The following is a 53597-nucleotide window of genomic DNA, read 5'->3' on the forward strand; positions in this document are numbered from 1 at the left end:
TCCACGTACGCGTTGAACCGGCGCTGGAGGTCGTCCGCCGGGAAGTTCTGCAGCACGTCGTTGGTGGCGATCAGGGAGGCGACGCGCTGCCGCTCGGACGGGTCGATGGAACCGTCCGCAGCGGAGACCAGGGCGCACATGGCCATGCTCGCGTCCCGGAACGCCCCGCTCTTCAGGTCGTTCTTCTTCGCCTCCAGCTGCGTCTGCATCGTCGACGCGGATTCCTTGATCCGATCCCAAAGGGCCATGACGTCTCCATACCTTGCGTTGCCTGTGGTGCGGGAACCAGTCAAACTCTACAACTGTGTAGAAGAACAGTGGGTGGCCGCCGTCCGCACGGTGGCCGACGGGCCCGGCGCGGCCACTCAGTAGGATGCGGCGATGAACAGGCCTATGGATACGGACGGCGGCGGCGGCCCGGACGGCCCGCGGACGCCCAGGCGCGGGCAGGGTCAGCTGGAGTCCCAGGTCCTGACCGTGTTGCGCTCGGCGGGCGGGCCCGCGACGGCCGGCTGGGTCCAGGAGCACCTCGACGGCGACCTCGCCTACACCACGGTCATCACGATCCTCTCCCGCCTCTACGCGAAGAAGGCCGTGACCCGCACCCGGCAGGGCCGTTCCTACGTCTGGACCCCGGCCTCCGACGAGGCCGGCCTCGCCGCCCTGCGGATGCGCCGCGTCCTGGACGGCGAGAGCGACAGGGAGGCCGTCCTCGCCCGGTTCGTCTCCGCGCTGTCCCCGGGCGACGAGGCACGGCTCCGCGCACTGCTCGCCCGCGCGGCCGACACCCCCGACGTGTCCGAGGCGTCCGACTCCTCCGACTCCTCCGACTCCTCCGACGACGACCCCGTAGCTCCGGAAGGCTGAGAGACACCACGATGGGCGTCTTCGTCTACCTGCCACTCGTCCTGCCACTGACCGCGCTGCCCATGGCGCGTCTCGCCGAACAGCATCTGCACCCCAGGAGCGCCACCCGGCTCCTCGCCGCCGTCGGGTCGACGTTGGCGCTGTGCAGCACGCTCTGCCTGGCCCTGCTCATGGTGGTGGGCACGGCCCAGCTCCCCGGGAACCCGCTGCCCGACGGCTGGTCGGACCCCGAGGTGCGTGCCGCGGTGCCGTACGAGGAGAAGGCGGGCCTGATCGCGATCGTCGTCCTGGGAGCGGTGCTGACGGCCTGCGGCAGCACCCTGCTGCGGCACGTCAGGACCCGGATCCGCGCCGCCCGCGCCCTGCCGCCGCAGCGCGCCGGCGACGGGGACCTCGCGGTGGTGCCGTCCCCCGATCCGTACGCGTACGCCCTGCCCGGAACGCCCGGCCGTGACGGCCGGGTCGTCGTCTCCAGCGCGATGTTGGAGTGCCTGGACGCCCGCGAGCGCCGCGCCCTCGTCGCCCATGAACGCGCGCACCTGACGGGCCGGCACCACCGCTACCTGCTGGCGACGCAACTGGCGGCGCGGGCCAACCCGTTCCTGCTGCCCCTGCGTACGGCGGTGGCCTACAGCACCGAACGCTGGGCGGACGAGGAAGCGGCGTACGCGGTGGGCAGCCGCCGTGCCGTCGCCACGGCGGTCTGCAAGGCGGCGCTGCTCTCACCACGGCACGAGACGGGGCCTGCCGTGCTCCCCGCCTTCGCGGCTCCTTCGCCGGCGGGCCCCGTGCCGCGCCGGGTGGCGGCGCTGCTCGATCCCGAGCCCTCGGCAGGACTCTGGCCCCCGCGCTCCGCGCATCTGGTCCTGGCGGCGGTGACCGCGACGGTGGGGACGGCTGCCTCGGCGCTGTCGTCGCTCAGCGCGACGGTGGCGCTCGTCGGCATCCTCCACGCGGCCACCCCGCTCTGACCCGTCGGGGGGCGGGCCTCCGTCAGTCGGAGTCGCGCCCGGCGTGCTCCGGAGTGAGGTCGTCGTGCGACGGCATCGGCTCCTGAGTGTCGGCCGGCTTCCGCTTCTCCGTCGCGACGGCCGGCTCCGGCTTCGTCCCCTCGGCGGCGGCCGACTTCTCCCGCCTGCCGGCGAGCGCCGCCTGCAGCTTCGAGGCGACCGGCTCCGTCCACCGGGCGGTGAGCGGCCCGACGATCACCAGGATCAGCACGTACGCGGTCGCGATGGGCCCGATCCGGGGCTCCGTCGCCACGGCCAGACCGGCGATGACGATCGAGAACTCCCCGCGTGCGACCAGCGTGCCGCCCGCGCGCCATCGGCCGCGCGGTCCGATCCCGGCCCGCCGGGAGGCGTACCAGCCGGTGCCGATCTTCGTGAAGACCGTGACGATCGCCAGCAGCGCCGCCGGAAGCAGCACGGGCGGGATCTCCGCCGGATCGGTGGACAGCCCGAAGAACACGAAGAACACCGCGGCGAACAGGTCCCGCAGCGGCGTCAGCAGCTTGCGCGCGCCCTCGGCGACCTCGCCGGAGAGCGCGATGCCCACGAGGAACGCGCCGACGGCCGCCGACACCTGCAACTGCTGGGCCAGCCCGGCCACCAGGACGGTGAGCCCGAGGACGACGAGGAGCAGCATCTCGGGGTTGTCGGAGGACACCGCACGGCTGATGAGCCGGCCGTGACGCAGCGCCAGGTACAGCACGAACCCGACCGTGCCCAGTGCGATCAGCAGCGCGATGCTGCCGCCGGCCAGACCGACACCGGCGAGCATCGCGGTCAGCAGCGGCAGATAGACGGCCATGGCGAGGTCCTCGATGACGAGGACACCGAGGATGACGGGCGTCTCACGGTTACCGAGCCGTCCCATGTCGGTCATCACCTTGGCGATCACACCCGACGACGAGATCCAGGTGACACCGGCCAGCGCGACGGCGCCCACGGGCCCCCACCCCAGCATCAGGCCGGCTGCCGCGCCGGGTGTCGCGTTGAGCACGAAGTCGACGACTCCGGACGGATACTGCGTCTTGAGGCTGGTGACGAGTTCCGACGCGCTGTACTCGAGCCCGAGCAGCAGCAACAGCAGGATGACGCCTATCTCCGCCCCGATGGCGGTGAACTCCTCGCTGGCACCGAGCGGCAGCAGACCGCCCTCACCGAACGCGAGCCCGGCCAGCAGGTACAGCGGGATCGGCGAGAGCCCTATCCGCCCGGCGAATCGTCCGATGATGCCGAGCCCAAGAATGACGGAGCCGAGCTCCACCAGCAGTGCGGTCGTGTCGTGCACGGTCAGCCCTCCGCAATGATCTCGGAGAGCGTGTCGACGCCCTCACGCGTTCCGACAACGACAAGCGTGTCCCCGATGGCCAGACGGAAGTCCGGCCCCGGCGACGGATGCGCACTGTGCGTACGCAGCACGGCCACGATCGAGGCCCCCGTCCGCGTCCGCGCCCTGGTGTCCCCGAGCAGCCGCCCGCCGTACGGGGAGCGGGTCCCGAGCGGAATGTGCTCGGTGACCAGGTCGATCCCCTCGGTCCGCACGGCATCGATCGGCGCCGCGTCGATGAGGTGCGCGAGCCCGGTGGCCTCGGTGGTGGTCAGGGGTACGGAGAACACGCACGAATCAGGGTCGTCCTTCTCGTAGAACCCCAGGAACCGCCGTCCGTCGTGGTGCACGACGACGGAGATGTGCTGCCCCGACTCGGTGGTGTAGTCGTACTGGACGCCGACTCCTGGCAGCGATGTGCGGTGGGTTCCCATGGCTTCCTCCCGAGGAGCACGGCGGCGCCGGTGTGACGCTTTTGATCATCTCTTTATCCGCTCATTACCCTAACCGGAGCCGGAATCCAGCCGTCGGGGCGGCGGTGGCGGGGCCGGACTCGCTCACCGCGTCTTCTGGAAGCGCGGAGGAACGGGTGCTCGTTCCGGTCAGGAACGAACGCTTTCGACATCTCTCCGTCGATCTCCGCCGATCGTGCCAAGGGCAGTGCGGGCCGGGCACGATGACGGTAGCCATAGTCATGGACAGGGACGAAGCGGGACCCTGTGACGAGCGCGCCCGACTACAGTTACAGCAGGGGTGCCGACGCCGAGCGAGCCCTCAGGTTCGCCGTCCAGCACGTGCGCGGGGACCGGGTCCAGATCATCGAGGGGATCATCGAACCGGTGTCGCACACCTGGGACCACGAGCGTGCCGCGAAGCTCGTCCGCCGGCAGATCGACACCCGCGTCGAGAGCCTGCGACCGGGCTCCCGCCACCCCACTCGGAGTGACGCTTCCGCCGAACGGCGCTGACCAGGTTTCGACTGCGGTAACGTAATCGCGTCATCACGCTGTGTGCGTACGCGCGCATGGCGCGGTCCCCGGAGGTGTGTAGGAGCACCAACCGAGGACCTTCACCGCCAGTGGATAACGAGGTCCACCAGGATGCTTTGGCATGCTATCGCGCCGTCTCGCGGCTATACGAAGGCCGCGAATGATCTGGTACGCAATCAGCGTCTGAGCAGTGACGCGAAGATCCTCCTCCTCTACGTGCAGGGCCTCCCTGACGACCGGCGCGGTGCGGCCCTCAGCGAGCACGCGCGAGCCCTGGGGATCACCGGGCGGGCCTATCAGAAGGCCAAGGAACTGCTGGTCACGCACGGGTTCCTGTACGAGTGGCGGCAGCAGGGCGGACGGGGCTTCTGGACGACCGAGCAGCTCCTCGCGAATGTGGCCCTCAGCCCGGAGGCGGCGAGGGAGGCCCGGGACGGCAACGTGGTGCCGGTCGTCGTGTCTCCGAGTGTGAGGAAACCGACGGTCGGGCAACCGGGAGGTCGGATGGCCGGTGGCTGTGAACCGGTGGATGAAGAACGGGGGAAGAACTGTTCCCACCCACCCACCGAACCGGAGGCGCGGGACGAGCAGGCCGACTCTTCCGATCCCGAAGCGGTGGAGGCCGAGCGGGTGTTGCTCTCCCTGCGGCACGTGCACCGTTCGCTGCATCTGGGTGTGGCGGAGGCCCGGAAGCTGGTGAAGCTCGCCGTGGCGTGGCTGAGGCGTGGGGTCGCGGCCGACGACATGCGGCGGGTGCTGGTCAGCGATTTGCCGGTGGGCGGGGTGCGGTCGGCCGTGGGATTCCTGCGGCACAGGCTGGTGCACAAGCTTCCCGAGGAGCCCGCGCCCGTGCCGAAGCCCGAGCCTCCTGCTCCCGTAGCCGCGTTGGCGGTGTGTTCCGGGCCCGGGGACGAGCATCTGTTCCGGCCGGGGCCGGGGGAGGACGGCGAGACGCGGTGCGGGCCGTGTCGTCGGGAGGCCGCGTGGGCGGCGTGGGGCGAGGCCCGGTCGGCCCAGCTCGCCCTTGAGGGGGACGACGATCCCTACGCCCATACGCCCTGGCGGGAAAGGGTGGCCGCTGTTCAGGGGGCCGGGATGGGCGCGGACAGGGATGCGCCCGGCCGGTGAGTCTCCATCGGCCGGGCGCGGGGACGGGGCCGGGTCAGTCCTTGATCTCGATCTTCTCGCCGTTGGTGGCGGGAGCGGGGACCGCCGGTGCGGCCTCCGTGCCGCCCGCCCTGCCCTGCAGGTCGCGGAGCAGCGCGGCCAGGTCGACGCCCGTCGTGGAGCTGAGGAGTTCCAGGCCCTGGGCCACGTTGTCGGTGACCGTGCGGGAGAGCTGGCTCGCGCCGTCCGTCGAGATGACCGTCAGCTTGTCGATGGCGCCCAGCGGTTCGGACGCCTTCGCGACGACCTGGGGGAGCACCTCGACCAGCATCTGGAGGACGGCCGCGTCGCCGTACCGCGCGAAGGCGTCGGCCTTCTTCTGCATGGCCTCGGCCTCGGCGGCGCCCTTCGCGGCGATGGCGGCGGCCTCGGCCTCGCCTTCGATGCGTACGGCGTCGGCGAGGGCCGAGCGGTGGAGCTTCTCGCCCTGGCCGGTGAGGCGGGAGCGCTCCGCGTCGGCCTCGGCCTCCTTGACCTGGGCGATGCGGCGGGCCTCGGCCTCCTGCTCCGCCTGGTAGCGGGCGGCGTCGGCGGGCTTGCGGACCTTGGTGTCGAGTTCGCGGTCGGTCAGGGCCGCCTGGCGCGCGGCGACCTTCTCCTGCTCGGCGAGAACCTCCTGCTGGCGGGCCGCCTCGGCGAGGGGCCCGGCGGCGTCCGCCTGGGCCGCGGCGGCTTCGGTCTCGGCCTTGATCTCGGCCTGCTTGAGGTAGAACGTCCGCTCGGCGATGGCGATCTCCTCGGCCGCCTTCAGCCGGGCCTGCTCGGAGGCGCGCCGGGCGATGGCCTCGGCGATGTCGGCCTCCTGCTTGGCGCGGGCGGCCTCGGGGCGGCCGAGGTCCTCGAGGTAGCTGCCCTCGGTGGTGATGTCCTGGATCTGGAAGGCGTCCAGGATGAGGCCCTGGCCGGAGAGGCTGGCCTCGGCCTCCTCGGCGACCTGGGCGGCGAAGGCGGCGCGGTCCCGGATGATGTCCTCGACGGACATCCGGCCGACGATGGCGCGGAGGGCTCCGGAGAGTACTTCCTGGGTGAAGCCGACGATGCCCTTCTGCTGCTGGAGGAAGCGCTGGGCCGCCGCGCGGATCGCGTCCTCGCTGCCGCCGACCTTGACGATCGCGACGCCTTCCAGGTTGGACTTCACGCCGCGCAGGGTCACCGCCCCGCGTACGGCGACGGGGATGTGCCGGCTGGAGAGGTCCAGGGTGAACTTCTGCTGGACGAACGGCACGACGAAGACGCCGCCGCCGACGACGACCTTCTGGCCGCTGTTGTCGATGCTGGTGCGCCCGGTCACCGGGTCGGTGGACTTCTTGCCCCGGCGGCCCGTGATGATGAAGGCCTGGCTGGGGCCCGCGACCTTGTACCGGGTGATGACGGCGAGGGCCAGAAGTACGACGAGTACGACGATGCCGATGACGGCGATCACTACTGGACTCATGAGCGGTGTCCCCCCTTGCCCTCCCGACGGGACGGCGGTGTGTTCGGCTGTACGGGTTCGGTCAGGCGTACGGCTCGGCGGTGGTCAGCGCTCGACGGGGCGGACCGTGACCGACGTGGTCGAAAGGGTGGCCTCCACCCAGATCTCCGCGCCGCGTTCGACGGGAACGGCGCTCTTCGCGGAGAACTTCACGGTCTGACCCGCGAGTCGGAGCAGCACCTCGCCGTAACCGTCGGCGGGGATGGGTGTGACGACGGACCCCGAGGTGCCGACGAGGTCGTCACCGCGTGGTGTGGCCGTGGTCTGGTCCCGCATCAGGGCCTGGCTGAACTTCCAGGTCAGCCAGGCCGCGACCAACCCCGCCCCGGCTCCCGCCATGACGGCCACCGGGGTGCCTGCGTCCGTCGTGCCGAGGACGATCGCACCGCCGAAGCCGAGCATGGACAGGAAGCCGGCGATGACGGGCAGGGAGAGCAGACCGTCGAAGAAGCCGTTCAGCAGCCCGCCGAGCGCGTCGCCGAGGAGCCCTTCGAGAATTCCGTCGAAGATCAGGGAGAGGGTGAGAAGGACGATTCCCGCAATGCCGAGACCCAGGAACACGGTCACGCGATCACTCCCCCGGTGTTCGCAATCCCCCGATATGTTTCCGTCGAACTGGCTGAATGGTCCCATACGGTGCGCGCCAGGGATACTGCCGAAGTCCGGCAGTTTTCACGGCGTTTCGATGCCGGAGAGCTGCTCGGCGAGCGTGTCGAGCGACTGGAACGTGGCCCCGAGGAGGGCGACGTGCTTCCACCGCAGCACCCCGTCCGGCCCGATCAGGAAGACGGAGCGGCGTACGCCGATGCCCGGCGCGGCGACCCCGTAGGCGCGGGCGGTCTCCCGTCCGGTGTCGGCCAGGAGGGGCATGCGCAGGCCATGGCCCCGGGCGAACGACTCATGGCTGTCCACACCCTGTGGACTGATTCCCCAGACCTCGGCGTCGAGGCTCTCGAAGGTCTCGAAGCCCGAGGAGTACGAGCAGAGCTGCTTGGTGCAGACGGCCGTGTTGTCCCCGGGATAGAAGGCCAGCACGACGCTGCGGCCACGAGCGGCGGTGAGCGTGTAGTCGCTCCGCACGAAGCTGTCGTCGCCGAGTACGCCGCCGGGGAGGGTGAAGTCCGGTGCGAGTGAGCCGATTCGGGGTCCTGACGCCATGGCGGCGCCTCCTTGGGTCGCGTACGGATGGGTGAGTACGGATGGATGAGAGTACGGATGGACGCGTACGGATGGACGCGTACGCCGGACGGTGAAGAGCACAGTCAACGGCACATTCCACGCATCGACACGTTCGGCCCATCCGTAGGCCCCCCGGCACCGACCATGGGGTGTGCGCGGGCACCGGCCCCGCACCTCGATCGGGAGGTATGTGTGGCCGAAAGACCGCCGTCGGCAGCGGTGCTCATCCTGCACGGCGGCTACGAGACGGGGCTGGCGGCACCGGCACCCGGCGCCCTGAACCTGCCCGGCCTGCGGATGCTTCCGGTCTCGCGCGTCGTGTCCCGCGCGGTGCGCGGTGACTCCGGTGTGTGCGTGCGGCGCGTCCGCTACACGCACCGGGGCTGGAACGGCTCCCGCCAGGACCCGCTGCACGACGCCTTACGGGTGCTGGACGACCTGCGGCGGGAGGCGGGGGACATCCCCGTGACCCTGCTCGGTCACTCCATGGGGGCGCGCGCAGCCCTCCACGCCGCCGGGCACCCGCTGGTCCGCTCGGTGGTGGGCCTCGCCCCGTGGTGCCCGCCCGGCGACCCGGTGACACAGCTGGCGGGGCGGGACGTCGTCCTGCTGCACAGCACCCGGGACCGGGTGACGAGCCCCCTGGCGTCCCAGTCGCTCACGGCCAGGGCACGCCGCGCGGGCGCTCGCACCTGTCTGGTGACGATCCCGGGCAGCGACCACGCGATGATCCGCCGCGCCCCGGCCTGGCACCGTCTGGCGGGGCTGCTGGTCACGGGGCTGCTGGGGCTGACCCCGGTGCCGCAGCGGGTCGCGGCGGCGTTCGAGCTGCCGCCGGGCGCCGCGGCCTTTGAGGGGACGCTGTCGCTGGACGGACTCGAGGCCGGTGGGCCGGGTCCGCTGAGATGCGGGGCGGAGCGGGGCGGCTGAACGCCTCGGCCGTACGGGGCCGTTGTCAGTGGCGGGTGCGAGGATCCACGGCATGGAACCTCTGCTCCTCACCGACATCGAAGCCGCCGTCCGCAGCAGCTGGGGCGCGGACACGACCACGCCCGCACACCGGGCGCAGTGGAATCCGGGCAACCCCGCCCGGGACCAGTGCGGCGTCACCGCCATGGTGGTCAACGACCTGCTGGGCGGGGAGCTGATCCGGGGCGAGGTGCGGGTCGACGGCGTGCGCGTCGACTACCACTGGTGGAACCGGCTGGGCATGGGGGTGGAGATCGACCTGACGCGGGAGCAGTTCGCCCCGCACGAGATCGTGTCCGGGGGCGTGGTGATCGAGCGCCCGGCGGAGTTCGTCCGCCTCCGCGAGGAGTACGAGCTGCTGCGTGCCCGGGTTCTGGAGCGGTTGCGCGGGCGCGTCCGGGCGGAGGCGCGGACCGGGGCGGTCTGAGCCGCCGGAGGCGGGGCCGTTTCAGCCGGCGTGCCGCCGGGAGTGACCTCGCAGCCGGCGCAGGATGAGCAGGGCGGACGTGGCCAGGGGCAGCAGCCCCGCCATGGTGTTCGCGGCGGTCAGTTTGTCCTGGGTGCCTCCGGCACGGCGCATCCGTTTCACGGTGCGGACGACGGCAATGGCGCTGCTGCCCAGACTGAGGAGCAGGCCGGCCTTGGAGTTCGCGGATTTCCTGTGCATCTGCGTGCCTCCCGGTGACATCGCTGCGCGGCCCCTGCGTCCACGTAACCGGCTTCGGAGCGGGTCCGCAATCGGGGATCCGGGTGTCCGCGGGCCTCAGGCGAACAGGAAGCCGGCCGCCGTCGCCGCCCCGACGGCCGCCCCCGCGGCCGTCTGGGCCACCGAGTGGTAACCCAGCGCCACCCTCGACCAGCACACGGCGAGGGCGGGCACGCTCGCGCAGAGCCACCACGGGGAGTGGGTGACGCCGAGAAGAGCGACCACGGCCGACGCGACGGCCGAGTCGACCGAGATCTTCCAGAGGGTGTTGACCGCCAGGAGCACGGTCGTCATGACCCACAGGGAGATCATCGCGATCAGGATGCCGCGGGGCGCACCGCCCAGGACCATGATCAGCGCGCCGGTGCCGACCGATCCCAGGATCACCAGGAACACGGGTCCCCGCTGGGTCCGGTCCACGACGTGGCGGTCGCCCCAGGTCCCGCGTCCGCGCTCCCACTCGATGTAGCCGGCGGGTACGAGGCCGGCGCAGAGCGCCCCGAGGAAGCCCCAGGGGAGCCCGGTCCAGTCACCTGCGGAGGCCGCCCCGATGGCGAGCATGCCGACGAGCAGCACATTGCGGGGTTGCAGGAGGTCCGTGACCGTGCGGGCCGCCGTCGTGGTCCTGTCGGTGCCGCTCATGCCGTGGGTGCTCCGGGTCGCGTGGACTGCGCGGGCCGCGTGGGGCGTGAGGGCGCCCGGTGGCCGCGCGTGCATGTAGCCCTTCACGACGGGGGATGCGTGAAGGGCTACGCGTGCAGTATGACCGTTTGGCGGTCCGCCGACAACTGACCGGCCGGTCAGCGGTGTTGGAGTGTCCCGGTGGCTCCGGACGGGCCTCGGAGGGCTCCCGCCGGGCCATGTCCGGCAGGCGGCCGTGCGCCGGTGGCGCCATGGACGGCGGAAACCTGTTCCGGCGGCGATAGACATGACCTACCGGTACGCCTAGGGTTTCTTGTGCAGCCAGGCCATATCGGTGGTCCGGTGCGCAGCAGAAGAGGTGCAGATGCCCCCGGATTCCCCGTCGCACGCCGCGGACCGTCTCGACGATGACGACTACCCCGCGTACACCATGGGGCGAGCCGCCGAGATGATCGGTGCGACGCCCGGCTTCCTCCGTGCCATCGGTGAGGCCCGGCTCATCACCCCGTTGCGTTCCGAGGGGGGTCACCGCCGCTACTCGCGCTACCAACTGCGCGTCGCGGCCCGTGCCAGGGAGCTGGTGGACGGCGGCACGCCGATCGAGTCCGCTTGCCGCATCGTCATCCTGGAGGACCAGCTCGAGGAGGCCCTGCGCCTCAACGAGCAGCTGCGGCGGCCCGCGGCCGGCCGGAGCAGCGTCGATTCCTGACCGGCACACGGGTGTATATCTGTTTCGGCGGGCACAGAAATACGCGTAATGAGCGGTGAGAGTTTATACAGTGTGCGGAGGAGTGACGCCGTAGTGATATGGCGTACAGCTCGCTTGTGCCCGAATCGTGCTACTGTTGATCTCAGTTGCAGTTGTGGTTCCCAAAACTTTGAGTGCACTCACCGTTATCACTCCGGTGGGCGCTCTTATGTATTTCCGGTTTCTTCCGGTCGGGGCAATCATTTGCGGCGACGTAGGGCTCGCACAGTGTGGGCCCACGGGCAACGCCCCGAAGGAGATATGACATGGCTACTGGCACCGTGAAGTGGTTCAACGCGGAAAAGGGTTTCGGCTTCATCGAGCAGGAGGGTGGCGGCGCTGACGTCTTCGCCCACTACTCGAACATCGCCGCCCAGGGCTTCCGCGAGCTGCAGGAAGGCCAGAAGGTGAACTTCGACGTCACGCAGGGCCAGAAGGGCCCGCAGGCGGAGAACATCACCCCCGCCTGATCACTCAGGCGTATGGCGCAGCTGGGGCCCGCACCTTGGGGTGCGGGCCCCAGCTCGTTGTGTTTTCCCGGCCGCTGTCAAGGCTGACGCACCGTCGGAGTAATTCCGGTGTGTACAGGTCATGACGCGGCGGTTATATGCAGTCATATGGAGTGCCGAATCCGGCTGGTTCATCCGCCGGACGGGCTTCGTTCTTGGTTATTTCACCGGCTCGTTCTTGCGATTCTTGGCGCCCTACATGGCTGCAGCCGCCCGGAAAGAATCCCTCGACACGCGCCATTCGAGGGAAAGGTTCTCCATTGAACCGCGATCGCACAGCTCGCACGAACGACCGATTCTCCCGGACGCGTTCCGGTGGATCAGCCGGCAGTCGTACCGCCAACGGATTCCGCTCCTCGGGATCCGGCCGGCCGGGCGCCCCGGGTTCGCAGGGCCGCTCCGGTGGTCCGAAGCGCTCCGGCGGCTACGGCCGCCGCTCCTCCTCCGTCTCGGGTGAGTTCGCCCTGCCGGTGACCATCACCCCCGCGCTGCCCGCCGTCGAGGCCTTCGCGGACCTGGAGATGCCCGCGCCGCTGCTGGCGGCACTGACGTCCGAGGGCGTGTCCGTGCCGTTCCCCATCCAGGCGGCCACCCTGCCGAACTCGCTCGCCGGACGGGACGTCCTGGGCCGCGGCCGCACCGGATCGGGTAAGACGCTCGCCTTCGGGCTTGCCCTGCTGGCCCGCACCGCGGGCAACCGTGCCGACGCGCGCCGCCCGCTGGCCCTGGTCCTCGTCCCCACCCGGGAACTGGCCCAGCAGGTCACCGACGCGCTCACCCCGTACGCCCGGTCCCTCAAGCTCCGGCTGGCCACGGTCGTCGGCGGCATGTCGATCGGCCGCCAGGCCAGCGCGCTGCGCGGCGGCGCCGAAGTCGTGGTCGCCACCCCGGGCCGCCTGAAGGACCTCATCGAGCGCGGCGACTGCACGCTCGACCGGGTCGCCATCACCGTCCTCGACGAGGCCGACCAGATGGCCGACATGGGCTTCATGCCCCAGGTCACCGAGCTGCTGGACCAGGTCGGCCCCGAGGGCCAGCGCATGCTGTTCTCGGCCACGCTGGACCGCAACGTCGACCTGCTGGTCCGCCGCTACCTGCACGACCCGGTCGTCCACTCGGTGGACCCGGCGGCCGGCGCGGTGACGACGATGGAGCACCACGTGCTCTACGTCCAGGGCGCCGACAAGTACGCGACGACCACCGAGATCGCCGCCCGCGAGGGCCGGGTGATCATGTTCCTGGACACCAAGCACGCGGTGGACAAGCTCACCGACCACCTGCTGCACAGCGGTGTGCGGGCGGCCGCGCTGCACGGAGGCAAGTCCCAGCCGCAGCGCACCCGCACCCTGGACCGGTTCAAGACCGGCCATGTCACGGTGCTGGTCGCCACGAACGTCGCCGCCCGCGGCATCCACGTCGACAACCTCGACCTGGTCGTCAACGTCGACCCGCCCAGCGACCACAAGGACTACCTGCACCGCGGCGGCCGTACGGCGCGCGCCGGCGAGTCCGGCAGTGTCGTCACGCTGGTGCTGCCCAACCAGCGCCGCGAGATGACCCGGCTGATGGCCGATGCAGGCATCACGCCGCAGATCGCCCAGGTCCGCTCCGGCGAGGCCGAGCTCAACCGCATCACCGGAGCCCAGGCGCCGTCGGGTGTGCCCGTCACGATCACCTCACCGTTGTCGGAGCGCAAGAGCAGCGGTTCCGGCCCCCGCGGCCGGCGCGGCGCGCGTCCCGGCCAGGGGCGCCGATCCAACGCCAACACGGCGACGCCGCAGGCGCGTGCCGCGGCTGCGCAGCGCCGGTCCAACAAGGCCGCGTAGCCATCCGGCCGGAAGCCCGGCCGAACCCGTCCGGCTTTCTCCACGACCACCTTGTTGAGGCACCATGCGCTGTGTCATCGCCCGTTTCCCCTTCGACCTCTTCAAGAACGAGGTCGAGGAGTCGATGAAGGGCGTCAAGCCCGAGCCCGTCACCGGTGACGCGGTGGTCATCAGCCGCCGCGTCTACCCCGTCAAGCAGGTCGGCGAGATCATCACCCGGCAGGACCGCCGGGACTTCTCCGCCGGCGAGGTGACCAGGGCGCTGACGCGTCTCGGCTTCACCTGCCGCCCCGCGGAGGTGCCCGCTCCCGCGGTGCCGCTCACCCCGCTGGAGAACGCGTCCGCCCTGCTCGGAACCCCCGACGCCTGAGCCGCCGCTCCGTCGGTACGTCGCACCCCCGAGCCCTCTGGGCCCGGGGGTGCGGTGCGTCCGGGGCCGTTGCCGTCAGGGTGCCGGTGCCGGCTTCCTGGCCCAGTCGAGCCGGGGCTCCACGGCGTACCGGAACATCCGCCGGACGGGCGGGGTGCAGAGGGCCGTGACCATGGCCGCGGCGGCGACGGACACCAGGATCCGGCCCAGCGGGGTGGAGACGACGTCCACCTCGTAGAGGTCGAGCTTGACCGCGCCCTTGATGACGAAGCCGTGCAGCAGATAGCCGTAGAGCGTGCCCGCGCCGAGTGCGGTCATCCACAGCCTGCGGTTCGGTACCCAGGCGAGGAAGCAGGCGCTGAGCACCAGGGCGCAGCTGAACAGCAGGAGGGTCACCACGGCGCCCGTCCAGGCGGGCGAGCCGAGCTGCTCGGCGCCGTAGCGGCGGAAGAACCATGAGGTCGTGGTGCGCGGCACCGCCCAGTAGGCGGCGGCCAGGGCCACCAGGCAGACGGGCACGGACGCGAGGCGCACGGTGCGACGGCGTACGAGGTCGAAGTGCGCGGGGCGCAGCTGGAGGCCCAGGACGTAGTACGGCAGGAACTGCAGGACGCGCTGGAGGTGCAGGTCGCCGCCGATGTTGCTCGACACCGCCCCCATGGCCGCGATGACCAGGGCCACCGCCACGGGCCACCGGACCGTCTCCCAGAAGGGGGTGGTGAGACGCCAGAGGAACAGGGCGGGCAGGAACCACAACAGCCAGTACGGCGTGAGCGGGCTCAGGGAGAAGTCCGGGGAGCCGGTCAGGCGCTCGAAGAGGGTGTAGGCGATCTCGAAGACGGCGTAGGGCACGACCAGGCTGGTGACGAGCTTCCAGACCCGGCGGGACCGCAGGTCGAGGCCGCGCGAGAAGTAACCGGCGATGATGATGAAGACCGGCATGTGGAACGTGTAGACGAAGGTGTAGAGCGTCTCCACCAGGCGTCCGCTGTCGGGCAGGGGCTCCCAGGAGTGCCCCACCGCGACGAGGACGATGGCCAGGTACTTCGCGTTGTCGAAGAACGGGTCACGGCCGGGGCGGGCGGGTGCGGTCGCCGGCGCACCGTCCCCGGCGGCGGCCGGCCCCGGGGCGTGTGAGGTCAGGGAGGGCATCGGGCCACCCTAAGGGCTGTCCCGCGGGGTCTCTCGTCCAGAAGGCCCTGGCGACCGCCGCACGACGGGGAGTGCACCAGGTCGTCAGGGCTGTTCCGTGGCCGAGGTCCGCTCAGGGAGTCAGGATGAGCTTTCCGGTGGTCCGGCGGGCGAGCAGGTCCTCATGGGCTCGCCGGGCGTCGGCGAGCGGGTAGCTGCCGCCGGTCACGGGCTTGAGGCGGCCCTCGGCGACCAGGGTGAAGAGCTCCTTCAGAGGGCCGCCGACCGCGCCCGGAACGGCCAGGGTGGGGCGCAGCCAGAAGCCGACGACGGAGGCGTTGAGCCGGCCGAGCCTGCCCGGGTCGACCGGGGTGAAGCCGGAGCGGGCGGCGTTTCCGTAGGTGACCAGCCGGCCGAAGGAGGCCAGGGAGTCCAGGGCCTGGTCGAAGAGGTCCCCGCCGACGGCGTCCAGGACGACGTCCGCCTTCTCCGCGAGGGGGTAGGTGATCACCTCGTCCGCGCCGAGGCCCAGGACGAGCCGCTCCTTGGCCGGCGTGGAGACCTGGGCGAGCACCCGGCCCGCTCCGAACTCCCGGGCCAGCTGGACGGCGAGGCTGCCGACACCGCCCGCCGCCGAGTGCACGACGACACTCTCGCCGTCACGCAGCCGGGCCGCCGAACGCAGCAGGTGCCAGGCGGTCAGTCCCTGCACCATCAGGGCGAGTGCCTGGGCGGCGCCGAGATCCTCGGGGATCTCCACGAGGCCGGACTCCTTGGCGGTCACCTGCTCCGCGTAACCGTGCGAGACCCGGGCCAGCACCCGCCTGCCGTCCGGGGTGCGGCCGACGACCTCGCTGCCGGGGACGTACGGCAGGGCGTCGGCACCGAGGTAGGAGCCGTCCACCTGATGGGTGTCCGCGAAGTTCACCCCGGCGGCCTCGACGGTGAGGAGCACCTCTCCGGGGCCGGGCGTGGGGGCGGCCAGTTCCACGGGGCGGAGTACGTCGGGGCCACCGAATCGGTCGAACTGTATGGCGAGCATGCCGCACGGTACCGCGAAGCCCTTCGGACAGCCGCAGGCTCTGTGAACCTCCTGCCGGTCTTCTGCCGAGAGTGGGGCGAAAACAGTACGTACGGTCTGTTATCGCCGTGACGTTGCGTCGAGGCTTTGGGGTGAGCACGACCGTGGCCGCCGGGCAGGGTGGCCTGCCAGACTGCGGCCATGAGCGATCTTCTGCACGACAGAGTCGTCCTGATCACCGGGGCGAGCAGCGGTATCGGCGCGGCGGCGGCGCGGGTGTTCTCCGAGGAGGGCGCGACGGTCGTCCTGGCCGCGCGCCGGGAGGACCGGCTGGCCGCACTGACGGCCGAACTGAGGGACAAGGGGGCTCACGCCTCCTACGTCGTCTGCGATGTCACGGTGGCCGAGGACGCCGCCCGCGCCGTCGGCTTCGCGGTCGACACCTACGGGCGCCTGGACTCGGCCTTCAACAACGCGGGGCTCGGCGGCGACCGGACTCCCCTGCACCTCATGGGCGACGACGTCTACGACGCGGTCATGGACGTCAATGTGCGGGGCGTCTGGAACTGCCTCCGGCCCGAGATCGCCGCCATGCTGGAGAACCCCGGCGACTGCTCCATCGTGAACAACAGCAGTGTGGGCGGCCTGGTGGCCATACCGTCGGCCGCGGCCTACATAGCCGCCAAGCACGCCGTCGTCGGGCTCACCAGGGCCGCTGCGGACGAGTACGCCCAACAGGGCATCCGGGTGAACGCGGTGGCCCCGGGCACCACGCGCAGCGAGATCACCGCCGACTGGTTCGGACGTAACCCGGGGCTGGAGCAGATGGTCAACAGCCGTACGCCTCAGGGGCGTACGGCCGAGCCGGAGGAGATCGCCAACGCGGTGGCCTGGCTGCTCAGCGACCGGTGTCCCTTCCTCACGGGCACCGTTCTCCCGGTGGACGGCGGCTTCATCAACCAGTGAGCCTCAGCCGCAGGGGCCGCTCAGCCCGCCCCGGAAGACCGTCTCCCCGTCCTGCGTCGCCGTGACCAGGACGGAAGCCTCTCCGGGGGCGGCGGGCAGGAGCTCCGCCTCGACCCAGCAGGGGCGGTCGAATTCTGCGTAGCGCTCGAACGCGCTGGTGACGGTGGTCGCCTCGAAGCGGGCGGGATGCAGGGCGGCCCGCGCGGCCTGGTCGGCGGCCTCCATCAGGACGAGCCCGGGGACGTGGTCGACCGGGTGGTCGTACAGCACGGTGTCGGCCACGTCGTTGCGCAGCTGCCAGTGGCGGGGCCGGTCACCGGCCGCCAGGACCACCTCGGACGGGACGGCGCGGCCGACGGTGTGCGCGTCGACCGGGGCGGGAAGTGGCCAGGTGTTCCAGTCGGCGGTGAGGTGTGCGCCGCGGAGCCGGCGGTAGGCGCGCGGGGAGACCCAGCCGAATTCGGAGTCCGCGTGGGCCACCAGGCTGCCGCCCTGGAGGACCCGGACGTCCATGCCGAGTGAACTGACGGAACGGCCGCGCTTCTTCGGGTTCGTCACGGACACCTCGACAGCGAGTTCGCCGGGCCCCTCGGTGGGTACACGGAAACCGGGGGAGACGGTGAAGTCGAAGTAGTGGAGCAGGGTTTGATCCTCGAGCGGGACGCCGTACGCCGCGTGCGCGATGACCAGCCCGCTCTGCCGAATGGTCTGGGTGAGCACCCGGGGGTCGTAGGCGCGCCCCGCCGCGGGAGCCGGCCACCTCGCGGACAACGAGAACTCGCCCTCCTCCAGGCTTCGCCAGGAGGTGAGGAGAACCATGTCGGAGCGTCGGAGGTGGACGTACTCCTTGGGGACCCCGTCCCGAACCTCTGCCATGGTCCGTGGCGGGCGCGGTACAACAGGTATGTCGGGCACGGCCCTCCCGGACATGGCGCAGAATGAGCATGGCGGCGCTGATAGGATACCGTCTCACCGGTACTTTTTGAAGAAGCGTCACGCCACGTTCAAGGGGAGCGCGAGTTGGCACGACAGCAACGGGCGATCCGCACGCGCAGGATCTTCCTGGAAGCCGCTGCCGAGGTCTTCGACGAGCACGGTTACGACGCCGCCACGATCGCCGCGATCCTCGACCGGGCCGGTCTGACGCGGGGTGCGCTCTACTTCCACTTCACGTCGAAGGAGGAGCTGGCCCGTGGTGTCCTCCAGGAGGCGGTGACCTCGGACGGGGTCACCCCGCAGACCTTCAAGCTGCAGGAATGGGTGGACATAGCGCTCCTGCTCGCCTACCGGCTGCCCAGGGAGCCCCTGCTCAGTGCCTCGATCCGGCTGTCCGTCGACCCTCGGGCGCGTGGGCTGTTCGGTACCCGCTGGCCGGACTGGATAGTCCTCGGCACGGAGATACTGACCGAGGCCAAGGAGCGCGGAGAGCTCCTTCCGCACGTCGACCCGGAGGCCACGTCCCGGCTCTTCGTCGGCGCCTGGACCGGAGTCCAGCTGGTGACCGAGTCGATGGCCGAGCCGCCGGACCTGGTCGGCGAGATCTCCGCCCTCTTCGAGCTCATCCTGCCCAACAACGCGGTCCCGGGAGTGCTCGCCCGGCTCGACACGTCCCCGCACCGCGCGGCACGCATCGTCGAGCAGCAGCAGCAGACGGTCGCCGTTTCCTGACCCTCGGGCGCTGCCACGGCCGCGCCGCCACAGGTCACCCGATCGGATGCCGGATACCTGCGACGTGGCTGGTCAGCGCGCATGGTGGCCCTATGTGGCTTCGCCGAACAGCCGTGGGCGCCATGGTCGTGCCGCTGGCGTTCCTGGTCTTGCGGGACGCGCCGGTACGGCTCGTCGCGCCCGAGGGGGGCACCGCGAAGCCGGCGACACCGGCCGGGGCCCCGCGGCCCGCGATCGTCACCCGGGCCCAGTGGCACGCGGACGAGAGCCTGGTGAAGGAGGACGCGGTGTACACGGGGACGGTCAGGGCCGTCTTCGTCCATCACACCGGGCACACCAACCAGTACGACTGCGCCGACGCCCCCGAGATGCTCCGAGCGATGGAGGAGGCGCACGTCCGGGGTGAGGGCTGGGACGACATCGGCTACAACTTCGTCGTCGACCGCTGCGGGACCGTGTACGAGGGCCGGGCGGGCGGCGTCGGACGCTCCGTGCGCGGGGCCCACGCCACCGGGTTCAACGCGCACAGCGTGGGGATCGCGGCCCTCGGCACCTTCGGCCCCGGTGTGCGGGTACCGAAGGCGCTCATCGAGGGGATCGCGAAGGTGGGCGCGTGGAAACTGGACCGGGCCGTCGACCCGAAGGGCTTCGTGCGGATGGTCTCGACGAACGACGAGAGCCTGTACCGGCGTGGTGAGGTGGTGTACCTCCATGCCGTGGCCGGTCACCGCGACACCTTCCAGACGTACTGCCCGGGCGAGGCGTTGTACGAGCAACTGCCCACCGTCCGGGCGGAGATGGCCCGGCTGAGGGCCGCCGCACGGCAGCCGTAGCGGCTACCTCGCTACGTACTGGGTGAGGACGGCCTGGACCTCGTAGATGTCGACGCCCTTGGTGAACGTCTTCTGGATGGGTGTGGGGGAGCCGCTGATCCAGATCTTGAGCTCGGCGTCCAGGTCGAAGGTCCCCGCCGTCTCCACCGCGAAGTGCGTGATGCTCCGGTACGGGACGGAGTGGTACTCCACCTTCTTGCCGGTGATCCCCTGCTTGTCGATGAGGACGAGCCTGCGGTCGGTGAAGAGGATCGTGTCGCGGATCAGCAGATACGCGGCGTGCACCTGCTCGCCCTGCCCGAGGAGCCGTGCGTAGTCACGCTGTGCGGCCGTCGGATCGACGGTGTGCGCGTTACCGAACAGTGCCATGAGAGACCCCCACCTGAGTGAATGTGCGGACGTCGAACGCGTCGCAACCCACGGAAAAGAATATCGGCGGCTTATCTGTTCCTGCCCTCGCACACCTTCCGGAGCACAGCGGAGGAATACCGTCATGCCGACATCACCCCTCGCCAAGCGGCCCGTCGAATCGGTGCTCGCCCTTCTGCTCGTCCTCCTGAGCGTGCTCGGCCTCGCCGGCCGCAGCGTCGCGGACGCCCCCGCCAAGGCCCCGGCCCAGGCCCCCACCCAGGTGGCCCCCGCCCAGGCCGCCCCCGCCCGCGTCCTCATCGTGCACACGGTCACGGCGGGTACGGACTGGGACCGCATCGCCGAGTGCGAGAGCAGCGGCAACTGGAACATCAACACCGGGAACGGCTACCACGGGGGACTGCAGTTCGCTCCCTCCACCTGGCGGGCCTACGGCGGCGGGCAATACGCGCCCCGCGCCGACCTCGCAACCCGGGCCGAACAGATCGCCGTCGGGGAACGCGTCGCCCGCTCCCAGGGAATGGGCGCCTGGCCCACCTGCGGACGCCTCGGCGCGAACGGTACGTCGTCGTCCCCCTCGGAGTCCTCGGAGTCCTCGTCGTCCTCGTCCGAGAACGCGGACCGGAGCGACACCGCGCCGACGGCACCCCAGCAACAGTCGAACGGCAGCCCGAACAACGGCTCCCCCGGCAGCTCTTCGTCCGGCAGCTCCTCGTCCGGCAGCTCCTCGTCCGACAGCTCGACGGGCGGCACCCACGACAGCGACGTGACGCACCACGCCGAGGACCTCGCCGACGCGCGGACATACGTCGTCGAGGCCGGCGACTGCCTCTCGGTGATCGCCGAGCGCGCGGACGTGTCCGGTGGCTGGCGCGCGCTGTACGAGCGGAACCGTGACGTCCTCGACCGCGGACCGCACCTGATCTTCCCCGGTCAGCGCCTCCAGCTCAACGCCTGACGCACCACCCCGGGCAGTGCGGGGACAGGGGACATGCGGGCCTGGTGAGTGGTCAGGACATCCAGTTCTCGGACACCACCGCATGCGAGAAGCGTGTCACGGCCGAAGTCGGCAGTCGCCCCTCAGGAGTGAAGGTGCAGGTCTCGTCGACGAACAGCACGCCACTCAGGGCGCTTTCGAAGACGCCACGGTGATCCTCCCCCACGCACCGCCGGCGGAACCGGCGGACGGAGCCACATTCCCTCTTCTCCTGCTCCGGTGACCCGGACCGGACCTGGTCCTGAGCCCCCTTCACCGCCCTCCGACGGAACCGAGGCCCCGCGCGGAACCGGACGTGTTCCCGGACTCCGTCTCGTAACTGCGGCACTCGGGGTTGTGACACGGGCCGGCTCCCCAGTGCGGGACGAAGATGCCGAGGGTCTTGTGCCGAGTCAGTACGGTCTCGACGGGCTGCTTGCAGGCCGGACACACGTACTCCGCCTGCCGATCGGTCTGACGCTCGGTTCTGGCCATGCTCTTACGGTAGTCCCGAAAAGGGCGCAGAGGCACTTTTGCGACATGTGCCAAGGTTGGTCGCGAGGGGCGGCCCACGAGGGGCGGCCCGGCCCGGAACCTGGTGCCATGGGACGGGGGGACGCCTCGACGAAGGGACCACCCGGTCATGGCACGCGCACCGTCACCGGCCGCAGTCCTGCTCTCCGTGCACGCCGTGGTCTTCGACACGGACGGAGTGATCACCGACTCCGCCCCGGCGCACGCCGCCGCGTGGAAGCCGGCCTTCGACGCCTGCCTGGCCGCCCACGAGGGGCAGCGGCCCTTCGACGAGGCGGAGGACTACCGGCGTCACGTCGACGGCATGTCGCGCAAGGACGGTGCTGCCGCCTTCCTCAGGTCCCGGGGCCTCGTCCTCCCCGAGGGCAGCCCCGACGACCCCCCGGGCACCGGGACGGTGTGGGCCGTCGCCGCACGCAAGGACGAGGCGTTCACCCGGAGCCTGCGCACCCACCCGATCGCGGTCTGGCCGGGGACGGTCCGCCTCCTGCACGTGCTGCACGACGCGCGTGTCCCGTTCGCCGCCGCGTCCGCGTCCCGGCACGCGACGGAGCTGCTGGCCGGGGCCGGCCTCCTGGACCTCTTCACCGCGGTGGTCGACGGCAACGAGGCGCGCCGCCTGGAGCTTCCCGGCAAACCGGACCCCGCCCTGTTCACCGAGGCGGCGCGGCGTCTGGGGGTCCCGGCCGGGGAGACCGCCGTGGTGGAGGACGCGCTGGCCGGAGTGGAAGCGGGCCGGCGGGGCGGCTTCGGGCTGGTCATCGGGGTGGACCGGACGGACAGTCCTGAGGCCGCCAACGATCTGCGGCGGCACGGCGCGGATCTCGTGGTGGCCGATCCGGGAGACCTGCTGATCAACGGGGAGGACTGATGGCGCGCGGCTGGATCTGGGCGTACGAGGGGTACGAACCGGAGAAGGAACGCCTGCGCGAAGCGCTGTGCACCCTGGGCAACGGTTACTTCGCCACCCGGGGAGCCGCGCCCGAGACACCCGCGGGCGACACGCACTACCCGGGCACGTACGTCGCGGGCTGCTACAACCGGCTGACGTCCTCGGTCCAGGGACGCCAGGTAGAGAACGAGGACCTGGTCAACCTCCCCGACTGGCTGCCGCTGCGCTACCGCATCCACCCCGCCGGTGGCCGGCCCGGCCCGTGGCTGACCCCCGACGACGTCTCCCTCGTGGACCACCACCAGTCGCTCGACCTGCGCGGCGGGACGCTGACCCGCCACTCGGTGTACGACGACGGGGAAGGCAGGCGGCTGACCGTCGGGCAGCAACGCCTTGTGCACATGGGCGACCCCCATCTCGCCGCGCTGCACACGGTGTTCACCGCCGAAGGCTGGTCGGGGGAGCTGGAGGTGGAGTCCTCGATCGACGGCGATGTCCGCAACACCGGGGTCGCGCGCTACCGGAATCTGGCCGACCGCCATCTCACCGGATGGGAGACCGGCACGGAGCCGGAGTCCGCGGTGTGGCTGCGCTGCCGCACGGTGGAGTCGGACATCGGGATCGCGCTGGCCGCCCGCACCGTGGCCTCCTGCGGTCCGGAACGCGACGGCGCCCACCGGGCCGAACCCCGGCAGGAGCCGCGCGCGGTCCACCAGATGATGACGCTGCCGCTGGCCCCGCACCGCGACGCCGTGGTCGACAAGACGGTCGCGCTCTTCACCTCCCGTGACCCGGCGATCGGCAGCCCGCTGCGGGCCGCGGCATCCGCGGTCGCCACCGCTCCGGCGTACGACCGGCTGCTGACCTCGCACCGCCGGGCCTGGGCCGATCTGTGGCAGCAGGTCAAGCTCGAGGTGCCAGGGGAGTCCGGACGCATCCTGCGGCTGCACCTCTTCCACGTGCTCCAGACGCTCTCCCCGCACACCGCGGAACTCGACGTCGGGGTGCCGGCCAGAGGGCTGCACGGTGAGGCGTACCGGGGGCACGTCTTCTGGGACGAGCTGTTCGTCCTGCCCTTCCTGAACCTGCATCTCCCGGAGATCTCCCGGGGGTTGCTCGACTACCGCCACCGGCGGCTCCCCGCGGCCCGCGCCGCCGCGCGTGCCGTGGGCAGGGCGGGTGCGATGTACCCGTGGCAGAGCGCCGACGAGGGGCGCGAGGAGACCCAGGCGGTCCACCTCAACCCGCGCTCGGGGCACTGGCTGCCCGACCGTTCACGGCTGCAGCACCATGTCGGCTCGGCCGTCGCGTACAACGTGTGGCAGTACTGCCAGGCCACCGGCGACACGGAGTACCTCTACTCCAAGGGCGCCGAGATGCTGATGCAGATCGCCCGTTTCTGGGCGGACAGTGCCGCATGGGACGACGACCTCGCGAGGTACCGCATCCGGGGGGTCGTCGGGCCCGACGAGTACCACGACGCCTATCCGGATTCCGACGCGGCGGGGCTCGATGACAACACGTACACGAACGTGACGGCGGCCTGGGTGCTGGCACGGGCCGGCGAGCTCTGCCGCGCGCTGCCAGCGAGCCGTTGCCGGCAGCTCCTCGACCTGATCAGGCTCGACCCGGCGGAGCTGGACCGCTGGGACCACATCTCGCGGCGGCTGTACGTGCCGCACCACCGCGGTGTCATCAGCCAGTTCGCCGGTTACGGAGATCTGGCCGAGCTGGACTGGGAGGGCTACGGGGAGCGGTACGGGGACATCCGGCGCCTCGACCGCATCCTGGAGGCGGAGGGCGACACCGCCAACCGCTACCAGGCGTCCAAGCAGGCCGACGTGCTGATGCTCGGCTACCTCTTCTCGCCGAAGGAACTCGCCGCGCTGTTCCGGCGGCTCGGACACGAACTCGACGACAAGACCTGGCGGGCCACCGTCGACTACTACGTGAAGCGCACGAGTCACGGCTCCACCCTCAGCTCACTCGTCCATGCGTGGGTGCTGGCCCGGGTGCACCGCGACGACGCCTGGGTGTACTGCGAGGAGGCGCTGATCGGCGATGTCGCGGACATCCAGGGCGGTACGACCGAGGAAGGCATCCACCTGGGGGCGATGGCGGGCACCCTCGACTTCGTCCAGCGCGGGATGACGGGCCTGGAGACCCGCGACGACGCCCTGTGGCTGGCACCGGCCACGCTGCCCCAGCTCTCGAAGTTCCGGATGCGGCTCCGCTTCCGCCGGCACTGGGACGTGGACCTGCGCCTGCGCGCGGAGCGCCTGAGGATCGCCGTACCGGACTCGGAGCGGCCCGGGGTCAGGGTGAGGCTGGACGGCAGCGCGTACGTCGTCGAGCCGGGCACGGCGCGGTGGCTGGAGCTGCCGACCGACATGCCGGGCGGCTCATGAGGCCCTGGTGGACACCAGGACGCCGATCCTGTCGATGCGGTGCTCCGGATTGTCGTGGGCGTCGCGCCAGAAGTTCCCGGCGGCGTCGTCCTCCGGGGTCGCGCAGGTGGAGAGGGTGATCATCGCCCGGACCGGCTTCTCATCCGGTTCGCCCGGGACCTCCGCCCGCTGTTCGGCGAGCGAGCGCTCGGACCGGAAGGACGTCTGCCGCGACTCGGTGATCCGGTACTCGTAGACCGTGCCGCCCTCCGTGACGAGGACGGAGTCGCCCTTCCCGAGCGACGGCAGGTCGCGGAGCGGGCCTCCGGCGGAGAGCCGGTGGGCCGTCACCAGGTAGTTCCCGACCTCGCCGGGCCCGACGCCACCCTTCTCGCCGTACGGGCTGGCCGCCACCCCGCGGTCCTGGACGCGGGTCCCGGGGCCGTCGTCCGTCGTGCCCTCGTACGGGACGACACGCAGGTCCGTCACGCCGATCGACGGGATGGTGAGCTTCGCGGTCGCCGTGCGTGGATCGGTCCGGTCGGCCGGGAGCCCGGCGGTCGGGCCCGCGGCCGCCGGTGCTTCCCGGGCGGCCGGAGGGCCGGCGGCGGCCACCGCTGCCGGCCCTCCGGCCGCCAGCAGGACGACGGCCGCGCCCGCGAGGGCCCGGGGAACGCGTCGCAGTACGTGGGAAGGGTGCATGGCAGGGTTCGGATCGGTGGCCGGTGGTGCCGGGGCGGGCCCGGGAACGCGGCCGGCCCCCTTCCAGTACACCACCGGTCAGACGGTCGCGTCGGGTGCGCCGAGCAGCTCGCGCACCTCTTCGGCGCCCAGCTCCGTCAGCTCCTCGCCCACGAGCAGCCAGCGGGTGATCCCGACCGACTCCAGGAACGCCAGATCGTGGCCGGCGATCAGCAGCGCGCCCTCGTAGGACTCGAGGGCGCTCGTCAGCTGCCGCACGCTCGCCAGGTCCAGATTGTTGGTCGGCTCGTCCAGCATCAGCAGCTGCGGGGCCGGTGTGGCGAGCATCGTCGCCGCCAGGGCCGCGCGGAAACGCTCGCCGCCCGACAGGGTGCCCGCCGGCTGCTCGGCGCGCGCTCCCTTGAACAGGAAGCGGGCGAGCTGCGAGCGGATCTCGTTGTCGGTGGTCCCGGGCGCCATGCGCGCCACGTTCGCGGCGACGCTCAGCCCGTCGTCCAGCACATCGAGCCGCTGCGGCAGGAAGCGCAGCGGCACATGGGCCCTGGCCTCGCCGGACGCCGGCCGGAGCTCCCCGGTGAGGGTGCGCAGCAGCGTCGTCTTCCCCGCCCCGTTCCGTCCGATGAGCGCGACGCGTTCGGGCCCCTGGACGTGCAGGGCGCCGTCGCGCAGGGCGCCGTAGCGGGGGCGGAGCCCGTGCACGCTCAGGACCGTACGGCCCGCCGGGACGGCGGTGTGGGGGAGCCGCACCCGGATCTCGGCGTCGTCCCGGACCGCCTCCGACGCCGTGTCGAGCCGCTCCCGTGCCTCCTGGAGCCGGTCCTCGTGGAGCCCGCGGAGCTTGCCCGCCGCCTCCTGCGAGGACCTCTTGTGCTCACCCGCGACGATCCTGGGCGCCCGCCGCTGGGCGTCCATCTTCTTGTTGTGCCGCTGGCGCCTGGCCACCTTGATCTGCGCCTCCTCCAGCTCGCGCTTCTGACGGCGTACGTCGGACTCGGCGGCCCGCACCATACGCCCGGCCGCCTCCTGCTGGGCGGCCAGTGCCTCCTCGTAGGCGGACCAGCCGCCGCCGTACCAGCTCACCGCACCGGCGCGCAGGTCGGCGATGCGGTCCACCCGCTCCAGCAGGTCACGGTCGTGGCTGACCACGACGAGCACCCCGGAGCGCCAGGACTCGACGGCCTCGTACAGCCGGCGGCGCGCGAACACGTCGAGGTTGTTGGTCGGCTCGTCGAGCAGCAGGACGTCGGGGCGCTCCAGCAGCAGTGCGGCCAGCCGCAGCAGTACGGTCTCACCGCCGGACAACTGCCCCACGGTGCGGTCGAGACCGACCGCACCGAGACCGAGCGAGCCGAGGGTCGCCAGAGCCCGCTCCTCGACGTCCCAGTCGTCGCCGACCGTCTCGAAGTGCTTCTCGGCGACGTCACCGGCCTCGATGGCGCGCAGCGCCGTACGCCGCTCGGTGATGCCGAGGGCGTCCTCGACGCGGAGGTCCGTGTCCAGGGTGAGGTTCTGCGGGAGGTACGCGAGGTGCCCGCCGACGGTCACCGAACCGGCGGAGGGCTCCAGCCGGCCGGCCAGCAGCCGCAGCAGGGTGGACTTGCCGGAGCCGTTGGTCCCGACGAGCCCGGTGCGGCCCCGGCCGACGCTGAGGGACAGCCCGCCGAAGACCTCCGTGCCGTCCGGCCACCGGAAGGACAGGGCGGAGCAGCTGAGGGAGGCGGCGGGCGTGGTGGGGTGAGACATGTGATCCTCGCAGTCGCAAGCGTGTGAACAGGGGCTTCGTGTGCGAGCACCACGCGGCGACCGGCCGGGAGAGGAAGGGGTGCGGGTCCTCCGGACGTGCGGGGGACGGATCATGCACCGAGGTCGCATCCACGCGGTGGGTCACGGGCGGCAGAGAAGCCGACAAGGCGTGACGGGCTACGGCAAGGGCCGTACCGCGCGATGTTCGCGGACCTCAGATGCGCAACGTCCACCTCTATCGGAGACGACAGGACTCAAAAACTGTACATCGTGCCCGGCCCGTGCGGCCGGTCATTTCCGGGCTGGGCGGTCCGGAGGCCGTCCGTCCCGCAGCGCCTCCTCGCGCGCTACCACAGCGACGACCGCCCCGGCCCCGGCGAACGCCGGGACCGGGGCGATGGCAGACACCGTCCCGCCGCACCCCCTGCGCCTCGTGCACCTCGGGCGCCTCGGGCGCCGGGGGCCGCCGGGCATCCGCGGGTCAGCGCAGAGTCTTCAGCATCTCCGCCTCGAACGGCGTGAGGTCCTCGGTACGCCCACCCAGGGTCTTCGCGGCCCATTCGGGGTCGGCGATCAGCGCGCGGCCGACGGCCACCATGTCGAACTCGTCGCGCTCCAGCCGGTCCAGCAGCTGGTCGATACCGGTGACCGAGGAACTGTTGCCCTGGAAGGCACTGAAGAAGTCACCGTCCAGGCCGACCGAGCCGACGGTGACCGTGGGCCTGCCACTGATCTTCTTCACCCACCCGGCGAGGTTCAGGTCGGAGTCGTCGAACTCGGGCAGCCAGTAGCGGCGGGTGGACGCGTGGAAGACGTCGACGCCGGCCTCGGCCAGGGGCGTGAGGAGGGTGTCCAGCTCCTCGGGCGTCCGGGCGACCTTCGCCTCGTACGCGTCCATCTTCCACTGGGACATGCGGAAGAAGAGGGGGAAGGAGTCGGACACGGCCGCGCGGCACGCCGCCACGATCTCCGCCGCGAACCGGGTGCGCGCGACGATGTCGCCGCCGTACGCGTCGGTGCGGCGGTTGCTGCCCTCCCAGAGGAACTGGTCGATCAAGTAGCCGTGTGCGCCGTGCAGTTCGGCCCCGTCGAAGCCGAGACGCTCTGCGGCGGCCGCCGCGTCGGCGAACGCGGCGATGACGTCGTCGAGGTCCTTCTGCGTCATGGCGCGGCCCTTGGGCTCGCCCGACAGGGACACGCCCGACGGCCCGACCGGCTCCGCCTCCGCCACCGGCGGGGCGCCCTCGGCGCGCGTGACGCCCACGTGCCAGAGCTGCGGGATGATCGCGCCGCCCTCGCGGTGCACGGAGTCCACGACCCCCGCCCAGCCCGCGAACGCGTCCTCGCCGTGGAACTGCGGGACCCCGCCGCTGGTGCCGGCGGAGGCGTGGTCGACGTAGGTGCCCTCGGTGATGATCAGCCCGACGCCACCGGCGGCCCGACGGGCGTAGTAGTCCGCCACGTCCTGGCCCGGAACGCCGTTCGGGGAGAACTCCCGGGTCATGGGCGCCATGGCGATCCGGTTGCGGGAGGTCAGTCCGCGGACCGTGAACGGGCGGGAGAGGGCGGCTGCTGCACGGCGGGCGTTCTCGTCTGTCACTGCGTGTCCTGTTCAGAGTGGGGGAAGGTCCATCCGTTGCCAACATGTGACCGCCGCCCACGCATCCCCGGACCGGGCGATGTGGCCGATGTCTCCTCTTGATCTCCCTCCGCGCTTCCAGCAGTCTTCGGCAGAGCCGAGGCGTTCGGTGTCTGCCGGAGGGACGGATGTCCGCCCTGGAGCGACATCCCGAACGACCGGCGCGGTGAAGTCCGACGGCTCGGTGTGGTCCTCCGAACCGACAGGCCCGCAGGCCCTGGCTGGACGGGGGCCGGTAGTCGGGCCGGTCGGCACTTTCTCCCTGCGGGGGCGCACCGCGGACCCGGAGTCCGCCGTGCGCCCCGAAAAGCGGGTGAGCCGGCGTGTCGTCTCCCTACACTCACGGGCATGGCATGCCGCATCAGTGAACTGGTACTCGACGTCGCGGACCCCGACCGGCTCGCCACCTTCTGGAGCGAGGTCCTCGGTTACGTCGAACTCGGCCGCGAGGACGACGGAAGCATCGAGATCGGGCCGCCCGACGCGGGTTTCGGCGGCCCGCAGCCCACCCTCGTCCTCAGCCCCGGTGACGAGCCGCGGGCAGGCAAGCTCCCCCTGCACGTCGACGTCAACGCCACCGACCGCGACCAGGAGGCCGAGCTGGAGCGACTGCTCGCTCTCGGTGCCAGGCTCGCGGACGTCGGCCAGACCGGCACCGAGAGCTGGCACGTCCTGGCCGACCCGGAAGGCAACGAGTTCTGCCTCCTGCGCACGCGGCTCACCCCCCTCTGACCCGCAAGCGTCAACCGGTCGTGCCAATTCGCTGCTTTCCTCGCGTGAACATAAGCACTGGAAATGCCCACTTTGCCTGCACTGTCCTTGCTCGTGCGGTAGCGGTACGGTCACCTTCTGAATATCACCGCATTTCTCTGTGGGTGCTGCGCCTGGTCAGGCGAGTGCGACGGTATGGATGGTAGGGAGTTGTTGATCGTTTTCGTGGTAGAGTCCTTATGAATTCACAGGGCGCCACGATTAAAAGGGGAATGGCGTGAATACCGAGAAGGTCACCGCTCGACGTCTCACGGCCGAGGACATCGCAGAGTTGGGCCTCCAGGACGGCGTGTTTGTCTCGGCAGGGACGGAGGGCTTTCCTCTCGACTGCTACGCTCCGGCTTTCCTCACGGAGCCGGGTAAGAATTTCGAGGGAGGGTCCTTCACTGCGAGGACGATCTTCGGCGATGTGGTCCACGTCCTCCCGGACAATGCTGACGAAGGCGGTATCTGGATCGCCGACAAGGCGGGGGAGGAAATCGAGGTTCTGCAGAGCGCCGGCGTCCTCCTGAACCTTGCCCTTTTCGTGCCCAACGGGAACAGGGAATCCCTGGATTCGCTCTACTCCGCCGCGCGGGAGGCGTTCGGCGCGGGCGTCGTCCAGCGCTGGAGCGAGGAAACCGTCGCCGTACCGGACGTCAAGGTCGACCTGTACGAGGAGCCGGCGCGGGCGCGGAAGAACACGAGCGGCCAGAACCGCGACCGCCGCGCCCTGGACATCTATCCGACCCGCGTGCGGTTCCTGGAGCCCAGCGAGGGCTGGAAGTTCGTCGTCGAGCCGCACAAGGAAGTCGTCGACGACACGCCGACGATCTGACCGGACGGCGGCCGAAGACCACGCCGACGGCGTGTGGGCTTCCGGCGGTCGCGGCTGCGAAGAGGGATGGGCCTGGGACCGCTGAGGCCGGACAGTGACGAAGCCTCGGGCCGTTGGCCCGAGGCTTTCGTACGCTCGACGCGCCGTGCGAGGTGATGACGGCGCGACGGGCGCCGCTCACCCCGGCGCGAGGGACACCGCCAACCCTGGCGCGACGGGCGTCGCTGACCCCGGCGCGGCGCACGCAGTCCCGCACGAGGGCGCGTCGCTGATCGTGCACGTCCTGGGTCCCGTCACGGTGGCGGGCCTGAAGCGCCACCGCACGAGAACCCGGACCCCGCCGGCCAGGCCGTCGCGCTCCTCGTCCGTCGCGGGACGCCGGTGATTGTCCCCGGCCCCCTGTGGTTTCGTCCGTGATCGGTAACAGAGGGAGCCCGCGCGGTCGCTCCCCTGTCTCCATCGGTGCACGACATCGGTGCACGACATCGGCGGAGACAGCAAAGGGGCGGGCGGACATGGCACGACACAAAGGAAGGCGTTGGAACGGCCGGCTCCTCGCGGCGGCGCTCGGGGTGACGACGTTGGCCGCTGCCACCTCGGTGTGGACCGCGCAGGCCGACCCGACCGGTGAGCGGCCACGAGCGCGTGTGTCAGCGCCGGACGCCCGGCCCGTGGCGGTGGACATCGCGCACGCCTCGGACCGTGGCGCGCGGGGCGTCAACATCACCATCGACGACGGTCCGGACCCGGTCTGGACGCCGCAGGTGCTCCAACTGCTGAAGGACAGCGGTGTGAAGGCCACGTTCTGCGTGGTGGGCACGCAGGCCCAGGCGTACCCGGACCTGGTCAAGGCGATCGTGGCGGACGGGCACCGGCTGTGCAACCACACGGTCTCGCACGACACGGCCATGGACACCAAGCCCGAGGCATACCAGTCGCAGCAGATCCTGGATGCGGAACGCATGATCACGGAGGCGTCCGGAGGCGTACGGTCGCAGTACTACCGGGCCCCGGGCGGCGCCTTCACCCCGTACAGCCGACAGCTCGCCGCCTCCCGGGGGATGCGGCCGTTGGGCTGGAACGTCGACACCAAGGACTTCGAGCAGCCCGGTGCGGACACCATGGTCGCCACGGTCAAGAGCCAGATCACCAACGGGCCGACGGTCCTCTTCCACGACGCGGGAGGGGACCGCTCCCAGACCTTGGCCGCTCTGCGCGAGGTCCTCCCCTGGTTGAAGCAGCAGGGGTACTCCTTCGGCTTCCCCGTGCGGTGAGTGAGGCTCACCCGCACCGGCCGCCGCGCGTCGGTGGCTGAGACTCGCGAGCCGGGACGAGTGGTTTGCGGCCCGATACGCCGACGCCGGCCGGCATCAGCCCGCCGGTACGGCGCGGTCAGGTGCCTGGGTGGTGGCGGCCTCCCGCCGGTACGCGCTCGGGCTCTCGCCCCGGAGCCGTTTGAACGCCGCGCTGAAGCCGAACGCGTCCGCGTAGCCGACCCGCCGGGCCACCGCCGCCACCGTCAGTTCCGGGCGGGTCAGCAGATCGGCGGCCAGCGTCATCCGCCACTCGGTGAGATACGCCACCGGCCCGACCCCGACCAGTTCCGTGAACCGCTTCGCCAAGGTCGTCCTCGACACCCCCGCCCGCCCTGCCAGCTCCGCCGTCGTCCATGGGTGCGCCGGATCCTCGTGGATCGCGCGCAGGGCGGGCCCGGCCACCTCGTCGCCGAGTGCGCCGTACCACCCCGGCGGTTCGGCCTCCGGGCGGTCGAACCAGTCGCGCAGCGTGCACACCAGCAGCCAGTCCAGAAGCCGGTCGAGCACGGTCTGGTGTCCCGGCCGGCCGCCGCCGATCTGCGCCTCCAGGTAGTCCCGCAACGGCGAGCAGTCCTGCTCGTCGGGCACCACCAGGACCGGCGGCAGAGCGCGGAGCAGCCTTTGCGGCACCTGCTCCCTCACGTCGTACGCGGCGGCCAACAGCACCGTGGAGCAGCTCAGTTCGAGGCCCCGGTCAGCGGAGACCGGCGCTTCCCCGCCCCAGTGCACGTCCCGTACGCCCGTCGTCCGCTCCGTCGCGGTGCCGTTCGCCGGGTCGTCGGTGAAGGAGAACGGGGCGGGCCCCCGGACGATCGCGGCCTCGCCGAGCGCCACGTGCCGCGCCTCCCCGGTCTCCGGCACGATCCATCCGGCACCGCGCAGCGGTAGGCACAGGGTCAGGTACGCGCCGTCGGTGAACCGCAGCGACCACGGCGGCCACAGCACCGAACGGCCGAACACCGCGCCCCTGCCCCGCACGCCACGTAACAGCTCGTCGAACACGTCCATGGTGCCAACGATAGGCAGGAACACGGGTGTCCCGGACGATTACCTATGCGTGACGGACGGACGGCCATGGCCCCGCCGTCGGCGCCGCGATGGACTTGTCCCATGACAACGCACAGCGCGCACAGCACCTCGTCCGACATCCTCGTCCTCGGCGCCACCGGCAAGACCGGCCGCCGACTCACCGCCCGGCTGCGCGACACAGGCACGGCCCCGGTCCGGGCCGCCTCACGCTCCGGCGAGGTCGTCTTCGACTGGACCCTGCCCGACACGTGGGAACCCGCGCTCGCCGGAGCCGGGGCGGTCTACCTCGTCGCGCCCGACGACCCGTCCCCCGTAGGCGAGTTCGTGCGGCAGGCGACAGCTCTCGGGGTGCGCCGTTTCGTCGCTCTCTCCGGTCACGGCATCGAGGAGACGGGTGACGGCTTCGGCCGGGGCATGGTCGCCGGTGAGGAGGCGGTCCGGGAGTCCGGTGTCGAGTGGACCGTCCTACGGCCCAACAACTTCTTCCAGAACTTCGACGAGGACCTGTGGCTGGCGCCTCTCCGGGCGGGTCGCCTGGGCCTGCCGATCGGGGAGATGCCGGAACCGTTCATCGACGCCGACGACGTGGCGGCGGTCGCGGCGACGGTGCTCACCGAGGACGGTCACGCGGGCCGCACCTACGAACTGACCGGTCCGCGCGCGCTCACCTTCGCCGAGGCCACCCGGACGATCGCCGAGGCGGCCGACCGGCCCATCCGCTACGAGGAACTCACCCCGGACGCCTACCGGTCCGAACTCCTCGCCGAGGGCTGGCCGGAGGCCGCCGCCGATGCGCTCGGCGCCATGTTCGCCCTGCACCGGGCGGGCCGCTCGGCCGAGGTGACCGACGATGTCCGCCGGGTACTGGGCCGCGAGCCCGCCGACCTGGAGCCGTGGGCACGCCGTGTCGCGGCCCGGGGGACCTGGACGCCGTGAGAAAGCCTCTCCGGCGGCCTGTTGCACCGTCGAGCCCCGGTGCGGGGGTCCCCGCCGTCCGTCGTGCGCCCTGACCGGTCGGTGGCCAGCCGGCTCACGGACCTGACCGGTCGGTGGCCGGCCGGCTCACGGACCCTGGCGTGCCCCGGTCGGGGCGCGGCCGACGGTGGCGCCCCGACCGGAAGACGCCGGAGGTCCGCAGCCCACGCCCGTGGAACCACGAACGGTCCACGGGCGCCGGGCGGTGGACATGCGGCGGTTACGACGCACCCGAGGCCGGCCTGGGGCTCTCCTCAGCGCAGTCCGGCGAAGAGATCGTTCTCGGGTACGGCCGCGCCGGTGGCGTCCTTGACGCGTACGAAGGTCTCCACGCCCATCAACTCGCCGAACCTCTCCTTGCCCATCTTGAGGAAGAAGATGTTCTCGCCCTGACTGGCGTGCGCGGCCAGCGCGTCGAACTTCTGACCGCTGAACGCGGTGGTGTCCACCCACGTGGTGATCTCGTCGTCCGGGAGGCCGATCTCGGCCATCGCGGCGGCCTCGGCAGGATCCGGCTCCGGCATGTCCTCCTGGAACTCGCGCATGGTCTCCCCGAACCGCTGCATCGCCGAACGGGGCATCGTCGTCCAGTACACCTTCGGTGTCAGCTGGGTCATCTCCAGCGCCGCCATCGTGATGCGGTGGGCCTGGATGTGGTCGGGGTGACCGTAGAAGCCGTTCTCGTCATAGGTGACCACCACGTCGGGCCGGTAGTGCCGCATGAGCTCCGCAAGCCGGGCGGCGCCTTCCTCCACGGGGGTCTGCCAGAAGGATCCGGGGGCGTCGTTGCTCGGCCAGCCGATCATCCCGGAGTCGGCGTAGTCGAGCATCTCCAGGTCGCTGATCTTCAGGACGTCGCAGCTCGCCTCGAGTTCACGGCGGCGCATCGAGGCGACGGCCGCCGGATCGTGCCCGGCGTCACCCGGCTTGGCACCCCCCGCTCCGTCACCGCAACCGCCGTCGGTACAGGTCACGAGAACCGTGCGGATGCCTTCCGCCGCGTACCGCGCGAGGATGCCCCCCGTCCCGGTGGCCTCGTCGTCGGGGTGGGCGTGTACTGCCATGAGGGTCAAGGGCCGGTCGGTCATGAAAAAGTCCTCCTGCGGACATACGTCTCGGTCCGGGTGCGCGGCGCGTACCTCGATACCGGGGCCCGGATCCTGGCGCGGCGGATGACCTCGCGGTCTCCGTGATCCCCGCCCGTGCGGCGCCGGCCCCTCGGTCGATGCAACCGCGGGAGCCGGACCGGCTGTTCCCGGCGCGGCGGCGGCACGTCCTAGCGGCACGTCGGAACCGACGTGCGCCGGCACCAGCCGTGACCTCCCGGCACGGGCTACGAGGCCCTGCGACGGCGGTGGGGCTCGCGTCGGGCCCGGAGTGACCCACCACGGCAGCAGGGCCCGGACCGCGCGCGGTCCGGGCCCTGGCCTGTGCGGGATGCCGCCTGCGGCGGCGGTGCGTCAGCTCTGTGCGGTGTCGTCGCCCGTCTGCCCGGCGCCCTCGGCCGCGCCTGTCTTCTCGCGCATCTTGCGTACCAGCTCCGCCTTCTGGTCGGCGGCACTCCTACGGTCGAGGTTGCGGTGCGGACCGTTGTTCTGCCGTTCGGCGCGGGACAGCTTCTTGCGCTGGCCGCCGCCCATGCCCACAGGGTTGTTGATGTTCTTGCTCACGGTCATGCGTTCTCCCGGAATGATGTGAAGTGATCTACGGATTCAACGGTGGGGACGGGCGCGGCGACGCCGAGGCGTCAGCAGGGGCCCGTCACGCTCTCACTCGTGAATCGGCGTCTGGAAGAACATGCCGAAGACGTTACCCGGTCCGTCGGCCCTCACGCCCTCCGGGCCAGTGACCGCACCCCCTGGTGAGGCATGCGCGGTCCGCCTCGGCACCTGCTCGTCCCGGGTCGTGGCGTGGGACGGCCGTCAGCCGAAGTCGTCGGGGATGATACGGAGCTTTTGTGCGATGCGGGCGAGGGCCTTCTGGTCGGTCGTGTTGAGCGAGTCGAGGACGATGCGGCGTACGGCGCGCAGGTGTGTGGGCGCCGACAGGCGCACGAGGTCGAATCCGGCGTCGGTGAGTTCGGCGAGGGTGTAACGGCCGTCGGCCGGATCGGGTGCCCGTACGACCCAGCCGCGCTGTTCACAGCGTTTGATCACGTTGGACAGGCGGGAGAGCGACCCGCTGGCGAGGAAGGCGAGCTCTCCCATCCGCAGCGTGCGCTGCGGAGCCTCGGAGAGGTGGCTGAGTACGAGGTACTCGAACAGGGTGAGGCCGTGTTCCTGCCGCAGCGGCGACTCCAGCTTGCCGGGCAGCAGCAGGACAAGGGAGATGAGCCCCGTCCACGCCGCCTTCTCCTGCTCGTCGAGCCAGCGGAGCTTCTCGTCGTCCTCGTGTGCGCCCGTGCCGTTCATGGGCCCTCCTGTGCTGCTCATGGATCTCCCGCCCTTTCGGCGATACCGGTCATCACTTTGCGCTTGAAGTCATTGCTTGCTAGTTTCACTTTACGCGTGAACTCACACGAGAGAGAACGCACCTCTGTGGTCAGGAAGAGGAATCATCATGAGCACCGTCACCTTCGGTATCACTCCGGGCTTCGGCGAGAAGCTGCACGAGGCCCTCGGCTACAGCGGGGCCGTCCGCGTCGGCGACCGGGTCGAGACCTCCGGCCAAGCCGGGGTGGACGACGACCTGGTGATCCCCGACGCGCTGGAGGACGAGATCATCCAGGCCTTCGACAACGTGGAGCGCACGCTCGCCACGGTCGGTGCCACGTGGAAGGACGTCATCCACGTCAACTCCTACCACAAGGTCACACCGGGAGCAGACGCCATCGGCGACGACCACAACGCGGTCATGGCCGAGCAGTTCCGCCGTCGCCTCGACGGCCGCGCACCGATCTGGACCGAGACCGGCGTCACGGTCCTCGGCCTCGCCGCCATGCGCGTGGAGATCCGCGTCACCGCCGTCGTCGGCTCCGGGAGCTGAACTCCCCGAGCGGCTGACCGGCCCGCCTCGCAGACGGTCCGGAAACGGATGGGGCACGGCACCGGAAAGGGGCGAGGTGGACCACGACCTCATGAGGAACGGGGTCAGCAGTGTGTAGCGATGTCCTCCATGCGATCTGGGTTCCCGGTCGCGACATCGAGGTCCTGGCTGAGCCGTTCCACCAGGCCGTGTGCCTGCCACAAGCCGACGAGAAGGTCCCGATCGAGGTACTGGACCAGGTCGTCGTGCTGCCCCTCGGCCAGGACGATGCGGTAGTAGCTCATCCGCAACCGGGGCTGGCCGAGGTCGAAGGTGGTCAGCCCCGACCACGCACGATGCGTACCTGGACCGGGACGCCTGTGTGAGCGCGGACGAGCAACTCCTCAGCGACTGCGGCAGGCTGCTGGCGGTCTGGGACGGCTCCCCGTCCAGAGGCCGGGACGCCACCGCCCACATGGTGGCGTACGCCCGCGCCCGCGGCATCCCGGTGGAGATCGTCCGGCCCTCGGGCGCGGCCCGCGAACCGGCCGGTCCCGTGCTGTCGCTCCGTGCGCGTGGGCACGGGTACTGACGGTCACTTCACGGGCACCTCACCGGTTCCCGCCGGTCTTCCGCACACGGGTGGAGTCTGCTGTGAGGGGGGCGCCGTCGGCTCCGACCGGCGCGAAGTCCGGGACGCGGGCGCCCCCCTCGTCGACCAGGGTGGAGTGGGGCTCGCCGGGTTCGAAGGCGTAGCGCTCTCCCCACTGGCGCAGGGTGAGGAGTACGGGGAACAGGTCGCGGCCGTTGTCGGTGAGCACGTATTCCAGACGGCGGCCCGTGGGCGCGGTCCGCTGGGCGAGGAGCCCGTGAGTACTGAGCTTCCGGAGGCGGTCGCTGAGGATGTTGCGGGCGATGCCAGTACGTCGCTGGAACTCGGTGAAGGTACGGGCACCGTCCATCGCGTCCCGGATGACAAGGAGGCTCCAGCGGTCGCCGACAAGATCGAGCGCGCGGGCGACGGGGCAGTCGGGATCGGTCCAGGCGTGGTTCCGGGCGCCGGTGGAGGAGCGCGGCATGACACCTCCTGAATAAGTTGCAGATTGAGACCATCCTGCCCTACCGTCAAATTGGTTTCACTGTGCTACTCATTTTTGATGGGAGTGCGATGGACGTCAGGCGACGGTTACTGCTCGCGGTCGTGTGCGGTGTCGCGGTGGCGAGCGTTTACGCCGCGCAGCCGGTGCTCGCGCCGATGGGGGACAGCCTCGGCATCTCGGCGGGGCAGCTGGGGTGGATCGTCTCGGTCGGCCAGTTCGGCTACCTGGCCGGCCTGGTGCTGCTGGTCCCGCTCGGCGACGTGGTCGCCAACAGGCGCCGCCTCATCGCGGGGCACCTCGTGATCACCGCGGTCGGCCTGGCTCTGACCTCCCTGGCGTCGGCCGCCTGGATGGCCTTCGCGGGACTTGTGCTGGCGGGGATGTTCGCGGTCGTGGTGCAGACCACGGTGGCCTACGTGGCATCGGTCTCACCGCCCGCCGAGCGCGGGCGGAACATCGGGGTCGTGACCTCCGGCGTGGTGACGGGCATCCTCGGCGCGCGGATCGTCACCGGCGTGCTCGCCGAGCAATGGGGCTGGCGGAGCGTCTACGCGGTGTTCGGCGTGCTGGCACTCGGACTTGCCGCTCTCGTCCTGCGCGTCCTTCCCCCGGAAGGACGTTCCCGCCGGCCAGCGGGGTACCGACAGGTCGTCGTTGGGCTCGGCGCACTGTTCGGGCAGCGGCTCTTCCTGACGCGCGGCCTCATCGCGTTCTTCCTGTTCGCGTCCTTCGGAACGCTGTGGAGTGGGCTGTCGCTGCCGCTGGCGGACGAGCCGTGGCATTTCAGCGAGAGCCAGATCGGCATGTTCGGTATCGCCGGACTCGCGGGCGCGCTGGGCGCGGCACACGCGGGACGCTGGGCGGACGCGGGACGGGCGGTCCCGATGGCGGGCTTCGCGCTGGTCCTGCTCACCGTCTCCTGGGCCGCGACCGCCCAGCTGCACTGGTCCCTGTGGCTGCTCATCGTCGGCGTCGTGGTGCTCGACTTCGCGGTCCAGGTCGTGCACGTGAGCAACCAACACATGCTCACCAGCACACACGCGGAGCGCGCCAGCAGCGTCATCGGCGGCTACATGGTCTTCTACTCGCTCGGCTCCGCCCTCGGAGCGGCCGCCACCACCTCCGTTTTCACCTCCTCCGGATGGGCCGGATCCAGCATCCTCGGCGCCGGCTTCGCGGCTTGTGCCCTGATCGTCTGGGCGGTCGGCAGGGGCCGGTCCTCCGGTATGCCCGAGGCCATGTCCGGGGTGGCGGGGACCTGCGGCCAGGAGGAGAGGCAGAAGGCGGAAACCGCCTGAGGGCTGTTTTCGCCGGCGCGCAGTCCGAGAGTCTCCCGGGGGCAAGGCGACGGCGGAGGACCTCACGAGTGAGACCTTCTTCCGCGCCCTGGTTGTGAACCTGCTTCCAGCCGGGCAACTTCTCGCCCGTGTGGCGTCGATGCGGCATCACGAGCCCGGTGTGGGGCGCACCGATAGCGAGAAGACCGAGGAGAAGCCTTCGGGTGCGGATCCGGTGCGAGCCCCCGAACTGTTCCAGACAACAAAGAAGCCCCCGGCCGTTGGCCTGGGGCTTGTTCATGGAGCGGGTAACGAGAATCGAACTCGCGCTTGGAGCTTGGGAATCGCCATGGCTCGTTCCAGCGTTCTTGCCCGTGCTGAGAAGATCGAACCGGACCCCTCGCACCAGCGCGCGCTCGCCGCGACGGCTCGGATGGTGCCGGAGTCGATAGAGGTGCTCGTACGTACCTCGGATGGCGGCGAACTGGTGTTGCCAGGGGAGCTGGTCCGCATTCTTCTGGCGTCGGCAGGTGAGCTGGCCCGCGGGCATGCGGTTACGGTCCTGGCGTCCGAGGCGCAGTTGTCGCCCACCGAGGCCGCTGAACTTCTGGGTCTGTCCCGGCCGTTCGTCGCCCGTCTGCTTGATGCCGGTGACATCCCCTCGACGAACCTGCCTGGCAGCAGCCACCGTGTGGTCCGCCTTTCGGATGTGCTGGCGTTCCAGCAGCGGCGTGAGCGCCGTAGGGAGGGGCGGCGTCAGATCGCCGAAGCCCTGGAAGGTACCGACCTGCCCTACTGATGTAGGTGTCAACGGCAGCCGTGAAAGAGAAGAGGGGGAGTGTGGCAGCGCGGGTCTTTGTAGACACCAATGTCTTGTTTCCGTTCTCGGTGATGGATGTGATGCTGGCCCTCACCGAGGACTCCATCCACGAGATCGTGCGGTCCGAGCGACTGCTCGCGGAGTGGGCGCGGGTCATCACCACAGCGTGATAGGAAGCGCGGCCGAGCAGGTCGTGCCGGCGCGAGTAGTCGGAGAACTCCCCCTTCGGGGGCATCGCAGAGGGTTCCTCCGGTGCGAGTTTCCCCACATGCGGAGCCCCCGACCACGGAGCAGGGAGTCCCCCACCGCAACGACCACGGGTACGTCGGGGACCCCGCTCAGACGTCGTTCGCCGGTGGCTTTCATGGCCGCTACTAGCAGGCGGAAGCGCGCGACGCCCACCGCACACGGGTTGATGTCCACGCCGTGGACGGACCGCAGTGCTCGGGCAGCCCGCTGCCAGGGGCTCATGCCGGGCTCGGCGTCGGTCCACAGTCGGAAGAGACGGCTGAAGAGGCCCAGCAGGAAGGTGGGGGCGGCGGATGCACTGGCGGCCGGGGGCGGGGCCTTCGTCGGGGTCGGGACTCCGGGCCTGGCGGTGTGTATGTACCTTTCCGTGCGAGAAGACAAAGCTTAGGAGTACAGTCCATAGGAGTACATTCCTAAGGAGTGCCTCGTGTTCAGTCCCACGCGCCCGACCAAGCCGACCCATGTCTTCGGCCGGAGCGTCGAGTGGGACGCTCTCGCCGCATTCGTGAGCCGGCCGCTGCCGCACGCCATGCTCGGGATCGTCAGCGGCAGGCGGCGGATGGGCAAGACCTACTTGCTGCGCGCTCTGGTCGAGCAGCAGGGGGGCTTCTATTTTGGAGCAACGGCGGCGACGGAGACGGAATCTCTGCGCCAGTTCGCTGCGGCTCTTGCCGATCATGTGGGGTCGCCGGTTCCCTTCTCCTTTGCCACCTGGGACGACGCGGTGTCCTACCTGTTCGGGCTGGCCTCGCCGCGAAGTTCTCAGGTGCCACTACTTGTGGTTATTGATGAATTCCCGTACTTGGTGAAGAGCGCTCCGGAGCTGCCGTCGATAATCCAGCGGGAGGTCGACCGGTCCCAGGTTGAGCAGAGTTGGATGCGGCTTCTCCTGTGCGGGTCGGCGATGTCCGTCATGGGCGGACTGTTGGCGAGTACTGCACCCTTGCGGGGGCGGGCCCAACTGGAGCTTGTCGTGAGGCCCTTCGGGTACCGGGCGGCGGCTGAATTCTGGGGGGTCGCTGACGACCCCGCGCTCGCTGCCCGTCTCCATGCCGTGGTCGGAGGCACACCTGCGTACCGTCGGCAGTTCCTTGCGGACGACGTTCCCACCGGGCTGGAGGAGTTCGACGACTGGATCTGCCGTACGGTCCTCTCGCCCTTCAGCCCTCTCTTCCGGGAAGCTCGGTACCTGCTTGCCGAGGAAGCGGACATCCGGGACACGGCCTTGTACCACTCGGTCCTTGCCGCGGTGGCCCAGGGGAACTCCACCCGGGGAGGGATCGCGGGGTACATCGGCCGTAAGTCGGTGGACATCTCTCACCCCCTTCACGTCCTGGAGGACAGTCACCTCCTGGCGCGGGAAGCGGACGTCTTTCGGGCCGGGAAGTCCCAGTACAGAATCACCGAGCCGCTGATCAATTTCTACGAGGCGGTCATGCGGCCCGCCTGGGCACGGCTGGAAAGCGGACAGGCGCGAGAGGTGTGGGCGCAGTCCGCGGAACGCTTCGCGGCGCAGGTGGCCGGACCGCACTTCGAGACGGTGTGCCGTGAGTACATCCTCGGGCCGGGCCGGGCCCTGCTCCGCTCCTCCCTGGGGGAGGTGGGCGGTGGCGTGGTGACGGACCCCGTGGCGCGGCGGCAGACGCAGATCGACGTAGCCGTGGTGGAACCCGGTTCCGGGGGCAGCAAGCAGGCGGTCCACCTGCTCGGAGAGGCGAAATGGGGCACCGTCATGGGGCTGAGCCACCTGCAGAGGCTGGCTCGGGCACGGGAAGTACTCACCGCACGAGGCATGGACACCAGTCGATGTCAGCTGGCCTGCTTCAGCGCAGCCGGCTTCAGCGACTCGTTGCGACGTGAGATGTCACGCGGAGCACAGGACGAGGACGGCGTGCTGCTCCTCGGTCTCGACGAGCTTTACGGAGGGGCGTTCCGTGCACGGCTCCATTGACCGAGCGTCAGGCATGGAGTGGGCATGCGATACCTGATCCGGTCCAGACAACAACAAAGCCCCCGGCCGCTGGCCTGGGGCTTTCTCATGGAGCGGGTGACGAGAATCGAACTCGCGCTCTGAGCTTGGGAATCAACGGTTCTTACGCTGTTTGAGGGGCTCTGACCTGCGATTTCGGATTGGACAGGTGGATGGCTCCCGGTCTCTGCGAGCCGTATCTGACCGCTGTTGTCCGCTCTGCTGGGCACGGATGGGGCACGAAAGCTGGCAGTGCGACGCGTGCTCCGGGCGGGCGGACTGGTCAGAGGGGGATGATGCGGACTAGGTTGCCGCAGAGCTTGGTCATGTCATCGCTGTCGGACGTCAGCAGGGCGACGGGTTTCGGCTGGCGGAGCGCGACCTCGGCGACCGTGGCGTCGATGGCGTACTTGTGCCCGTGCAGTCCGGCGCCTTTGAGTAGCTCCGCTGCCGCCTTGGCCGCCTGTTCGGTGACCGGTTCCACCTTGATGCGGGACAGCGTCCAGTTCAGGCGAGGCATATTGGTGCGGGAGTGGGTTACTTCCACGATGGTGTTCGCCCCGATCACCAGGTCGGCCCCCATGTCGTGGAAGACCTGCAGCATCGCGAGGGCCTTGCGGTCCTGCGCGATCCAGGCGGAGAGTCCTTCCGAGTCCAGGACGACGGTTTCGATGCGCTCGCTCACGCGGCGTCCGCATCCTTGGAAGAGCCGGCGGAGCCGAAGATCCTCGCGCGGGCCTCGGCGAGCTCCTCGTCGCTGAAGCCTCCATGCTCTTCCTCGTGGCGGCGGAGGTCGTCGCCCAGAAGCTGGTGCCGGATCTGGCGGGCCACGGCTTCCGCTACATAGCCGGAGACGTTGTCCGTGAGCTTGCGGAGCTCCGCCACCTGGTCGCTGGGAAGCGTGACGGTGATGCGAGTCGTTGAGGACATACGTCAAGCATACTGGAGTATGCACGCAGGCTTGAGTTTGTGGCACCGATCCTTCCGGTCAAGGTTTCGCCACCGGAGGGTGCGCTTTCGGTGCTGGAGTACGAGCCCGCCGACCATGCGCGTATCGGTCAGAAGGGCGGTTCGAGATAGCTGGGGCCATCACTGTGCGGCCCCCAGGCCCAGGACTCCTCCAGCAAAGGCTCGGAATCGGGGGCGCCGTGGCCCCACGCTTCGAGCGCCTTGCGGGCAACATGCCGGTTGGGCTCGTCGCCGCTGGTGTCCAGGATGGCGCGCGCGTGCACGGCGAGGTGATCGCGGTGCCCGGCGAGCGCGGAGTGCTCGGCAAGGATGAGTGCGGCGATAACGGCGGCTTCACGCACGTCCTCGTGGCCGTCTCGGAGGAAGGGCGAGACCGCCCGATAGAGCATCGGGCGCAGGTCTCGGAAGGACGCCACGATGGTGCCGGGGGCGAGGAATCCAGGGGAGTACTGCTCCGTGCGGCCCACAATTTCGTCGGAGGCGTCGTAGACCGTGGAAGCCAACCAGTTCAACAGCGCCGCGCGAATGGGGACGTTGCGATAGGGCCGGGGGGTCGTAGCCGCCGGGTGGGTGAGGATGCCGGCGACATACATGGCGGCGGGGGCAGTGGCTTCGTAGATCGTGTTCTGGTGGCCGACCATCTCACCCAGCTCTGACAGGGCGTTGACCTGAACCTTGGGGTCGGGCGTCAGCAGTCGTGTGAGGACCTCGGGAAGGTCCTCACCGTTCCCGGAGGGCGTCTCGAGCGAACCCCAATCGGTCTCCGACAGGACTACCTGGTACGGCGGCAAGTCGGGCTCGCGGGGTGCGCCGAGGTTGGAACGGCTGTGGTTCACAGGCAAAACCTAGACCAGAAGTCGGATGCAATTCTCATGGTCTACGGCGGTGCGGATGGACCTCTTGGCACCCCAGGACGAGGCTGAACCATGTCGAAAGGGCGTCGATCTGAACGATCTCACCGTCTGTGCCAGGCAGGCCGCGGAGCTGACCACAGGCAGGCGTGCTGAAGGGGCCACCACGTCGGAAGCGGGCATGCGGTTCGTCGTTCTGTTGGCCTTTCTCGCCTGGAGCGGCAGCGCGAGGTCGCGGCTGGCCTCGACCAACTCGCGCAGGCCCGGCGTGAAGCCGCGGACGCCCAGGAATCTGGCACGAATATGGCACGAGATACCCGAACTGGTGCAAAGCAAAGAAGCCCCCGGCCGCTGGCCTGGGGCTTTTACATGGAGCGGGTGATGAGAATCGAACTCGCGCTCTGAGCTTGGGAATCAACGGTTCTTGCGCGGCTGTAGTGGCTCTGACCTGCATGTTCGGCTGGCGCGGTCGAGGCTGGCGTGGTCTCTGGGGGCCGTGCTTGACCGCTGTTGTCCGCTCCGAAGGGCACGAATGGGGCACGAGGGTGATCGATGCCGCCGTGCTGCGGATGGGAAAGCTTCGTCGCGCAGGATTCGGCGCCCGCCGTCGTGCGATTTCCTCCCTGGCGATCCGTCGCAGTGCAACCCGGTCGACCGTCATCGATTCGGGCCGTAGTACCAGCGGTCGGCGGACTGCGTCACATCGCTGTCACTGGCGGGAACCCCAACGTGAGGTACTAAGGTACCGTGAATGTTGGAGGTGGGATTATGACCACGGCTTCGAAGCCGCCCCGGCAGTCGCCGCTCAAGGTGGACCCGGCGACGGACAAGTTGATCAGCCAGGGTGCGCATTTCCTGGGCCTGACGAAGAAGGACCTGGTCGCGGAGGCGGTACGGGTTTACCTGGACCAGCGGCGTGAAGATTTGCGTGAGGGCATGGTGGAGGCGCTCAGTGTCCTGGACGGCTCCCTGAAGTCGGACGTTATGCTTTTGACCGGTCTGACATCGGAGGACATCGACGCGGTCGGCGGGATCGACGAATGACCGGCCCCGCTGCGATGCGTCCCGCCAGGCCCACCCTGCGGTGCCTGAGCGATGACCTCGGACTCCCCCTGCCGGCGGTGACCGACCCCCTGGACGAGATCGAGCACCCGATCCTGGCGAAGACCGCCGAGCAGTTCGCGGCGGACGATGCCAAGCATGAGCGCATCCGCGCTGTCGATGATCAGGTGTTGTTCAAGGTGAAGGTCCAGCGTTGGCGCGGGGCGGTCTGGGTGGACGCCGATCTTCCGTGGCTGGTGGCGGCCGGCCGCCGTGAGGACGGTTCCACCGACGACTTCTACGCAGCTCTCGAAGCCGACGGCAAGACCGCCCGAACCCGCTACAACGCCGGCAACGCCAACGCGCTCAAGTCCGCCACGCACACAACCCACTTACTCCCCGCTCGCGAGGACCACGTTCGCTATCGCGCCGAAGCGGGAGTCCGTTTCGTCCGGCGACTCCGGACCACGGTTCTGACGTTGAGCCGTGCCACCCTCCGGGACGGCCAGGAACACACCGTGGATTTCGACACCTTCACCGTCGGCCTTCAGATCCGCGCCGACGACGGCCACGAAACGTACCTCGCGGTGCGGATCACGGGTTCGGTCCCGCCGAACCTCACCACCTTGATCCTGCGCAACGTCCCCGGCTGCGAGGCCGAGGGCTGGTACCCCGAATACGCCCTGCCGGAACGGGACCTGCTCCCCGCCGAACAAGCCTGGTCCAACTTGATGGACCCCCGCGAGGCCGCACGACTCCTCGACACGGAGCCGTAGCCGTCCGGAGTAAGCAAGGCCCGGGTCTGTACGGTGAGTGGTGTAACTCCCGTACTGAAAGCGACAGTTGATGGCTGACGTGAAGAGTGACATCGAGGTCGGGGCCGCTGTGAGTGCGACGGGCCCCGTGGATGACGGGCTGGTCGCCGAGCTGGTGGCCCGGGCTCAGGCCGGTGCCTGCGGCTTCCCCTGATCTCTCTGGCCGCGCACCTCATCTACCGCGGGGTGGCCAAGAACCGGCACCGCATGCCGGGCGGCACAGCGGCCTGTGCGGTCCCCCGTCCGAACCACTGAAACTGAATAGGTTCCGCTCCCATGCCTCCCGTCCCCACATGCGTTCTCAGCAGTTCCTCCACACCTCGAGCTAGCCACGGCCATGACTTGGACCGCTTCGTCCAGATCGGTTCGCTGACCAAGCCGCTCACCGGCACCCTGCTCGTCCAACTGGCATCGACCGGGCTGCTGCAACTCGACGATCCCGTCGAACAGTTCCTGACCGCCCCGGCCGGTACCGGCATCACCCTGCGCCACCTCGCGGAGCACACAGCGGCCCTGCCCCGGGTCCCACCCCGTCTGCGAAGGCGCGACCCGTACGCCGCTTTCGACACCGAGGCATTGAGCGCCGTCGTACAGCGCCTTGACTCCCTCACCACCGGCCCTCCCGGCGGGGAGACCGAGTACTCCAACCTCGGCTACGCCGTTCTCGGCGCCGCGCTCAGCTCGGCAGCGGGCGCACCCTACGAGGAACTGCTGAACGAGTACGTGCTGGCTCCCTTGGACCTCACAGACGTGACCTCGAACCCGCCGCAGGACAGGCGGCTGGGCGGCCGCGGACTCCTGGGCCGCCCACTACGCCCCTGGACCATGAGCGGCGCGATCCTGCCCGCTGGAGGAATGTGGGCCACCCCGCGCGAAACAGCTCACCTGATGACCCGACTGCTCGTGGAACGAAAACTGGGCGAGCCCGCCCCCTCCTGGCAGACAACCGGCCCGCTGCGCTGGCACAACGGCGCGACCCGCGACGCCTCCGTTTTCGCGGGAGCCATGGCGGACGGGACCTGGGTCGTGGTCCACCGCCTGTCCGGGAAGCCGGCGCCGACAGAGAAATTGGCCGTCCAGATCCTCAAGGACGCGGTAACCAAACCACCGTCCAGCGAAACCTGAACCGGCCCGGTTTGTTGGCTGGTGCCACGGACCAGTACGGGTGTCGGTGGGAACGTGTGACGGCTTCGAAGTCCTTGCCCACGGTGGCCGGCGAATGTTCCAGATGGCTGACGGGGTGCAGGCCGTTCCGCTCCGGGCAGCCGAAGCCGCGCTGAGCGGGGCGGTTCTTCAGCGCCGCTCGACGAGAGAGCAGCGTGGGAGGCTCCGGCCAAGCGTCACCTCGACTGGTACGCCGAGAAGGAACCCGACGGGCTCCTGTTCGTCGGTGAGAAGGGCGCCCCCTTCCGCCGGTCTACCTTCGGCCGCAAGTGGCGCAGGGCTCGGACCAAGGTCGGCCTGCCGGAGGGTTTCCGCTTCTACGACCTCCGGCACACCGGCCACACCTTGTCCACCCAGTCGGGCGCCACGCTCAAGGACACGATGGTCCGCGCCGGCCAGTCCTCGGAGAAGGCGGCGCTGATCTATCAGCACTCCGACGACGAACGTCAGCAGGAGGTCGCTGGCGGCATCGACTCGAGGGTTCGTGCAGCCAGGAGGGCAACTAGCCAAGCTTCGTTCGCTGCTTGGGAAGGCTGAAGTCGGATGGCCGGGGCGCCGTCGTTACACGCCCCGGCCATCCGGTGTTCTTCGGCTAGGGCCTTCCGGCTGTTGAAGGGTTTCGGCTCGGTGACCCTGAAGCCGATAAGGGGCCTCGTCAGGATGTCCGCGCAGCCGTGCGTACCGCCACGCAGCATCGAAGGTCAGTGGGGTCCGGCGTCGCCGTATCGCCGTGCAAGCGTGCCAGCTGGTACGAGGGGACAGGAGCACACGGACTATGGTCAGCCGGATCTCTTTCCCCCGGCTCACGCCGGTCGCTCCGAGTTCCGCTGCCCCGGTTCCATTGGGAGTTGTTCGGCGAGTTCCTTTTGTCCGTACTCCAGGAAAAGTACGTGCAGGGTGCGTAGAAGGTCGCCTGCGTCCTTGTCGGTCAGTTTGCCTAGGAAGGTGTGCAGGAGCTGGGCGACGGTGACCCACTGTGCTTCTGGGTGCCACTGCTGGACATCCCGCACGATCTGATCGGCATCGACGCCTGGCGGCAGGTAGCCGTGGTGCGCGGTCTGCTCCAGCAACAGGTATAGGCGTGCCGTGGCCGGGGTACGCAGAATCTCGTCCTGCATGAATCGGACACGTGCTGCGGTTTGGCGGCGTGCGAGTTCTTCCAGTGTCTCTTCACGCTTGAGTTGAGCGATGCGCTGGGCGGTGGCGTGAGCGTGATCGTCGACATGGAGGGTGACCTGCGCTCTCAGGATCTCAATGCCTTCGGTGCACCATGGAAGGAGGCGTCTGAGGTCGTGGTTGATGTCCTGTTCCGTAGCTTCCCAGCGCAAAACGCTGCGCTGGGAAGCGAGACTCTCCGCGATATGCCGTACCGCTCGTCCGGCATCTTCGTAGGCAGTAGTGCTGCCCGGCCCGCCTTCCTGCCGGCGCCACTCGACTCGGATGGTGGCGTCGAATGTGAGGCCGGGTTCGTTGCTGGCGAGGAGGTCGCGGAATTCACGCACCCAGCTGGCCTGTGCGGTGCCCGCGCTGCGCGAGGAATCTTTGCGTATCAGCGGGCTCACGCGGTCTCCGTGGAACGGCCGACGACACGGGGGTGGTACTTGGCGACGGCCCGGCTCCGATCATGGGCGAGGAGGTCGGCCAGTTCGTGTCGTAGTCGTACGCGTGTGGCATCGGCGTTCGATGCCGGGTAGGGCTGCCAGGCGTACAACAGGTCGTTCAGTCGGTTGCGGAGCCTGCGGGCAAGGTCCGGGTCTGGTGCGTCCAGGGCCTCTCTGAGGACACTGAACACGAGGGGGCTCAGGTTCGGACGCTGGTGGGCAGCGTCCATCCAAAGGCGGAGCGCTTCTGCGGGCACCGTGTCGTCGTCAGTGGGTGTCAACAACGTCTGCCAGCCGACGGCCAGGTCTTTCAGCGCGGGCTGGAACTCGTCCTCCTCGCTACCTTCCTGGAGTAGCACCGGCTCGGGGTCGGCCTCACCCTCTCGGCCAGCCGTCAGAGTGGCCAAGGCCGCAAAGGAACGGCGGCCTGAGGCAAGACGGTTCGTATCAGAAGCGCACCAGTCGATGATTGAGTTGAACAGGGCTTTGCGAGCAGTCGGGTTAGACCAGATGGCGCGGACCGCGGAATGCAGCGACTTTTGTACCCCGGAGTCCTCCGAGCCTGCCGCGTATCCAAGGCGCAGCAGCGCCTTGGTGGTGTAGAGGCGACCAAACTCGCCAGCGCACACATCGACAGCCAACCTGGGCAGTGCTGCGTCCTCCCTGTTCTTGGACCAGCGCAGCAACAGCTCGTGGATGAAACGCCCCATGGTCGGATGAAGGGAGGCAGCCGAGATCAGCTCGGTGGCTGTTTTCCACAGGACCGGGTCCCCATGCCAGGCTGAGATGATTTTTTCAAGGGGATCCGGCTTCCTATGACGGGTGGCCCAGCGCACAGCGAAGGTGCCGACCCTGTTCGCCAAGAGGAGCCGGTCGTCCGTCGTGAACGATTCCAGGAACTCGTTGGTCTTTTTCTTCTTGGTCGTTGGCGCCTCGGCCATCCACGCCAGGAAAGTCTTCCGTACCGCTGGTCGGTCGATCCAGAAGTAGCTCAGGACGGCGTCGTCCCATCCTGGTCGGCCGAAATCGAGCGTGTCGTTCGCCGGATCGAGTTCGGCATCGATCTCATCCACCAGCTCAACGACGCCTGGCGAGACCTGTCCTTTTAGCGACAGCGGTGTCTTGAAGTGGCCGCAGAGATCGGCCGCCTTCACGTACACATGCGCGACAGTCGCGCTCCGGAACAGTGCGGCGACCAGAAGGAAGTTCCGCTGGAAGTCGGTCCTTCCCGGCTTCTTGTGCCACTTGAGTAATTCCTCGCGCCAGTCGGTGCGTGCCTCGACAACACTCAGCACCCTGGCATTGAAGCCGTCCGGGTCTGCTTCGACCTGTTCCTGGGTTACGGACTCCTTGGTCCAGTGGATTTGCTTGGTCTGCTCGGACTTGAGGATGAGGCCGACGGTGTGGAGAACATCGGAGGGTGGCTGCCCGGCTAACAGTTCCAGAATGCGTCCGTCGGTGAGCCAGCGCGTGGTGTCAAGTTCGGGAGCCTCGGCCGAGAGCCAGGTGCGGGCCACCTTCACGGGGTCTGGCTTGCCCAGTTGGGGGACGACCCCTTCCGGGGCGCCCCCTCGGATCCGCTGCCACTGCTCCGGTGTGGTCAGCACGATCAGTCGTGAGGAGCGGTTCTTCAACGTCTGCTGGATGTCGTGGAGCAGCGCCCCGAAGTCGCTGCTGACCGCCACGGTCTCGTCCTCGTCGGCCGGGAGATCCAGTAGATAGCCGGCGTTCTGCTCACGAGGGAGAAGCCGCAGGGGAAACCGTGCGGTGCCGCCGAAGCTCAAGGGTCCTACTCTGGCCCCGGTACGAAGGTGCAGATCAGCCAGGAGGGCTTGGGCGGTGAACGTCCGGCCCGCACCAGGCTCCCGGGGCAGGACCAACACCGCGCCCGGCTCCTCAAGTGCTTTATATGCCGTCCGGTAACCGACCGGCTCGGCGAACACCGCGCGGACGGTCTCCAGGTAGCGGCGGGGCAGCTCCGAGTGCTCCAGCAACTGTCCCAGGACCGCCGTGAGCTTCACCGCCGTCATCTCACCGAAGTTGAACAGGGCCTCCTGCCGCAGTTCGGCGACCGCAGCCCGCAGCATCCGCTGAGCCTCACGTACGCCGGGATCATCGTCATGGCTGGCTGGGCCTGCACCGCTAGCAAAGCCGTTCGCTCCAGACCCGACAGAACCGTCCCGACCATCATCGGAGCGGTGGTCCCCACGTCCGTCCCGCAACTGTGGGTCGGTTGGCGTGCCGCCGTCAGCATCGTCCTGCCTGGCCCGCTCAACCCGGGGACCTTCCTTACCGAAGCCGTCGTAGCCATTTCCGCTCCGAAAGGTTCCGCCGAGTGGATTTTCGGGCGCAGGAAATCCCATGCTTGCTCTCCCCGTTGCTGGTCTTGCGGTCTGTGATTTTTGCTTGTGCGGCGAGGCGTTAAGAACGCAACTCACATAACTTCGTCAATCTCGACGCTGATCATTTCCCCGCCGGGATGGACAACCTCAGCGGTGTGGAGGATGTCGGCGTTCGCGCTGCTGGATACCCGTCGAGCCTTCAACGCACGCGAGACACCGCGGACGTCTCGGGCCCTGTTGACGATGCGCATGCCGCTTGCAGGCCGCTGCGCTTCGCCGACGAAGGTGATGTGACGTCCGTACACGTCCTCAAGGAGGGCCCGAAGCCGACCCAGGGTGCGGCGCAGTCGTTCATCCTGCCCCTCGGCCAGGTGCCCGTTGTCGGCGTACAGCCCGAGCGCTTCCACCAACGTCTCCAGCCGTTCCGTTCGCTCGTCGGTCACCTCGGCCGGGTCGAAGTCCAGCGCGTGGCCAGGGTCCCCGACCACCACGTCTGGTACTTCCTCCGGCGGGAGTGGAGCGCTCGTATCCCTTCGCTGTGCACGGCGGTCGAGGACTACCTCGGCACGGTGGAGGAGGAACCCGATGGCCTGGGGGAGAGCCGAGGCGGCCAGTGCGGGAAACGCCAATGCATCACTCATTGCAACCCCCGTGTTTACCTGTCGCGCGCGAGTGGCGCGATGTGCGGGAATTCAACCGGATGATGCGGTGAGCGTGGGTAGTAAAGTTCGCTATTGATCAAAAGATAGCGTCAAGGAGGCGTTCCGTTTGTAATTCGATATTTTCTGTGCCGTAAGTTGCGGCGCCGGTCGTTGCTTGTGTGCCCAACGCTTTGCTCTTGGGTGGTTACTTCGGTACGGAGTCGGGCTGGGGGTGCCGCCCGAGCGGCCCCCCGTCCTTGTTGGTGTGTGGGGTGCTGCGGGGGCGCGGCGACAAGGGCCTCTCCCTGCGGCTGGCGCCCGCTCCCTCGTGGAGGGGTGGCGGTTGCCTGCCTCGGCGGACTGGCGCGAATGCCGCGAGGTGTGCTCTCTGGGCGGCCTTTCCGTGGCGCATTCGCGCGACTTAGGGCACGCGGAGGGCACGCCGCCCCTCAAGAGGTCTAGACAACAAAGAAGCCCCTGGCCGCTGGCCTGGGGCTTTTTCATGGAGCGGGTGACGAGAATCGAACTCGCGCTCTGAGCTTGGGAAGCTCATGTTCTACCATTAAACTACACCCGCGAAGCGTGCCGCTGATCGGCGCTGCATCGTCGCACACTCTACCCCATCGCAGGCCCCCGGCGTGTCCGCCGTGGGGTCCGCGGGTCGTTCCGGATGGTGGACGCGGGTGCGGAGGGCGGGAGTTGGGGGCGTAGCGTAGGTGGCCGGAGTGCCGCCTGGAGTGGCGTCCTGTTCATCCCCTAATGTGGCGGTCTCGTCCAAGGCTGGTTGGGGAAGGGACTTGATGGAGTCGATGGAGCGCACCGTCGTCCGCTGTGCCGAAGGGCACGTTTTTGCTACCTCGTCGTTTCCGATGCAGCAGCTCGGATCCGGGCGGATCGGCCCCGGGAGGCTCATCCGCTGTCCGCGCTGTGCGCGGTTGAGGCAGGCGGTGCCTGTGGTGTTCGAGGAGCGGTAGCAGGCGTCACAGGGCGTCAGCGGGCGTCGTAGGTCCGAGGCAGGCGCGCGCGGGACGGTCCGGTTGGGGCCGGCCTGCGCGTTCTGCGTATCCTCGGTGCGTGCTTCTCTCAGATAAGGACCTCCGGGCCGAGATCGATGCCGGGCGGGTTCGCATTGACCCGTTCGACGCTTCGATGGTGCAGCCCTCGAGCATCGATGTGCGGCTCGACCGCTACTTCCGGGTGTTCGAGAACCACCGCTATCCGCATATCGATCCCGCCGTCGAGCAGGCCGACCTGACCCGTCAGGTGGAACCGGACGGCGACGAGGCGTTCATCCTCCACCCCGGGGAGTTCGTCCTGGCCTCCACCTACGAGGTCATCTCGCTCCCCGACGACCTGGCGTCGCGGCTGGAGGGAAAGAGTTCACTGGGCCGACTCGGGCTGGTGACGCATTCCACGGCAGGGTTCATCGACCCCGGCTTCTCGGGTCATGTGACCCTCGAGCTGTCGAATCTGGCGACGTTGCCGATCAAGCTCTGGCCGGGAATGAAGATCGGGCAGCTGTGTATGTTCCGGCTGACGTCCCCTTCCGAGTTCCCGTACGGATCCGAGCGTTACGGATCGCGTTATCAGGGCCAGCGAGGGCCGACCGCCTCGCGTTCCTTCATGAACTTCCATCGGACACAGGTGTGATGCGGCATGGCTGGTGAAGAGCGGGAGAACCTGACGTACGAGGCCTTCGGGCACGCCGTGCGCGAGCTGGCGCAGAGCGTGGCCGACGACGGTTACGAGCCCGATGTCGTGCTGAGCATCGCGCGGGGCGGGGTCTTCGTCGCGGGTGGTCTGGCATACGCCCTGGACTGCAAGAACATCCACCTGGTGAACGTCGAGTTCTACACCGGGGTCGGGACCACGCTGGAGATGCCGGTCATGCTGGCGCCCGTTCCCAACGTCATCGACTTCACGCGGAAGAAGGTCCTCATCGCGGACGATGTCGCCGACACGGGAAAGACGCTGAAGCTGGTCCGCGACTTCTGCATCGACCATGTGGCCGAGGTGCGCAGCGCGGTCATCTACGAGAAGCCGCATTCGCTCGTGCAATGCGAGTACGTGTGGAAGAAGACCGACCAGTGGATCAACTTCCCGTGGAGCGTGGAGAAGCCCGTCGTGCGTCGTGAGGGTCAGGTTCTCGACTCCTAGGGCGTGTTTCGAAAGTCCCGCCTGCCTGGCGACGCCTGGCACGCACGCTCGCCGCGTTGTCGGGATCACCCCGATACATCCAGTATCG

Annotated in this window: 58 protein-coding genes, 1 tRNA gene and 2 pseudogenes (1 of these 61 running past the window's edge); 32 read left to right on the forward strand and 29 right to left on the reverse strand. The window is 69.6% G+C overall.

What is annotated here, in order from left to right; genetic code table 11:
- A protein-coding gene (locus ACFYSH_RS11340; RefSeq protein WP_359463362.1) for a TerB family tellurite resistance protein crosses the window boundary here: on the reverse strand, nt 1–248 show its 5' portion. It extends 208 nt beyond the left edge of the window; 248 of the gene's 456 nt are visible here — the first part of the coding sequence; its start codon is at nt 246–248; its stop codon lies beyond the left edge, outside the window.
- Nucleotides 249–381: 133 nt separating this feature from the next.
- On the opposite strand from ACFYSH_RS11340, the gene ACFYSH_RS11345 reads away from it, so the two are divergent.
- Together ACFYSH_RS11345 and ACFYSH_RS11350 are read left to right on the forward strand one after the other, a co-directional pair.
- Entirely contained in the window at nt 382–867 is a 486-nt protein-coding gene (locus tag ACFYSH_RS11345) for a BlaI/MecI/CopY family transcriptional regulator (RefSeq protein WP_359463359.1), read from the forward strand.
- 11 nt (nt 868–878) lie between these two features.
- Nucleotides 879–1838 (forward strand): M56 family metallopeptidase, encoded by a 960-nt coding sequence (locus ACFYSH_RS11350; RefSeq protein WP_388751958.1) that lies wholly within the window; start codon nt 879–881, stop codon nt 1836–1838.
- A 22-nt stretch (nt 1839–1860) separates the two neighbouring features.
- Here ACFYSH_RS11350 and ACFYSH_RS11355 read toward each other — a convergent pair whose 3' ends face one another.
- Both ACFYSH_RS11355 and ACFYSH_RS11360 read right to left on the reverse strand, forming a co-directional pair.
- Nucleotides 1861–3162, reverse strand: a complete 1302-nt coding sequence (locus ACFYSH_RS11355) for a cation:proton antiporter (RefSeq protein ID WP_388751960.1) — start codon at nt 3160–3162, stop codon at nt 1861–1863.
- Nucleotides 3163–3164: 2 nt separating this feature from the next.
- On the reverse strand, nt 3165–3635 hold the full coding sequence (locus ACFYSH_RS11360) for a TrkA C-terminal domain-containing protein (protein ID WP_359463350.1): 471 nt from the start codon (nt 3633–3635) through the stop codon (nt 3165–3167).
- Between the two features lie 285 nt (nt 3636–3920).
- Between ACFYSH_RS11360 and ACFYSH_RS11365 the strand changes: the two genes are divergently transcribed.
- On the forward strand, nt 3921–4169 hold the full coding sequence (locus ACFYSH_RS11365) for a hypothetical protein (protein ID WP_359463348.1): 249 nt from the start codon (nt 3921–3923) through the stop codon (nt 4167–4169).
- A 132-nt stretch (nt 4170–4301) separates the two neighbouring features.
- Nucleotides 4302–5318 (forward strand): hypothetical protein, encoded by a 1017-nt coding sequence (locus tag ACFYSH_RS11370; RefSeq protein WP_359463345.1) that lies wholly within the window; start codon nt 4302–4304, stop codon nt 5316–5318.
- Nucleotides 5319–5352: 34 nt separating this feature from the next.
- Here ACFYSH_RS11370 and ACFYSH_RS11375 read toward each other — a convergent pair whose 3' ends face one another.
- From ACFYSH_RS11375 to ACFYSH_RS11385, 3 genes are all read right to left on the reverse strand, one after another.
- Nucleotides 5353–6792, reverse strand: coding sequence for an SPFH domain-containing protein (locus tag ACFYSH_RS11375; RefSeq protein WP_388751963.1), 1440 nt, complete (start codon nt 6790–6792; stop codon nt 5353–5355).
- Between the two features lie 84 nt (nt 6793–6876).
- Nucleotides 6877–7398 (reverse strand): hypothetical protein, encoded by a 522-nt coding sequence (locus tag ACFYSH_RS11380; RefSeq protein ID WP_359463340.1) that lies wholly within the window; start codon nt 7396–7398, stop codon nt 6877–6879.
- 105 nt (nt 7399–7503) lie between these two features.
- Nucleotides 7504–7989, reverse strand: a complete 486-nt coding sequence (locus ACFYSH_RS11385) for a peroxiredoxin (RefSeq protein WP_359463337.1) — start codon at nt 7987–7989, stop codon at nt 7504–7506.
- 213 nt (nt 7990–8202) lie between these two features.
- Between ACFYSH_RS11385 and ACFYSH_RS11390 the strand changes: the two genes are divergently transcribed.
- Complete coding sequence (locus tag ACFYSH_RS11390; RefSeq protein ID WP_388751966.1) at nt 8203–8940, forward strand: alpha/beta hydrolase; 738 nt, start codon at nt 8203–8205, stop codon at nt 8938–8940.
- Nucleotides 8941–8992: 52 nt separating this feature from the next.
- Entirely contained in the window at nt 8993–9406 is a 414-nt protein-coding gene (locus ACFYSH_RS11395) for a hypothetical protein (RefSeq protein WP_359463331.1), read from the forward strand.
- A 21-nt stretch (nt 9407–9427) separates the two neighbouring features.
- Here ACFYSH_RS11395 and ACFYSH_RS11400 read toward each other — a convergent pair whose 3' ends face one another.
- Nucleotides 9428–9646 (reverse strand): hypothetical protein, encoded by a 219-nt coding sequence (locus ACFYSH_RS11400; RefSeq protein ID WP_359463328.1) that lies wholly within the window; start codon nt 9644–9646, stop codon nt 9428–9430.
- A gap of 96 nt (nt 9647–9742) precedes the next feature.
- The gene (locus ACFYSH_RS11405; RefSeq protein WP_359463326.1) at nt 9743–10327 is read right to left on the reverse strand and encodes a hypothetical protein; all 585 of its coding nucleotides are present in this window, start codon (nt 10325–10327) and stop codon (nt 9743–9745) included.
- Nucleotides 10328–10691: 364 nt separating this feature from the next.
- Here ACFYSH_RS11405 and ACFYSH_RS11410 point away from each other — a divergent pair, with 364 nt between their 5' ends.
- The 4 genes from ACFYSH_RS11410 (at nt 10692) to ACFYSH_RS11425 (ending at nt 13780) form a co-directional block, all read left to right on the forward strand.
- Nucleotides 10692–11036, forward strand: a complete 345-nt coding sequence (locus ACFYSH_RS11410) for a MerR family transcriptional regulator (protein WP_359463323.1) — start codon at nt 10692–10694, stop codon at nt 11034–11036.
- A gap of 305 nt (nt 11037–11341) precedes the next feature.
- Nucleotides 11342–11545 carry a cold-shock protein gene (locus ACFYSH_RS11415; RefSeq protein ID WP_031090619.1) on the forward strand — a complete coding sequence of 68 codons (204 nt, stop codon included), beginning with the start codon at nt 11342–11344 and terminating at the stop codon, nt 11543–11545.
- A 299-nt stretch (nt 11546–11844) separates the two neighbouring features.
- Nucleotides 11845–13410 (forward strand): DEAD/DEAH box helicase, encoded by a 1566-nt coding sequence (locus tag ACFYSH_RS11420; protein ID WP_359463319.1) that lies wholly within the window; start codon nt 11845–11847, stop codon nt 13408–13410.
- 64 nt (nt 13411–13474) lie between these two features.
- Nucleotides 13475–13780, forward strand: a complete 306-nt coding sequence (locus ACFYSH_RS11425; protein ID WP_359463316.1) for an SCO5918 family protein — start codon at nt 13475–13477, stop codon at nt 13778–13780.
- A 75-nt stretch (nt 13781–13855) separates the two neighbouring features.
- Here the strand turns inward: ACFYSH_RS11425 and ACFYSH_RS11430 are convergent, their stop codons facing one another.
- A complete protein-coding gene (locus ACFYSH_RS11430) occupies nt 13856–14932 on the reverse strand; it encodes an acyltransferase family protein (protein ID WP_388751970.1) in 1077 nt (358 codons plus the stop codon).
- Between the two features lie 112 nt (nt 14933–15044).
- Entirely contained in the window at nt 15045–15953 is a 909-nt protein-coding gene (locus tag ACFYSH_RS11435) for a zinc-binding dehydrogenase (RefSeq protein WP_359463310.1), read from the reverse strand.
- 180 nt (nt 15954–16133) lie between these two features.
- Between ACFYSH_RS11435 and ACFYSH_RS11440 the strand changes: the two genes are divergently transcribed.
- A complete protein-coding gene (locus ACFYSH_RS11440; RefSeq protein ID WP_359463307.1) occupies nt 16134–16898 on the forward strand; it encodes a glucose 1-dehydrogenase in 765 nt (254 codons plus the stop codon).
- Nucleotides 16899–16901: 3 nt separating this feature from the next.
- On the opposite strand, the gene ACFYSH_RS11445 is transcribed toward ACFYSH_RS11440, so the two are convergent.
- Nucleotides 16902–17774: a ScbA/BarX family gamma-butyrolactone biosynthesis protein gene (locus ACFYSH_RS11445; protein WP_359463304.1), complete on the reverse strand. Its 873-nt coding sequence runs from the start codon at nt 17772–17774 to the stop codon at nt 16902–16904.
- A 144-nt stretch (nt 17775–17918) separates the two neighbouring features.
- Between ACFYSH_RS11445 and ACFYSH_RS11450 the strand changes: the two genes are divergently transcribed.
- A complete protein-coding gene (locus ACFYSH_RS11450; protein WP_359463301.1) occupies nt 17919–18566 on the forward strand; it encodes a ScbR family autoregulator-binding transcription factor in 648 nt (215 codons plus the stop codon).
- 92 nt (nt 18567–18658) lie between these two features.
- Nucleotides 18659–19399, forward strand: coding sequence for an N-acetylmuramoyl-L-alanine amidase (locus tag ACFYSH_RS11455; RefSeq protein WP_388751973.1), 741 nt, complete (start codon nt 18659–18661; stop codon nt 19397–19399).
- 3 nt (nt 19400–19402) lie between these two features.
- On the opposite strand, the gene ACFYSH_RS11460 is transcribed toward ACFYSH_RS11455, so the two are convergent.
- Complete coding sequence (locus ACFYSH_RS11460; RefSeq protein ID WP_359463295.1) at nt 19403–19768, reverse strand: PH domain-containing protein; 366 nt, start codon at nt 19766–19768, stop codon at nt 19403–19405.
- 124 nt (nt 19769–19892) lie between these two features.
- Between ACFYSH_RS11460 and ACFYSH_RS11465 the strand changes: the two genes are divergently transcribed.
- A complete protein-coding gene (locus tag ACFYSH_RS11465) occupies nt 19893–20726 on the forward strand; it encodes a transglycosylase family protein (RefSeq protein WP_388751975.1) in 834 nt (277 codons plus the stop codon).
- Nucleotides 20727–21017: 291 nt separating this feature from the next.
- Here the strand turns inward: ACFYSH_RS11465 and ACFYSH_RS11470 are convergent, their stop codons facing one another.
- On the reverse strand, nt 21018–21239 hold the full coding sequence (locus ACFYSH_RS11470) for a hypothetical protein (protein WP_359463289.1): 222 nt from the start codon (nt 21237–21239) through the stop codon (nt 21018–21020).
- A gap of 148 nt (nt 21240–21387) precedes the next feature.
- Between ACFYSH_RS11470 and ACFYSH_RS11475 the strand changes: the two genes are divergently transcribed.
- Both ACFYSH_RS11475 and ACFYSH_RS11480 read left to right on the forward strand, forming a co-directional pair.
- Nucleotides 21388–22149 carry an HAD-IA family hydrolase gene (locus ACFYSH_RS11475; protein WP_359463285.1) on the forward strand — a complete coding sequence of 254 codons (762 nt, stop codon included), beginning with the start codon at nt 21388–21390 and terminating at the stop codon, nt 22147–22149.
- Nucleotides 22149–24578 (forward strand): glycosyl hydrolase family 65 protein, encoded by a 2430-nt coding sequence (locus ACFYSH_RS11480; protein WP_359463283.1) that lies wholly within the window; start codon nt 22149–22151, stop codon nt 24576–24578. Before ACFYSH_RS11475 ends, ACFYSH_RS11480 begins: the two co-directional genes overlap by 1 nt.
- Here ACFYSH_RS11480 and ACFYSH_RS11485 read toward each other — a convergent pair.
- The 3 genes from ACFYSH_RS11485 to ACFYSH_RS11495 all read right to left on the reverse strand — a co-directional run bounded on the left by ACFYSH_RS11485 (nt 24573) and on the right by ACFYSH_RS11495 (nt 28602).
- A complete protein-coding gene (locus ACFYSH_RS11485) occupies nt 24573–25259 on the reverse strand; it encodes a class E sortase (RefSeq protein WP_388751978.1) in 687 nt (228 codons plus the stop codon). The two genes, ACFYSH_RS11480 and ACFYSH_RS11485, sit on opposite strands and share 6 nt — an antisense overlap.
- Nucleotides 25260–25337: 78 nt before the next feature.
- Nucleotides 25338–27002 (reverse strand): ABC-F family ATP-binding cassette domain-containing protein, encoded by a 1665-nt coding sequence (locus tag ACFYSH_RS11490; protein ID WP_388751980.1) that lies wholly within the window; start codon nt 27000–27002, stop codon nt 25338–25340.
- Between the two features lie 481 nt (nt 27003–27483).
- Entirely contained in the window at nt 27484–28602 is a 1119-nt protein-coding gene (locus tag ACFYSH_RS11495) for an NADH:flavin oxidoreductase (RefSeq protein WP_359463274.1), read from the reverse strand.
- Between the two features lie 387 nt (nt 28603–28989).
- Here ACFYSH_RS11495 and ACFYSH_RS11500 point away from each other — a divergent pair, with 387 nt between their 5' ends.
- The 3 genes from ACFYSH_RS11500 to ACFYSH_RS11510 all read left to right on the forward strand — a co-directional run bounded on the left by ACFYSH_RS11500 (nt 28990) and on the right by ACFYSH_RS11510 (nt 31503).
- Nucleotides 28990–29373, forward strand: coding sequence for a VOC family protein (locus ACFYSH_RS11500; RefSeq protein ID WP_359463271.1), 384 nt, complete (start codon nt 28990–28992; stop codon nt 29371–29373).
- 256 nt (nt 29374–29629) lie between these two features.
- Nucleotides 29630–30229: a hypothetical protein gene (locus tag ACFYSH_RS11505; RefSeq protein ID WP_359463268.1), complete on the forward strand. Its 600-nt coding sequence runs from the start codon at nt 29630–29632 to the stop codon at nt 30227–30229.
- A gap of 515 nt (nt 30230–30744) precedes the next feature.
- Nucleotides 30745–31503, forward strand: a complete 759-nt coding sequence (locus ACFYSH_RS11510; protein ID WP_359463265.1) for a polysaccharide deacetylase family protein — start codon at nt 30745–30747, stop codon at nt 31501–31503.
- Nucleotides 31504–31599: 96 nt separating this feature from the next.
- Here ACFYSH_RS11510 and ACFYSH_RS11515 read toward each other — a convergent pair whose 3' ends face one another.
- Nucleotides 31600–32553 (reverse strand): AraC family transcriptional regulator, encoded by a 954-nt coding sequence (locus ACFYSH_RS11515; protein ID WP_388751983.1) that lies wholly within the window; start codon nt 32551–32553, stop codon nt 31600–31602.
- A 102-nt stretch (nt 32554–32655) separates the two neighbouring features.
- On the opposite strand from ACFYSH_RS11515, the gene ACFYSH_RS11520 reads away from it, so the two are divergent.
- Entirely contained in the window at nt 32656–33510 is an 855-nt protein-coding gene (locus tag ACFYSH_RS11520) for an NAD(P)H-binding protein (protein ID WP_359463260.1), read from the forward strand.
- A gap of 293 nt (nt 33511–33803) precedes the next feature.
- Here ACFYSH_RS11520 and ACFYSH_RS11525 read toward each other — a convergent pair whose 3' ends face one another.
- The 3 genes from ACFYSH_RS11525 to ACFYSH_RS11535 all read right to left on the reverse strand — a co-directional run bounded on the left by ACFYSH_RS11525 (nt 33804) and on the right by ACFYSH_RS11535 (nt 35981).
- The gene (locus ACFYSH_RS11525; RefSeq protein WP_388751985.1) at nt 33804–34637 is read right to left on the reverse strand and encodes a PIG-L family deacetylase; all 834 of its coding nucleotides are present in this window, start codon (nt 34635–34637) and stop codon (nt 33804–33806) included.
- A gap of 372 nt (nt 34638–35009) precedes the next feature.
- On the reverse strand, nt 35010–35225 hold the full coding sequence (locus ACFYSH_RS11530) for a DUF6243 family protein (protein WP_359463254.1): 216 nt from the start codon (nt 35223–35225) through the stop codon (nt 35010–35012).
- A gap of 246 nt (nt 35226–35471) precedes the next feature.
- Nucleotides 35472–35981, reverse strand: coding sequence for a MarR family transcriptional regulator (locus tag ACFYSH_RS11535; RefSeq protein ID WP_359463251.1), 510 nt, complete (start codon nt 35979–35981; stop codon nt 35472–35474).
- Between the two features lie 127 nt (nt 35982–36108).
- On the opposite strand from ACFYSH_RS11535, the gene ACFYSH_RS11540 reads away from it, so the two are divergent.
- On the forward strand, nt 36109–36534 hold the full coding sequence (locus ACFYSH_RS11540; RefSeq protein ID WP_359463248.1) for a Rid family hydrolase: 426 nt from the start codon (nt 36109–36111) through the stop codon (nt 36532–36534).
- 104 nt (nt 36535–36638) lie between these two features.
- On the opposite strand, the gene ACFYSH_RS11545 is transcribed toward ACFYSH_RS11540, so the two are convergent.
- Nucleotides 36639–36818 (reverse strand): hypothetical protein, encoded by a 180-nt coding sequence (locus tag ACFYSH_RS11545; protein WP_388752013.1) that lies wholly within the window; start codon nt 36816–36818, stop codon nt 36639–36641.
- A gap of 62 nt (nt 36819–36880) precedes the next feature.
- Between ACFYSH_RS11545 and ACFYSH_RS11550 the strand changes: the two are divergent.
- Nucleotides 36881–37105, forward strand: a pseudogene (locus ACFYSH_RS11550) (hypothetical protein); the annotation flags it as partial.
- Nucleotides 37106–37124: 19 nt separating this feature from the next.
- Here the strand turns inward: ACFYSH_RS11550 and ACFYSH_RS11555 are convergent.
- On the reverse strand, nt 37125–37592 hold the full coding sequence (locus ACFYSH_RS11555; protein ID WP_359463245.1) for a helix-turn-helix domain-containing protein: 468 nt from the start codon (nt 37590–37592) through the stop codon (nt 37125–37127).
- 89 nt (nt 37593–37681) lie between these two features.
- Between ACFYSH_RS11555 and ACFYSH_RS11560 the strand changes: the two genes are divergently transcribed.
- The 3 genes from ACFYSH_RS11560 to ACFYSH_RS11570 all read left to right on the forward strand — a co-directional run bounded on the left by ACFYSH_RS11560 (nt 37682) and on the right by ACFYSH_RS11570 (nt 41910).
- Nucleotides 37682–38911 carry an MFS transporter gene (locus tag ACFYSH_RS11560; RefSeq protein ID WP_359463243.1) on the forward strand — a complete coding sequence of 410 codons (1230 nt, stop codon included), beginning with the start codon at nt 37682–37684 and terminating at the stop codon, nt 38909–38911.
- Between the two features lie 328 nt (nt 38912–39239).
- On the forward strand, nt 39240–39689 hold the full coding sequence (locus ACFYSH_RS11565) for a helix-turn-helix domain-containing protein (RefSeq protein ID WP_359463240.1): 450 nt from the start codon (nt 39240–39242) through the stop codon (nt 39687–39689).
- A 697-nt stretch (nt 39690–40386) separates the two neighbouring features.
- Nucleotides 40387–41910: an ATP-binding protein gene (locus tag ACFYSH_RS11570; protein ID WP_359463236.1), complete on the forward strand. Its 1524-nt coding sequence runs from the start codon at nt 40387–40389 to the stop codon at nt 41908–41910.
- 301 nt (nt 41911–42211) lie between these two features.
- Here ACFYSH_RS11570 and ACFYSH_RS11575 read toward each other — a convergent pair whose 3' ends face one another.
- The 3 genes from ACFYSH_RS11575 to ACFYSH_RS11585 form a co-directional block, all read right to left on the reverse strand.
- Complete coding sequence (locus ACFYSH_RS11575; protein ID WP_359463234.1) at nt 42212–42613, reverse strand: PIN domain-containing protein; 402 nt, start codon at nt 42611–42613, stop codon at nt 42212–42214.
- Nucleotides 42610–42858: a type II toxin-antitoxin system CcdA family antitoxin gene (locus ACFYSH_RS11580; RefSeq protein WP_073787485.1), complete on the reverse strand. Its 249-nt coding sequence runs from the start codon at nt 42856–42858 to the stop codon at nt 42610–42612. Before ACFYSH_RS11580 ends, ACFYSH_RS11575 begins: the two co-directional genes overlap by 4 nt.
- Nucleotides 42859–42986: 128 nt before the next feature.
- Entirely contained in the window at nt 42987–43733 is a 747-nt protein-coding gene (locus ACFYSH_RS11585; RefSeq protein WP_359463230.1) for a hypothetical protein, read from the reverse strand.
- A 783-nt stretch (nt 43734–44516) separates the two neighbouring features.
- Between ACFYSH_RS11585 and ACFYSH_RS11590 the strand changes: the two genes are divergently transcribed.
- From ACFYSH_RS11590 to ACFYSH_RS11610, 5 genes and pseudogenes are all read left to right on the forward strand, one after another.
- Entirely contained in the window at nt 44517–44792 is a 276-nt protein-coding gene (locus ACFYSH_RS11590) for a hypothetical protein (RefSeq protein ID WP_359463227.1), read from the forward strand.
- Nucleotides 44789–45565 carry a hypothetical protein gene (locus ACFYSH_RS11595; protein ID WP_359463224.1) on the forward strand — a complete coding sequence of 259 codons (777 nt, stop codon included), beginning with the start codon at nt 44789–44791 and terminating at the stop codon, nt 45563–45565. Before ACFYSH_RS11590 ends, ACFYSH_RS11595 begins: the two co-directional genes overlap by 4 nt.
- Before the next feature lie 70 nt (nt 45566–45635).
- Nucleotides 45636–45758, forward strand: coding sequence for a hypothetical protein (locus ACFYSH_RS11600; protein ID WP_359463222.1), 123 nt, complete (start codon nt 45636–45638; stop codon nt 45756–45758).
- 188 nt (nt 45759–45946) lie between these two features.
- Nucleotides 45947–46729, forward strand: a complete 783-nt coding sequence (locus ACFYSH_RS11605; protein ID WP_359463219.1) for a serine hydrolase domain-containing protein — start codon at nt 45947–45949, stop codon at nt 46727–46729.
- A gap of 210 nt (nt 46730–46939) precedes the next feature.
- Nucleotides 46940–47305 (forward strand): annotated as a pseudogene (locus ACFYSH_RS11610) (tyrosine-type recombinase/integrase); the annotation flags it as partial.
- A gap of 266 nt (nt 47306–47571) precedes the next feature.
- Here ACFYSH_RS11610 and ACFYSH_RS11615 read toward each other — a convergent pair.
- The 4 genes from ACFYSH_RS11615 to ACFYSH_RS11630 all read right to left on the reverse strand — a co-directional run bounded on the left by ACFYSH_RS11615 (nt 47572) and on the right by ACFYSH_RS11630 (nt 51929).
- Entirely contained in the window at nt 47572–48330 is a 759-nt protein-coding gene (locus ACFYSH_RS11615; protein ID WP_359463216.1) for a hypothetical protein, read from the reverse strand.
- The gene (locus ACFYSH_RS11620) at nt 48327–50456 is read right to left on the reverse strand and encodes a hypothetical protein (RefSeq protein WP_359463214.1); all 2130 of its coding nucleotides are present in this window, start codon (nt 50454–50456) and stop codon (nt 48327–48329) included. The genes ACFYSH_RS11615 and ACFYSH_RS11620 overlap by 4 nt, the downstream gene beginning before the upstream one ends.
- A 347-nt stretch (nt 50457–50803) precedes the next feature.
- Nucleotides 50804–51352, reverse strand: coding sequence for a hypothetical protein (locus ACFYSH_RS11625; RefSeq protein ID WP_359463212.1), 549 nt, complete (start codon nt 51350–51352; stop codon nt 50804–50806).
- A gap of 503 nt (nt 51353–51855) precedes the next feature.
- A tRNA-Gly gene (locus tag ACFYSH_RS11630) sits at nt 51856–51929 on the reverse strand.
- Between the two features lie 497 nt (nt 51930–52426).
- Between ACFYSH_RS11630 and dcd the strand changes: the two genes are divergently transcribed.
- Together dcd and ACFYSH_RS11640 are read left to right on the forward strand one after the other, a co-directional pair.
- Nucleotides 52427–53002, forward strand: coding sequence for a dCTP deaminase (gene dcd / locus ACFYSH_RS11635; RefSeq protein ID WP_359463209.1), 576 nt, complete (start codon nt 52427–52429; stop codon nt 53000–53002).
- A gap of 6 nt (nt 53003–53008) precedes the next feature.
- On the forward strand, nt 53009–53509 hold the full coding sequence (locus ACFYSH_RS11640) for a phosphoribosyltransferase (protein WP_359463206.1): 501 nt from the start codon (nt 53009–53011) through the stop codon (nt 53507–53509).
- The last annotated feature ends 88 nt before the right edge of the window (nt 53510–53597 follow it).

The organism is Streptomyces sp. NPDC005791 (genome assembly GCF_042871485.1).
Taxonomy (GTDB): Bacteria; Actinomycetota; Actinomycetes; order Streptomycetales; family Streptomycetaceae; genus Streptomyces.

What these genes read in the sequence shown, in the direction of transcription:
- ACFYSH_RS11625 (WP_359463212.1), bottom strand. Translation starts at nt 51,352, where the DNA reads ATGAGTGATGCATTGGCGTTTCCCGCACTGGCCGCCTCGGCTCTCCCC.
- ACFYSH_RS11520 (WP_359463260.1), top strand. Translation starts at nt 32,656, where the DNA reads ATGACAACGCACAGCGCGCACAGCACCTCGTCCGACATCCTCGTCCTC.
- ACFYSH_RS11465 (WP_388751975.1), top strand. Translation starts at nt 19,893, where the DNA reads ATGCCGACATCACCCCTCGCCAAGCGGCCCGTCGAATCGGTGCTCGCC.
- ACFYSH_RS11405 (WP_359463326.1), bottom strand. Translation starts at nt 10,327, where the DNA reads ATGAGCGGCACCGACAGGACCACGACGGCGGCCCGCACGGTCACGGAC.
- ACFYSH_RS11555 (WP_359463245.1), bottom strand. Translation starts at nt 37,592, where the DNA reads ATGCCGCGCTCCTCCACCGGCGCCCGGAACCACGCCTGGACCGATCCC.
- ACFYSH_RS11565 (WP_359463240.1), top strand. Translation starts at nt 39,240, where the DNA reads ATGGCTCGTTCCAGCGTTCTTGCCCGTGCTGAGAAGATCGAACCGGAC.
- ACFYSH_RS11535 (WP_359463251.1), bottom strand. Translation starts at nt 35,981, where the DNA reads ATGAGCAGCACAGGAGGGCCCATGAACGGCACGGGCGCACACGAGGAC.
- ACFYSH_RS11410 (WP_359463323.1), top strand. Translation starts at nt 10,692, where the DNA reads ATGCCCCCGGATTCCCCGTCGCACGCCGCGGACCGTCTCGACGATGAC.
- ACFYSH_RS11440 (WP_359463307.1), top strand. Translation starts at nt 16,134, where the DNA reads ATGAGCGATCTTCTGCACGACAGAGTCGTCCTGATCACCGGGGCGAGC.
- ACFYSH_RS11400 (WP_359463328.1), bottom strand. Translation starts at nt 9,646, where the DNA reads ATGCACAGGAAATCCGCGAACTCCAAGGCCGGCCTGCTCCTCAGTCTG.
- ACFYSH_RS11375 (WP_388751963.1), bottom strand. Translation starts at nt 6,792, where the DNA reads ATGAGTCCAGTAGTGATCGCCGTCATCGGCATCGTCGTACTCGTCGTA.
- ACFYSH_RS11395 (WP_359463331.1), top strand. Translation starts at nt 8,993, where the DNA reads ATGGAACCTCTGCTCCTCACCGACATCGAAGCCGCCGTCCGCAGCAGC.
- ACFYSH_RS11350 (WP_388751958.1), top strand. Translation starts at nt 879, where the DNA reads ATGGGCGTCTTCGTCTACCTGCCACTCGTCCTGCCACTGACCGCGCTG.
- ACFYSH_RS11490 (WP_388751980.1), bottom strand. Translation starts at nt 27,002, where the DNA reads ATGTCTCACCCCACCACGCCCGCCGCCTCCCTCAGCTGCTCCGCCCTG.
- ACFYSH_RS11460 (WP_359463295.1), bottom strand. Translation starts at nt 19,768, where the DNA reads ATGGCACTGTTCGGTAACGCGCACACCGTCGATCCGACGGCCGCACAG.
- ACFYSH_RS11475 (WP_359463285.1), top strand. Translation starts at nt 21,388, where the DNA reads ATGGCACGCGCACCGTCACCGGCCGCAGTCCTGCTCTCCGTGCACGCC.
- ACFYSH_RS11385 (WP_359463337.1), bottom strand. Translation starts at nt 7,989, where the DNA reads ATGGCGTCAGGACCCCGAATCGGCTCACTCGCACCGGACTTCACCCTC.
- ACFYSH_RS11590 (WP_359463227.1), top strand. Translation starts at nt 44,517, where the DNA reads ATGACCACGGCTTCGAAGCCGCCCCGGCAGTCGCCGCTCAAGGTGGAC.
- ACFYSH_RS11510 (WP_359463265.1), top strand. Translation starts at nt 30,745, where the DNA reads ATGGCACGACACAAAGGAAGGCGTTGGAACGGCCGGCTCCTCGCGGCG.
- ACFYSH_RS11435 (WP_359463310.1), bottom strand. Translation starts at nt 15,953, where the DNA reads ATGCTCGCCATACAGTTCGACCGATTCGGTGGCCCCGACGTACTCCGC.
- ACFYSH_RS11600 (WP_359463222.1), top strand. Translation starts at nt 45,636, where the DNA reads ATGGCTGACGTGAAGAGTGACATCGAGGTCGGGGCCGCTGTGAGTGCG.
- ACFYSH_RS11560 (WP_359463243.1), top strand. Translation starts at nt 37,682, where the DNA reads ATGGACGTCAGGCGACGGTTACTGCTCGCGGTCGTGTGCGGTGTCGCG.
- ACFYSH_RS11540 (WP_359463248.1), top strand. Translation starts at nt 36,109, where the DNA reads ATGAGCACCGTCACCTTCGGTATCACTCCGGGCTTCGGCGAGAAGCTG.
- ACFYSH_RS11345 (WP_359463359.1), top strand. Translation starts at nt 382, where the DNA reads ATGAACAGGCCTATGGATACGGACGGCGGCGGCGGCCCGGACGGCCCG.
- ACFYSH_RS11370 (WP_359463345.1), top strand. Translation starts at nt 4,302, where the DNA reads ATGCTTTGGCATGCTATCGCGCCGTCTCGCGGCTATACGAAGGCCGCG.
- ACFYSH_RS11515 (WP_388751983.1), bottom strand. Translation starts at nt 32,553, where the DNA reads ATGGACGTGTTCGACGAGCTGTTACGTGGCGTGCGGGGCAGGGGCGCG.
- ACFYSH_RS11445 (WP_359463304.1), bottom strand. Translation starts at nt 17,774, where the DNA reads ATGGCAGAGGTTCGGGACGGGGTCCCCAAGGAGTACGTCCACCTCCGA.
- ACFYSH_RS11425 (WP_359463316.1), top strand. Translation starts at nt 13,475, where the DNA reads ATGCGCTGTGTCATCGCCCGTTTCCCCTTCGACCTCTTCAAGAACGAG.
- ACFYSH_RS11595 (WP_359463224.1), top strand. Translation starts at nt 44,789, where the DNA reads ATGACCGGCCCCGCTGCGATGCGTCCCGCCAGGCCCACCCTGCGGTGC.
- ACFYSH_RS11470 (WP_359463289.1), bottom strand. Translation starts at nt 21,239, where the DNA reads ATGGCCAGAACCGAGCGTCAGACCGATCGGCAGGCGGAGTACGTGTGT.
- ACFYSH_RS11415 (WP_031090619.1), top strand. Translation starts at nt 11,342, where the DNA reads ATGGCTACTGGCACCGTGAAGTGGTTCAACGCGGAAAAGGGTTTCGGC.
- ACFYSH_RS11530 (WP_359463254.1), bottom strand. Translation starts at nt 35,225, where the DNA reads ATGACCGTGAGCAAGAACATCAACAACCCTGTGGGCATGGGCGGCGGC.
- ACFYSH_RS11580 (WP_073787485.1), bottom strand. Translation starts at nt 42,858, where the DNA reads ATGTCCTCAACGACTCGCATCACCGTCACGCTTCCCAGCGACCAGGTG.
- ACFYSH_RS11485 (WP_388751978.1), bottom strand. Translation starts at nt 25,259, where the DNA reads ATGCACCCTTCCCACGTACTGCGACGCGTTCCCCGGGCCCTCGCGGGC.
- ACFYSH_RS11545 (WP_388752013.1), bottom strand. Translation starts at nt 36,818, where the DNA reads ATGAGCTACTACCGCATCGTCCTGGCCGAGGGGCAGCACGACGACCTG.
- ACFYSH_RS11500 (WP_359463271.1), top strand. Translation starts at nt 28,990, where the DNA reads ATGGCATGCCGCATCAGTGAACTGGTACTCGACGTCGCGGACCCCGAC.
- ACFYSH_RS11360 (WP_359463350.1), bottom strand. Translation starts at nt 3,635, where the DNA reads ATGGGAACCCACCGCACATCGCTGCCAGGAGTCGGCGTCCAGTACGAC.
- ACFYSH_RS11620 (WP_359463214.1), bottom strand. Translation starts at nt 50,456, where the DNA reads ATGCTGCGGGCTGCGGTCGCCGAACTGCGGCAGGAGGCCCTGTTCAAC.
- ACFYSH_RS11525 (WP_388751985.1), bottom strand. Translation starts at nt 34,637, where the DNA reads ATGACCGACCGGCCCTTGACCCTCATGGCAGTACACGCCCACCCCGAC.
- ACFYSH_RS11455 (WP_388751973.1), top strand. Translation starts at nt 18,659, where the DNA reads ATGTGGCTTCGCCGAACAGCCGTGGGCGCCATGGTCGTGCCGCTGGCG.
- ACFYSH_RS11640 (WP_359463206.1), top strand. Translation starts at nt 53,009, where the DNA reads ATGGCTGGTGAAGAGCGGGAGAACCTGACGTACGAGGCCTTCGGGCAC.
- ACFYSH_RS11430 (WP_388751970.1), bottom strand. Translation starts at nt 14,932, where the DNA reads ATGCCCTCCCTGACCTCACACGCCCCGGGGCCGGCCGCCGCCGGGGAC.
- ACFYSH_RS11480 (WP_359463283.1), top strand. Translation starts at nt 22,149, where the DNA reads ATGGCGCGCGGCTGGATCTGGGCGTACGAGGGGTACGAACCGGAGAAG.